The organism is Vagococcus sp. AM17-17, assembly GCF_003471765.1.
Lineage (GTDB): Bacteria > Bacillota > Bacilli > Lactobacillales > Vagococcaceae > Vagococcus > Vagococcus teuberi.
This window is the reverse complement of the sequence record NZ_QRJY01000003.1, coordinates 1-57,671: the sequence shown is the minus strand read 5'-3', so window position 1 is coordinate 57,671 and position 57,671 is coordinate 1. Positions and strand designations below refer to the sequence as shown.

Below are 57,671 nucleotides of genomic sequence, written 5' to 3'. Positions count from 1 at the left end.
TCAGTTGTCGGGCTAATGATATATATGTCAGGTGTTTTAAAAGAATTCTTTGTCTTAAACTGCGGTTGTCTATCTGGAAAATCTTGATTAATCAGACTAAGTATCAACTGCTTCCACTTTATATTGGAGTAAGTTGTTTCAATTTGCAATCGCAGATAAGTATCTGTATCATCATTAAGATAATCAAATGTTTGTTCAGATAAGGTGATTTCTCTTATATTTTTCACTATTTTATGGAGAATTTTATCTGTTTTATTTTTGTTACATAGCGGATATTTATTTATTAAAAAAATTACCTTATCATCTTTAAAAAATAAATCAGTTAAGATACTTTTTAATGTTGTATATGTAAGAAAAAACATCTCCTCATTATATGAGCTATCCTCTAAAAATTGATACATATTAGGATGCAAATCCACTGCTTCTTGATAAGAAAATAATATCTCTAGCCGATCAGTTTGTAAAAAATCTTTCATACTCTCATACCTTTTTAATCCATATTACCATGAATGAAGCAAACAAACGATACATTCTATTACTTTAACCTGAGTTGACGAGTGATTCATAGTTTGATAAAATGACAACCAATTACATACACTAAGTTTTCTAGGGTTCCGTAATATCGCTGTATTAGTCTGGTCCAAGAGAAAACTCATAGATAATTTATCTATGTCACGGAAGGACAAAAGCCTGGGAGATACTGTTTTTTTACAGTGTCTTTCAGGCTTTTTTATTTTTAGTTAGGAGGAAAGAAAATGAAAAAAGAATGGTTAAAGGTCGTAACAGCCGCAATGTTAGAAATATTTTGGATCATTGGGTTAACTCACTCAACAACTATTTTCCAGTGGGGATTGACTATCTTACTTATTATTATCAGTAATTGGTTAATGATTTCAGCAACTTCTAAACTACCTACTGGAACAGTTTATGCTGTATTTGTCGGACTTGGAACAGTAGGAATTGTTTTATCAGACGCCCTATTTTTCGGAGCAACACTAAATTGGCTAAAATTATTACTTATTTTACTGCTGATTGGTGGTGTTATTGGTCTAAAACTTTTAACGCCAGAAAAAAATGTTATGGAGGAAAAATAAAATGGATTGGATAATACTGATTGTCGCTGGCTTTTTTGAAATGTTTGGTGTCGCAATGATTAATCGCTTATCAATAAAACGGACTTTTTCAACCGTTCTACTAATTATTATAGGATTTAGTTTTAGTTTTTTCTTACTGAGTTTGGCATTAAAATATATCCCCATGGGAACAGGTTATGCTATTTGGACAGGTATTGGTGTTATTGGGAGTACCTTTATAGGGATGATTTATTTTGGCGAATCAAAAAATTGGAAACGATTATTGTGTATCTTAGTCATTCTATTATCGGCCATCGGATTAAAAATAATTGGATAAGACAAATAAAATACGATCGAAAAAATGATGGATCTACCATTTTTCAATCGTACAATTTATTGCCTTAGATAAGGTTTTAACCGCTATGAGTATCTGCCAAACACAAGTCGATAATAGAAAAGAATACGCCCTTTAGCACTTAAATAATGGATGGTTAATGTATTATGATTGTGATTCACGAACAAGATGTTGCAAAAACATACGATGCTATCTATGAACTTAAAAATAAACAATGTGAATTAGTAACATAAAACTAAAAGGACTGTTAATCAATTTAGTCCTTTTTATTTACCTATAAAAAATACATTGTGTTTCAAATATCTATCCGTTATGCTAAAGACATCATAATCAAAAAGGACGATACTTAATGAAAAAACTATCCTTGACTATTCTGACGATTTCATTATTTTTTATTAGCGCTTGTCAATCTTCTTCTAAATTAACAGAACAAAAAGATGTTACTAAACAAGCGAAAGAATTAAAAGAAAACTACGCAGACTTTTATAACTTAAGTTATTTTTCCGATGTATCAAACGGTGATACCTATCCTGTACCTGGGCTCAATGAAACGATTGTTCCATTACTTGATGAACCTGGTAAAAAAAGTGTCAGTAAGTCTATGGATCCACAAGGTGTAACGATTGCAGGAGATTATTTATTAATTTCATCTTATAGTCATGATGATACTCACCATTCTGTTGTCTATGTCCTAGATAAAAACACTCACAAATACATTAAAACCATTATTTTAAAAGGTCACCCTCATGTAGGAGGTATTACCTATGATCCTATTGCAAAAAATATTTGGGTATGTTCTTCAACAGATTCTAATAAAGCTGAACTCGTAGCTTTTTCAATGGATAAATTAAAAGCATACAACATGGAAGAACATTATGAACCCATTGTCTATGACCAAGAAATCACATTAGATGGTATTAAATGGTCATCTTACGTCACTTATCATGATAAAGCCCTTTATGTTGGTTACTTTTCTGTCAATCACAAAGCCGTTTTAGAAAAATATCAATTTAACGACGATGGCGTATTTGATACAACATTACATGGAAAAAAAGAACTGATAGATGATGATACAACTCTTTCTCCTGAAGAAAAATTACATGTTGGAACACAAATTCAGGGTATTACTTTTTATAAAAATTATATGCTTTTATCACGTTCTTACGGGGATAAAAACTCGAAAATACTTGTCTACGAATTAGATGACAATGATTTATTCCTTGAAAAAGATGCCATAAAAACGATAGAAGCTCCACCTTACTTAGAACAAATTTCCGTATCAGGTGACAAACTCTACACTATTTTTGAATCTGGTACGCAACGTTTCAGAGATAAAAAAGGGTTGACTGTTGTGAATTATGTCGTGCCATTGGATATGGAGAAAATATTAGAATGAATAGTATAGTCTCCTCAAAGAATCCAAAATCGTTTGAGGAGACTTTTTATTTATTGTCTAATATCTATCCATTCTAATCCCTTTGCGTTTAATTTTTCAATATCACCATAGTACAAAACTGGTAAAAACATCTTACTAATTTGTGTATCATCAACAAAATAACCAAATTTTATTTCTCTTTTTTCTCCAGGTTTGATATCTGACATTTTATAAAAACTTTTTCCCTCACCATGACTATCTAGATAATCTACTTCTCCTGAATAAGGTGTAAAGTCAACTTCTTCTTTAGTAACACTCAACCCTTTCTTACTACCTTCTAAAAGGTAAAGTCCATTTTGAAAATATAAGTCCTTAATTGTTTTTTTACTTTTATTTTCTATAGTAGCTGTCAAATAAACAAATTTAGTTTTTACTTTTCTTTCTCCTACAACTTCATCAAGTGTTTGTGTCCCGTCTCCTTTTTTGATTATTTTTTGATTAAATGGCAATAATTCACCATCATTTGCTATTAACTGTTTGTCTTTAAGCTGTTCATATGAATTACTATTAAAATTATTTTTATCTAATAATTTTATATTATCCATAACAGTGGCACTTTTAATGGTAAATAAAACTTCTTGCGTGTCATAAACTTTAGTATTTACTGCTTCACCTATCTTATGGATATTAGAACTATTTTTAGGTAAATAGTAATTTTTTTCTGGTTGTTTACCTTTGAATAAGTCTTTACTTAAAATACCATAATGAGTAGCATCCTTTTCATTGGTTTCTTCTAAATATACTTTTTCTAACATTTTTTTCCATTCTGATTCCTTAACATCATTTGAAATATAGGCTTGTAAAACATAACCCTCTTTTTCAAAAAACAGATACACTACAGTGTCAAATTGACTATCACTTGAAATCAATATGCCTTTCTTTACTACAATACTAGGATGATTATTAAGTGTTAATTCTTCATAGTCTTTTGTGTAAAGTTCTTTAAAGTCTTCTTTTCCAGATAATTGCCATAAAACGAAACTTATTCCTCCACTATCTAAATTATCTTTATAACTAAACTTATTTGAATCCCCATCTTCTACCATACCTATCGGAATATAACCATACTTTAATTTATAAAAATGATTATGATTATATTTCTTATCATCAGATAAAGATAAGTTTAATTCATAGTTATTTTGGTTTACTATCCATTTATAAATTTCTTTTGAGGCGTAAATAGTCGTTGGAATCAAAGCTATTGCGATAATTGCTATCATCAATACACGTTTTAATCCAAATTTAGTTTTTGATTTTTTTGTTGAAACCTTTTTTAAAAAATTTTGTTTATTTGATTGATAGGTTGAAGAAAAATGATGTATCTCTTTCTCTTTATCAAACTCTTCTTCTGCTAATCTATTTGCTACTTCTTCTAATATCTTCTGTTCACGTTTTTCATTCTTTTCCATAATGAGCCCCTCCAATCACTTTTTTCACTATATTTTTAGCTCTCTCAAATTGTTTTCGTATAGTTGCTTCTTTGGAATCCATTACTTTCGCTATTTCCTTATTTGATAATCCATAGTAAACTCTATACAAAAAGACATGAAGATATGGTTCTTTTAATTGCTTACTAATATCTAATATTTCCTGTTCAGATATCATTTTATCTACATAATCATTCACATTATTATCTTCTTCATGTTTATCCTTTATAGTTTTATAATTCTCAAGATATTTTATCTGAGTATTGTTTTTACGATACAAATCAATCGATTTATTCTTTGTTATTTTGATAATAAATTTTTTTAAATGTAGATCATCAAATTTTTTTATACTTTCAAAATCTGAATATAATTGTTCAAAAACTTCTTGAGTAATATCTTCAGCTTGCTCTTTATTATTCAATACTGATAAAGCTTGATAAAATATTTTCTGTTCATAACTCTCATATAAATACTCAAAAAATTCTTTATCTGATTTGTTATTTATCATAATAAACTCCTTTCATAGCTACCTTCATAATATATAACGTTTCAAGGAACTAAAGTGTGACACTTTTTAACATACAAAAAGAGATTTTCCCTAAACTATAGGAAAAATCTCTAACAGACTATTCTAAAGTAATATTTTGAATTCAACTTCTGGATATTTATCTGCAAATCAATCCAATTTTGATAGTTAATTTTTCTAAATAAACCCATTACTTCTTAATAAATAATTTTAGTAAGAAAATAAATTGTATAAGCATCACAAAATAAAAATTGTATGTTATATAGTGTAAATTTTTGTTCTATCAATTAAACCTAAACCAAACTATTTAATCGAAAACTCTGCATTTTCCCAAGTAATTAAATTCATAATTAACATTACTGTGGGATAGTTTATCTATATATTCCAAAACACTTAAATTCCCCTTATCCTCTGATTCTTACTGTTCTTCCTTTATTGAGACGTATATATGAATACTTATATTTCAACAATCCAGTTCAATTTAAAACTTTCCGGAAGTTCAGATTTACTTACTCCAGTCTATCTTTAAGAATACTTCTTCAAGCTTATCTAAAGATTTTACTCTTTTAGATAAGTCCGCATTCATACCAGAATTAATGAACTCATCAACTTCTTTATTTTTATTATTATTCAGATTCGTTCTTCCAGTCATTATATAAAAAATTACTTGAGTTAGTGCATATATCTCATGTTGAATAGTGTATTTATCCGCTCCCATAATTTTTAATTGTGGGTCATTCAGACTGCCTTGAAATTCAGTATTTTGGCGAGTCAATGTACTATCAGATTCTTTAAGATAACCAAAATCACAGACTTTTAAGATAACGGTTTTATCATCATATTCCTTCACCAAGATATTACTTAATGAAATATCCCTATGAAAAATCCCTTTAGAATGAATGTATTTAAACGCATTAAATAATTGAATAACTAACCTTCTTCTTTCAAATAACTGTAATTTAGTATTGTTCGAGTCTATATAATCTTTAAGTGTTTGCTTCACGTATTCCATTATAAATTCATTCTCACTATCGTTATAGCTATAGACTCCCAAAACATATAAGGAATCCATATTTTTCATATTTTCAAACTCTTTTTTAAAACGTATTAACTCAGCAGAAGTTAGTTCTTTTCTTGCCCTTTTTAAAGCAAAAACTTGATTATAAAAAGTATCTTTAAACTTATAAACTGTAGCATAAGAACCGGAATCCACCAATTTTAAAGAAGAAGATAAGCTGTTATTATCCTTAACAATTTCAATTCGTTTCTCAAAATAAATGATTGGTTCGTATTTAACAATGTGTAATAACTGATAATCTTCTGGAATAGTTGACCCACCAGAATTACTAAGATGCGGTTGAATGAATCGTATCGTATCTACATAATTATCCAGCAATTTAAAAGCATAGTCGGTTTTAGATAGTGCATGTTCCAATTCTTCATATTTATCAATCAATACGTTTAAATTTCTACTAGGATCTGCATTAAAATGATGATTATACTTTGCTTTTTCATTTAAGAAAGATAATAAAGAATTAAACTGATTCTGAAATACTGCGAAACAAAATCTTAGTCGGTCATCTTCTACATTTTCAAATAGCCTTTCTTCCATTAGTTGCCCTATTACTTTATTTGAAAACCTCATTAGAAAATCAACATTCTCATCTATAATATAACCCACATTCATAATTTCCAACTCCAATCATTATTATAAATAATCAAATTTAATGAAACATATGTCGTAATACAATAAAAAAGTCTAATCAAAGACTTTTTTATTGTAAATATTTTAAAATTTAGGCCCTTATATTCAACATGGCAAGCTTTCTACTAAATCCATTTATTGACCATAGCTTGATTAAAATTTCAACTATTTCTTTTTCTTAGTAATTCTACCCATTCCTAAAAGTGCTAGACCAACCAAAGCAGCTCCGACATTAGTTCTGTGTTCCTTTAACTTACGACTATGTTCCATACAAAATAAAGATTTATCAGACGGTACTTCTTTATTACAATTTGGGTACTTACAATTCATAATTTTCGATTTTTTCATTTTCAATCACGTCAATCCTTTCATTATTATAAGTTGCTATAAGCAGCTCAATCTTTTTAGATAAATCATTGGTTAATGAATGAATCCTTCCGTCATTCCCCACGTGAGCATTATCTAATAACCACGCAATAGTCCTTCCAGCTTCGGTTTCTTTCATTAATACTTGCTCAATAAATGAATGATAGTTCGTTAGTGTTGCAAACAAAGATTGTTTTTCCCCTAAGGCTGTATATGCTATTAGGTTTAGTTGGACTGTAGAATTTAAATATCCTAAAGACGTTTGTAATAAATTATCAATTCTACGTGCATCTTTTGATTTTGTTTTTGAATCAATTAAAAGGGCTGCATCTTCGTGAATAGATAGCATTAGTTTACTAATTGTTTCATTTGCAATTTTTATAGAACTAATCAATAACTCTCTTTTGTTTGATTCATTCTCTGAAGCTAATCCTTCAACAACTAGTTGTCTAGATGAAAAAAATCCCGCATATCTATCATTATACTGTCCCTTCTCTACCCTTTGTATAATTTGATTTAATCCTTCAATTTGCTCTGAAATTGATGCTAACTGACTTTGAATTGCTGATAGCTCTGGTAAAACACCCAATTCTTTTACAATTTTCTTGTCCAAAGTAACAAAACTTTTATTTTTTCCACTTAAATTATCCTTAATGACAGCATATGTTTCACCTGTTTTTTTTCTTATGCCAAATGACCATTCTCCTGAATCTATCTTTTCCTTTGCAAAGTCAGATATTCTAGCTACATATTCTGTTTCTTTCTGATTAGACATTTTTTCAATCAAACTCATTTGTGAAATATTAGAAAATAAATTATCTTTAATTTTTACCCCAATCGATTTTGAAGCTATTTTTTGCAATGGTAATAATGAGTACGATGTAAAATCATAATTGTATAAATTTTTATCAGTAATATTTACCAATAACGATTTTTCTTTAGGTAAATCAATTTCGAAATCTTCCAACTCCTAACCTCCATTACTAAATTACTAAATTACTAAATTATTAAATTATTAAATTATTAAATTATTAAATTCATTATATCATTAAAAAATCACAAATTAGTATTTGATAAAGAATTTACCAGTTGTGTCAATACTTGTTTTCTCCTTATTTGTAACTCTAACTATTTTCTTAATACTATAAAATATTATAAATTCTATTCTTATCAGTATATACATGATTATACAAAATTCTAAAATTGTCCCAGTTCATAGGAAAAAGTCCCTTTTTATCAATTTTTGATAAAAAAGGACTTTTATAAATCAAAATATCTCAATAATTTTTCAATTAAAATACCAGCTTAAATCTTCTAAATATTTAACTATTGATTACAAATCATTTTTACAACAATGTCTTCAACTCAACTTCTGGATACTTATCTGCAAACCAACGCATCGCAAATTGGTTTTCAAATAAGAATAACGGTTGGTCAAATCTATCTCTTGCTAAGATATTTCGACTTGAACTCATTTTTTCATCTAACTGAGATGGGGCAATCCAACGAGCAATTTTTGTTCCCATTGGTTCCATGATTAACTCAGTATTGTACTCATTCAACATACGGTGTTTGAATACCTCAAACTGCAACTGTCCAACAGCTCCAATAATATAATCCTCAGTTAAATAAGTTTTATATAATTGAATAGCTCCTTCTTGTACTAGTTGATAAAGTCCTTTGTGGAATGATTTTTGTTTCATCACGTTTTTCGCCGTAACTTTCATAAATAACTCTGGCGTAAATTGTGGTAAATCTTCAAATTCAATCTTATCTTTACCAGTAAATAAGGTATCACCTATTTGATAAGTTCCTGTATCATACAACCCAATAATATCACCAGCCACTGCTTCTTCTACGATTTCACGAGAATCAGCCATAAACTGGGTTGAGTTATTTAATTTTATTTTTTTCGATTCACGAGCTAACTTAACTTCCATACCTTTTTCAAAACTTCCTGAACAGATACGAACAAATGCAATTCTATCTCTATGAGCTGGGTTCATATTTGCTTGAATTTTAAAGACAAATCCAGAAAAGTCTTTGTCATAAGGACTCACTTCGCCACCATCTTTTGTTTCATGCTCACTTGGTTTTGGTGCAAATTGTAAAAATGTTTCTAAAAATGTTTCCACACCAAAGTTTGTCAAAGCAGAACCAAAGAATACTGGGGTTAATTCACCTTTAGCAATTTTTTCTTCTGAAAATTCATTTCCAGCTTCAAGTAACAACTCAACTTCTTCCATTACTTGTGAAAAAATAGATTGTTGTTTTAATGGGTGATCCATTTCTAATTCTCTTTCGTCATTTAGGGGTAAAAATCTTTCCCCATCAAAACGATCAGGACGATGAATTTCGATACGATTATTGTAAATATCATATAATCCTTCAAATCCTTTTCCCATACCGATTGGCCAGTTCATTGGATAAGAATCAATTTCTAACACTTCTTCTAATTCTTCTAGTAAATCAAGTGGCTCACGACCATCTCTATCTAGTTTATTAATGAATGTAAAAATAGGAATACCACGCATACGACACACTTGGAAAAGTTTTTTCGTTTGTGCTTCAATCCCTTTAGCACTATCAATGACCATGACAGCACTATCGACTGCCATCAATGTACGATAAGTATCTTCCGAGAAATCTTCATGTCCTGGTGTATCTAAAATATTCACGCGTTTTCCTTGAAAATCAAATTGCATCACAGAACTTGTTACCGAAATCCCACGTTGTTTTTCAATATCCATCCAGTCTGATTTAGCATAGTTACCAGTTTTTTTCCCTTTTACTGTCCCAGCATTTCTAATCGCGCCACCAAATAATAATAATTGTTCCGTAATTGTTGTTTTACCAGCATCCGGATGTGAAATAATGGCAAACGTTCTTCTTCTGTCGACTTCTTTTTGTTGATCAAATCCCATATATAGACTCCTCTTAGTTTTTCTATGTAGTTATCACTTAGTTAGTAGAAATTCACGCTCTAGTATAACATAAAATCTCAATTAATAGATTTTATTTCATAAAATTTTAAAAAGGCAAAAGAAAATACCCTTGTCTCAGAGTGAAGACAAACTAATTACTCATTAAGCGTATTGGGTTGTCTTTTTTATATTAAGACATGCAAAAGTTAACCAATTTTTCATGTGCATTTTTCTTTATCTATTCCAACATTAACAGTCACGCCTTTTCTCTATTTTACCAAAAAAAGACAAAGCATCGAAATTTATCAATACTTTGTCTACAGTCAGAATGCCCTTAGTAAAATATCTAAAGGTGTTCTTTCCTTATTCACTTTTTTTTGCGACAAATGATTCTAACATATCCTTAACATTTAAACCTGTTGTTTCTTTTAGTGTTTCTTGAGTAGAAGCTAAAAGGTTTGTAGCATAATTTGTGACACGATTCGCTCCACTATTATCTCCACCTTGACCAGTATCTACAACAGAAATTTTCTCGATATTTCCTAATGGCTGTGCTGCTTGTTTCACTAATTCAGGTAAGATTTCAATAATCATACTCATAACAGCAGCTTCCCCGTATTGTTTAAATGCTTCAGCGATTTGTTCTTTCGCTTTGGCTTCAGCCTCACCAATCGCTAGAATAGCATCCGCCTCAGCTTGCCCTTCCATTCTAAGTTGAGTAGCATTTGCTTTAGCCATTGCTTCCACTTTAAATTGTTGTGCTTCGGCTTCGGCTACTTCAGTTGCTTTTTCTGCTAAGGCTTCTTGTTCTTTAGCATAACGATCCGCGTCGGCTTTTTTCTTCACTTCGGAGTCGTATTGTCGTTCACGACGTTGAATTTCTTTTTCTTCTAATTCAATTTGTTTTTGACGTTCAATGACTTTAACTTCCATTTCTTGCTCGATAACGTGTTGTTGTGCTTTAGCACTTTCTAAATTATAGGCTTGATCAGCTTTCGCTTTTGCAATATCTTGCTCTTGTTTATAGGCTGCTAATTTTAATTCTTTTTCTTTCGTTGCTTCAGCAATTTCTGTTTGGCGCTGTAATTCTGCTTCTTGCGATTCTTTTTCTGCTTGAGCTTTTTTAATACGTGTTTCTTTACTTGCTTCAGCTTCAGCAATTTCAGCATCACGTTTTACTTGGGCAATACGAGGTTTTCCTAATGAATCAAGGTAACCATTTTTATCACGTACTTCTTTAATAGTAAACGATACAATCACAAGTCCCATTTTAGCTAAATCTACACTGGCTACTTCTTGAACACTTTGAGAGAATTTATCTCGGTTTTGATAAATTTCTTCCACTGTCATTGACCCTAAAATCGAACGTAAATGTCCTTCTAATACTTCGCGTGCTTCATTTTCTAATTCTTCACGTGTTTTTCCTAAAAATTGTTCCGCTGCAGTTGCGATTTCTTCAACTGATGAGCCAATCTTAATAATAGATGTTCCATCTGCCATAACTGGTACACCTTGTTCAGTATAAACATCTGGTGTTGATACGTCTAATTTACTTGATAAAAGACTCAAACGATTGCTTCTTTGGAAAACTGGTAAAACAAATGCTCCACCACCACGTACAATTTTGACACGATTTCCTTCATTGTCAGCATGGACATTTTTATTTCCTAAATAGCTCCCACTAATAATCAATGCCTCATCTGGTTTAGCTGTCTGATATTTTGAAACAAACACAATCAACAACATCACTAAAATAAACGCAACTAACCCAATGGCTACAAACATTAAATTCATTTACATTTCTCCTTTTTGTTTTAAAAATTTTCTACATACGGTACAACATAACAAACTCTTTCTCTTACTTCTATAATTAGTACTTCCTCACCCTTATTTATTTGTGTTTCTTGTTCTGTGTAAAAGGTTGCCGGACGACTCATTATCCCTGTTACATTACTTATTGTAATTTCCCCCATGCCTTTAATAGGTATTGGCGTTACCACAGTTGCGACTCTTCCTTCAAGCATTTTCTCCGATACTGAAATCGTTGATTCTGAATTCTTTAAAGGAATTAATATATAAAAATTTAATAAAAATACAATAATTGATGATAGCAAAACAGCAATAGCAAATACCCAACCACTACCCAGGGTTGTTAACGTTTCCCCGATGTAGCCAAAAAGTGACGTAAATGCAATACAAGGTACAATTAAGATTGGATCAATCGGTCCGTCAAATTGGAGGATATCCCCTATTAAAAACAAGACAACTGATAGGATGGTACAAATGATTAACATATAAAAATACACTTGCTCAATTGATTGTATTCCAAACATCCCTCTCACGCTCCTTCCCACCTTAATAATAATAGTTTACCAATCTTTTGATTAAAACAACAGAAAAATCGTACATTTTCCAACCGATATTCGAAAATCGTAGCAAAAAAGACAAAAGAGATAGACCCTTTTGTCTTTCATTATTATTCTGTTGATTTCAATGCTTCAATCATATCAACATGTTTTAACTTACGATGCATAATTAGCATCACAATAAATGAAAACAGAATCGTTAATAAGGCTGATAACACATAGCTGATTGGATGAATTGTAGTTGGGAACATCATCATATCAATCTCTGCTGTTTTTAATACATAACCATGTAGTAATACGCCAAGTACAAATCCAACTAAGATACCTAGTACTGTTAAGATGTTATTTTCTCGGTAAACATACATCGTTACTTCTCTATCATAAAAACCTAATACCTTAATAGTAGATAACTCACGAATTCGTTCTGAAATATTGATATTTGTTAAATTATACAGAACAACAAAAGCAAGTAATGCCGCAGATATAATCAATACCCACACCACAATATTTAAACTAGACATGGTATCATCCATCGTTTTTCCTATTTGACTTGTAAATGATACATTGCCAGCGTAATTACTTTTTATTAATCTATCTGCTAACTCATTTTCTTTTGTCTCATTTAATGATTTATCAAACTTAAGTAGTTCAACATTGTAATTTGGCTTTTTACCAAATATTTTTTCATAATAACTTGGTGTCATATAAGCAAAATTCATGACATAATTTTCAACAACTGCTTCAACTTTGACTGTGACATCTTTATTGTCGGTATCTCGAAAGGTAAGGTCATCACCAGTTTTAACATCAAAAAAGTTAGCTAATTTTTCATTGATAATGATGCCATCATCATTTAATGAATACTTTTTATCACTGTTGCGATCTTTAAATGTAATAAAATCAGCTAGTTGTTTTTCTTGTTTTGGTACATCAACCGTTACTTCTCGATTTGTGTATCCTTTTTTAACAACCGTCATATTATTCTGAGATAAATCGAGACTTGACGTAATATTTTTATCGTTTTCTTTGATTTTTGCATACTCTTCTTTTTGTGCAGTTGTACTATCGTCATTAAATGTAACTGTTGCATCATAATGCCAAATTTTATCAAATTGGAGTGGTACAATATCACCGATTGAGTCTTTCAATCCAAATCCAGTCAAAATCATTGCCGTACAACCTGCTATACCTAAAACGGTCATCAACATTCGTTGTTTATAACGGAATAAATTTCTGGCTGTTACTTTTTGGTTAAAGCTAAACCTATCCCACAACCAAGAAAATCGCTCCAACAAAATTCGTTTACCTGGTTTTGGTGCTTTAGGTCTCATAAGTAAAGCAGGAGTGCTTAATAAATCAACTCTAAGTACAAACAATGACGCTAATAATGTACATAATAATGCCACTATAACTGACTGAATTGTATAACCAATATAATAAGTAATTATCACTGATGGTAAATTATACATACTACCATATGCATCAAATATAACTGATGGAAACAAATTATATCCTATTAACAATCCGGCTAAACTCCCCACAATACTGGCTGTTGTAGAATACACAATATACTTTAAAGCAATTTCAAAATTAGTATATCCTAATGCTTTTAGTGTTCCTATCTCACCACGTTTTTCGTCAACCATGCGAGTCATTGTGGTTAGCGAAATAAGAGCTGCAATCATGAAAAAGAATACAGGAAACACTGTTGCAATAGAAGAAATCCGATCTGCATTATCTTGAAACTCAGAATAAGAGGGATTATCATCTCTTGAAAAATAATGATATGTCGGTTCTTTTAAATCCTCCACTTTTTTTTGACTTGTTGCGAGTTCTTCTTTAGACTCTTTGATTTTTTGCTGTTCTTCTTCTATTTTTTTCTTTTCTGCTTCTAACGTTTTGCTTGCCTTTTGTAGTGTTTGTTCTTGAGCATCATCCACTGGCATTCCTTGTTGTTTTGCTGCTTCTATCAATTGTTTATTTTTATTTAATTCTTTTTCTTTTTCAGAGAGTAGTGTTTGACCATCAGATAATTGCTTTTCACCATCTGCTATTTTAGCTTTAGCATCATCTAGTTTTTCATTTGCTTCTTTTTTCATCTCATCTAATTGTTCAGATGGACGATTTTTTAAAGTTTGCTTCAAACTTTTAATGTCTTTATCGTATGCTAAATTATATGCTTTACTATAACTTTCTAATTTAGCTGTGTCTTTATATTGAATATACGCTTCTGTATAAACAGGAAGGTTAAACACGTCTTCTTTGATATAACCAAAGTAATCAACGGTCCCTTTACCTACTGTCGTATATCCTCTCGAAACGTTATCTATATAAATCGGGCTCTTGATAAATCCAACAATTTTAAATTTATCTCTTGATACACTATCTGAATCATCTTTTTGAATCGAAATTGTGTCACCAATTTTGTAAATTTGATTGTCTAAAACCTGTGTATCTAGTGCGATTTCATCTTCTTTTTCAGGTAACTTACCTTCTACTAAAACAGGTAAATTCAACTCATTTTTATCTGAAGAGTAGGATATTAGTTTTAATACATGATTATTCTCTTCAGTTAAAACATCTAAACTATAAGACGGTTCAACTATGTTAACCTTACTATCGCCTTTGATTAGATCAATGTCTTTATCTTCTAAACCTGTTGTTGAAACAAGCTTCGTATCCATCAATTTGTTGTCTTTATAGTAAGTATCAGCTGTATGTAACATATCGGGGCCTGTTGCTTTTATCCCCGCATAAAACCCAACACCTAACATGATGATAAGTAGTATCGAAATAAATCTTGCTTTTGATTGATAAATTTCTCGAAAGGTGGACGTCCATAATGCTTTTTTCTTTTTCATTTACTTGAACCTCCTACCATTCTAAGTCACTAGCTTTTACTGGATGTTCATTTTTCTCCACACTTCTCACTTGTGCATCATTGATACGAATCACTCTGTCAGCCATTTTTGAAATTTCAGAATTATGGGTAATCACAATCACTGTTGTCCCATATTTTCGACATGTTTCTTCTAATATTGCTAAAACATGTTTCCCTGTCTCAAAGTCAAGTGCCCCTGTTGGCTCGTCACATAATAATAATTTTGGATTTTTAGCTAACGCCCTAGCAATCGCCACACGTTGCTGTTCACCTCCAGATAGTTGGGCTGGAAAATTATTTTTTCGATGCCCCAGTTGAACCATATCCAACACACTATCCACATCCAATGCCTTTGGTGATACTTGTGAAGCCAACTCAACATTTTCCTTAGCTGTCAGATTTGGTACTAAATTATAAAACTGAAAAACAAAACCAACGTCTAACCGACGATATTTTGTCAGTTCTTTTGAAGTAAATGCTGCAATATTCGTTCCATCTATTATCACATACCCTTCATCACAACTATCCATACCACCTAATATATTTAAAACGGTTGATTTACCAGCCCCACTAGGCCCTAAAATTACGACAAATTCACCTTTTTCAACTGAAATATTAATGTCATTATTTGCAACAATCACATTATCTCCCATTTTATAGCGTTTATACACATTTTTTAACTCGACATAACTCATAGAATCACTCCTTCTTATCTCATGAATCATTATAACAAAAGACAGTTTATTTAAACATCGATAACATTTGATGTTTGAGAACACTATCATTCGAAAGTGATAATGTCCTAAGTAGGTCGAAAGACAAAATGTCCCAAAATGATAGAATAACTTTATGAAAAGGATAAACCTAACAATGAATGAAACCAAAAAGTATCAAGTTATTAAAGCTGTTGCTGAAAATAAAAAACAAAAAAAGAGAACTAGTGTTGAACTTAATTTATCTATAAGACAAATTAACCGTTTAGTGAAATCATACAGGGAAAATGGTAAATCAGCATTTGTCCATAAAAATCGAGGGAGAAAAAATAAGCACTCTGTGCCTGAAAAAATAAAACAACAAATAATCACTAGTTATCAATCGTTTAGTATTAAACCGAATATTAAGCATTTTACTGAAATACTAAAAAACGACCATCATATCTGCTATACAGATACTACAATTAGAAGTATCCTGTACAAAGCAAAAATACTTTCACCAAAGGCTCAAAAAAAGACAAAAAGAAGACTCAAACAATTAATAAAGCAAGAAAGTCAACAAACCAAACAATCAGAGAACCTATTGGTTCCAAGAGCTGAAGACTACCTAGAACTCCCTGAAAAGACCCATCCTAGTCGACCTAGAAAAAAATACAAAGGAGAATTAATTCAATTAGATGCTAGTTCATATAATTGGTTTGGAAATCAAATAACTCATCTTCATTTAGCTATTGATGACGCATCAGGTAATATTGTTGGCGCTTATTTCGACCAACAGGAAACGCTCAATGGTTATTACCATGTTCTTCATCAAATTCTGACAAAACAAGGGATTCCTGTCACTTTTCTAACAGATAAACGAACCGTCTTTGAGTACAACAGAAAATCAACGAAAGCTGTAGAAGAAGATACGTTCACGCAGTTTGGGTTTGCTTGTCATCAATTAGGTATTGACATAAAAACATCCTCTATTCCTCAAGTGAAAGGTCGTGTAGAACGTTTAAATGGGACAGTGCAATCAAGATTGCCTGTTGATCTTGAGATAGCAAACATACATTCTATAGAGGAGGCTAATCAATTTCTATCTGTATGGATTCGAAAGTTTAATCGACAATTTGGTCACAAAACTGCAGAAAGTGTTTATGAAACTTCTCCTACAACAGCTGAAATTAATTTATTACTAGCTACTGTCTCTCATCGTATAGTCGATAATGGCCATCATATTAAGTATCAAAATAAATTTTATCTTCCAACGGAAGGTGGTAGCGACAAATATTTTACAAGGAAAACGAAAGCATTAATTATAAAAGCTTTTAACGGAGAGATTTATGTTAATATAGCAGAAAAAATTTATCTTACTAGACGATTAAAAACCCACGAGACCTATTCAAAAGAGTTTGATGGGGTTTCTTCAGATATAAAAAAAGAAAGACGCAAGTACATTCCACCACAGTCACATCCGTGGAAACTTGAGTCTTTCAAAAGGTATCTTCAAAGTATTGACCGTACTATCGAAGAATATGAGGCTGAAAAAACAGCCTGAAACAAAAAGTACCCTATTTTACCAATAATGGTCACATTAGTGCAAATTTTACGCAGTAAAGATTGCGCTAATGTGATCCCTCATTTTGGGACATTTTTATTTTCGATTGACATCGATAACATTTGACGTTTGAGAACACTTGTTCTTTTACTGAGAGTATCGTATAATAACAGTCGAATATAAAATAAGGGGTATTGTATGTCTACGAAAAATAAGCGAAAAAAATCATCACCAATTCAATATATTATTGGATTAGTTGTCTGTATTATATTAGTTGTTGCAGGAGTAAAATCACCTGATGTACTCCTTGATTTTTTACCATTTGATAACAAGGAATCTTCACCAAAAACAAGCGACACAATAAAGAAAGATAATCCAGGCCCAATTGAACACGGAAAATCTCGTTTCACTGCTAATGAGTTGAGAGATAGTTCAAAAGGATGGATTGAATATGGCAAATTAGATAAATTAGGTAGACCAACAACAGCCAATGCATTAATCAAACCAAACATGATTAATACTGGAACATCTGCCAACCAAAGTATTCGTCCACCTGGTTTTATTTCAGGTTTAGAACCACATAATCATTCACGTGGTCATTTAATTGGGAGACAACTAGGTGGAACTGGAGACAAATTAGAAAACTTAGTGACTCTATATCAAAATCCTGTAAATACACCTTTTATGACAAAATACGAAAATTTGGTGAGAAAAGCTGCGGATGAGGGTGAAACAATTCGCTACCGAGTTGAACCTGTATATAATGGTAATGAAGATATGCCTATTGCCGTTGATATCGAAGGAAAAGGGCTAAGTAAACAATCAACAATTGATTTTTATGTCACAATAGAAAACAAGCAGTAAAGGAGCATTCAAATGATTACCTTTCACGAAATCGCTAGTCAAATAACTAATAATTCACCTAACTATTTTTTAGAGATAGTTAATACAGACCATCTACAAGAGTTAACTGACTATTTTATTTTTTCAACAGAAAAAAAACAGCAAAATTTTTATCAAACGCTTGATTTTTTAGCAGATGATGGTATCTGGACACAAGAAGAATTACAAGAGTATACCTTTATTGCTCAAACGATTGATAGTGACTACGTTTTAGCAACAGATAGTCAGACTCTGGTCATTCCATATTCTTGTTTTAAATCTGATAGTGAACATTTTGATTTAACAATAGCAGCGTTTTTTTCATCTGTTGAACAAGGAACTTTAAATTCAAACGTAATAGCAAAAATAGACTAAAAGGAATCTTCCTTCAAGTCTATTTTTTTATAATATCTATTTCACTAGTAACTGTTTCTATTTCAAATACCTTTCCTTTATCAATATCTGTACTATTTTTGAAATCATTACGAACATTTTTATTGCCAGATTTAACTAAAAAGTCTGGAGCTTCATTATCTTCGTCCACATATTGGAACCATTTTACTAATCCTGATTCACTTTTTATACTTCCTTTTATAGGCTTATGTTGGGTTATAATAACTGACCCTTGACCATTAACTACATCCAATGTTCCTTGATTTTCTCTTAAAATAATGTTTCCATTTTTAATATTCAGTGTTGTATGGCCAATTTGATTTTCAATCACCAAAGTATTTTTATCACTTGTGATATTAACTTTATCCAGTGAAGTATCTGTCATAATTAGTTTGCCCCTATTATTTACGACATTGGCTTTATCACCATTAATGTTGAGTAAGTTAGTAAACCCTGTTTGCGTTTTGACAGCCATGTTACCTACACCATTTTTAATAATACTTTTTCCCTTTTCATTATTCACTTCAATCGGTGTATCAAAACTATTAACTAATAAATCGGCTTTTTCACTTACCACTCTGAGATGTTGACTATCAATATCTTCTAACACAATATTACCTGTTTCCACCGTTATATCAAAATGTCTAACCAAAATATCTCTAGCCTGGATATCCGCATTTTCAAAATCTAGCACTAGATTTTTTTCCGTTGATTTCGGAATACTTAACGATACATCTAATTCGCCCATTGCAGTAAATAAGGACATCGGTGTTTTTTGTCCTAAATCGATGACCATCTCTTTATTGTCTATCAATTCTTTTAAGGCTTCTTTACTGCCTTTGGTCATTTTCCCTTTTAGCTTTATACTAGGATATGTACTACTTGTTTGCTCAATCGTTAAATTAATCGGAAAATCACCTGTTAATGTCAGCGATTCAAATGAATTCTGATTTAGTTGAATACTTTCATCGACCACTTCACCCTTATAAAAGAATAATTTATAGTGGATACTATACATTATAAAAAACGATATAATTACGAAAATAAGAGTAAAAAAAGACATGCGTTTCGTTGATTTATGATTTATATCTCTTAATAAACCTAAACCAAAAAGAGAATTACCAAATATAAGAGCAATCAAGAAGCTAAAATGACCATACTTTATTAAATTCCAAATGAAATATACAAAACTAAAGACAATTAATAATACAAATACCACTTTTAATGTAACGACCCCCCCACGTTTCAATCGGGATACCTGTTTATATAACTTATCTTTTTTCCCTTGAAGCGCAACGATTTGTACTTCTTCAATTCCAATAATATCAGTTTCATACTGCATTGCTTTATTTAATCGTTTATCCTCATAAAACGCATCAACAATTGCTTTAGGCGTTCCAAGTTTTGTCAAAATAACCTCGACTGGTTCACCTTGTTCTAGCTTAATCTCTATATGTTCTAACATATCTTCTTTTATTTCTTCAAATTCATCCATGTCTTTCACAAGAAAAAGTTTTTTCATCTCATCAAAAAAATTCTCAATCTTCTCCATTATCTTCCTCCTGACACAATGATTGTACACTTTCGACAAACAGATTCCATTCAGAAAATAGTTTTTCCAAATGTTGTCTTCCTTTGTCTGTTAGCGAATAATACTTTCTAGCTGGACCACTGCTAGACTCTTTCAAATAAGTTGAACAATATTCCTCTTTTACTAAGCGTCTTAAAATAGGATATAATGCTCCCTCTGTAATAACTATATGCTCATTCATCTTTTGTGTTAATTCATACCCGTATCTATCTTTATTCTTTAGTAGATATAAAACACACAGTTCCAATACCCCTTTTTTAAATTGATTCGAAATTTTCATAATTCTTCTAAAAGCCTCCTACGGCAATCATTCATTTTTAATATTACACGAATTCCATCAAAAGATAAACACTATCTATAATAAAAAAGGTTACTATAAAATAAGTTTAACTTTACTTTATAGTAACTCCAATTGGTTAGACGACAAAAAATGTCTTATTTAATTTTAAAATCAACTTTTGATTCATCAAAGTATTTCACTTTGAAATCAAATTTCTTGAAGTTTTTATCTGCATTTAACTTGTTTAACACATGATTTTTAATATCATTTTTAGACATAGTACGAACATCTACACTATCAAAGATATCAATCACAAACGCTTCGGCTTGATCGCCTTTTACTTTTGTTCTTGTTGCTTCATTTTCAAACTCAGCTTTTACACGACCGTCTTTTTTAACATCAACATCTAAATTAATGTCTTTGTTTTTTACACGGTAGTCGATTTCGATTTCAATTTCTTTAATGTTTTTATCTAATGTACCAGTTGCTGGTACTTCAGGTGTTTCTGAATCCAGCGTTTCAGTTTCTAGTGCTTCAACTTCTGGCACATTCTCCGTTACCACTTCAGAACCAATATTTACACGTTCAAACCATCCAGTATTCATATAAACTACTTTGAATTCAACGTTTGCATTGTTTAGCATATCTTTTAAGATACCTTGGGATTGACGTGAGCTTAATGAAACACGTTGTGCTATCTTAGCTGCTTGAGAATCATTGTATCCTAATTCTTTCCAAGTATCAGTTTCAGATAATAAATTATACATTTTTTGAACGTTTGACACTGACAATTTAATCTTTGTTGCTCTTTCTAAATCAGCTTTAGTAAATGTAAGCACTGATTTTCTTGCTGTTTGAGAAACAACTGTTTTCGCATCTACACTTTGTGTACTGAAAACTAACGCTGAACCTCCAATTGATAATGTTACTAATGATAATATTGTTAGTTTAGTAAATTTCTTTTTAAACATACCTTTTCCTCCTAAATGTTTATATACTATTCTTATGATACTACTGTATTATGAATAATACTATTTGTCAAATAGTCTTTAAAAAATAGTTGAATAATACAAAAAGCCGTTGAATCAACCTTTCAAGTTAATTGAACGACTCTTTATAAAAATAATTTTAAATGTTTTAATCAATAATAATTAATTCTTTTGGGTATTCATTTAATATTTTGCATCCATCTTTGGTTACAACAACTAAATCTTCAATTCGTACACCTACCTCACCTGGAATATAAATACCTGGTTCAATAGAAAAAATCATACCCTCTGATACTTTGTTTGTATTACTTGCTGATACATCTCCTGCTTCATGAACTTCAGTCCCAATAAAATGACCTGTTCGATGTGTAAAATATTCACCGTAGCCTTTGGATTCAATATAATCTCTTGCTGCCGCATCGATATCACATAAACGTACCCCTGGTTTTACAGTTGCAATAGCACGTTTATTGGCTTCTAACACTGTCTCATAAACATCGCGACTTTTTTCAGAAACTTCTTTATAGAAAACTGTACGTGTCATATCAGAACAGTACCCATTTTTTATGCCACCAATATCTAAAATAATACTATCACCCGCTTTAACAACAGAATCATCATTCATATGATGTGGATCTGCACCATTTGCTCCGTATGCTACGATTGGTTCAAAAGAAAAGCCATCATTTCCTAAATCGTGATAAATTTTCTCTAGACGTTTTGTCATTTCTAATTCTGTTAACTCTTCTGGTATTAATCCAATTAACTGGTGGACAGCTAAATCATTATCATGAGAAGCGTCTAACATTTTTTCTATCTCATCTTCTGTTTTGATTGCTCTGACTTTATCTATGACATTAGAGCTTAATGTATACTGACTGATTGGTACATCTATTTCTTTCATAATATCTAACAGAAAATGAGCAGCCCAATTTTTTTCGACTGCAATTGGTTGTGATTTATCTAATTCTTTAGCTAACTTTAATACACCCATTCCTTCGTCTGTATCATCAACCGCAATAATCGGCATACCTAAATCAGATTCTGAAACAGGAAAAAGTCTATTTATAACTGCAACATGATGTCCATTTTCTCTTATAATTAATGCAACCAATCTCTCACCCGGATCGATTGATTGACCAGTTAAATACGAAATAGAGGCTTGATCTGATACCACTAATTGTGGTAAATATTGTTGTGCCATCTCTTTTAGCACACGATTCATTCGTTCATTATTCATTACACTTCGACTCCTTTTTCTTGAATAAAAAAACGGTAGAAAACTCTACCGTTCTACTTAGTTTATTGTACTTCATAACGGCATTCACCGTCTAGGTATGTTGCTTCTAAATTCATTGATTTATCTAATACGATAAAATCTGCAGCTCTACCAGGTTTTATCATACCGCAAACATCATCCATTTTACAGCTAACTGCTGGCACATAAGTTGCCATCATTATAGCTTCTGATGGTGTTGCAATTCCCCAATCAACAACATTTTTGATAGCTTCTTTTAATTTTAAAATGCTTCCTGCTAAGTTTCCTTCTCTCATTCTAGCTGTTCCATCTTTAACCGTCACATTAAACTCACCCAACATGTATTCCCCATCCGGCATACCACCTGCCATCATGCAGTCAGTAATTAATGCCACATGATCTCTACCAGTCGAATCCATTAGTATTTCAGCAGCAGTTGGATGAACATGATGTCCATCGCAAATTAATTCTGAAAAAACATGTTCTAAACTAAGTGCCGCTCCAACCATACCTGGTTCACGATGGTTTAAACCACGCATACCATTATATGTATGAACAAATACGCTAGCACCTGATTCTACTACGTCTTTTGCTTGAGATAAAGTTGCATTGCTATGCCCTAATGCCACAACAACACCACTGTCTGTTACTTGTTGGACAAATTCTTTCACACCTTCACGTTCAGGAGCGAGAGCTATTTTTTTGATAATGCCACCCGAAGCTTCTTGCCATTCATTAAATACCTCAATGCTTGGATCTGAAAAATAACCAGGATTTTGAGCACCTTTATGTTCTTCAGTAAAAAAAGGGCCTTCAAAATAAATACCTTGAATTTTTGCACCTTTAACGTCATCTTTTATTTCGCCGATTGTTTTGGCAACGTTTTTTAATCGTTCATGATCTGAAGTCAACGTTGTCGGTAAAAATGATGTGACTCCACATGATAATAAGGCTTCTGACATTACTTTAATTCCTTCAGCATCATTATCCATGACATCATGATTTTTATACCCATGAATATGCGTATCAACTAATCCTGGTGCCACCCATTTACCCGATAGGTCTACTAACTCTGCATCTATATCAGGATTTTCTGATGATATTTCGCCAAAAATACCGTCTTTAATCATTAAAAAACCAGGTCCTGTTTCACCACTTGCTAAAAAAAATTTATCAGCGTAAATCACTTTTTTCATTGCCAACACTTCTTTCTTTTATTAATACTTTAAAATTATCACTCTTTACATCATTAGTCAACAAATGGTCTAGACTTTTCGTAAAATTCACTTTTTTTAGTGTACTGTGTATTTATATATGATTGATAGTGATAAAATAAAAAGGTTTTTATTCCACTTTTTGCTTTTTTAATGTTATAATACAGAAATAATTATTACAGTGTTTTTTATTTTTGGATGATATGGGAGAGATTAGTATGGATACTCAAGAAAAAGTGTTCTTTAAATGGCAAGGAAGTAACTATGAAGGTGTCATTGAAAAAGAATACGACAATTCAGTTTTAATCGATGTAAATAATCCAGATGAAGAATTAAAAGAAAAATATTTAGGTAGAATTGTTATTAGTAAAAAAGATATTAAACAAAAATAAAGAGGCTGACCTAAAAGTCTCTTAACGAAAATTAAAAGGAACAAAATTATTTTTGATTTTGTTCCGTTTTTTGACGAAAAAATAGCACGTTCCTTTATAATAGCTGTATACCAAATCGTATTGATAGACTAAATACTGTCAATACGATTTTTTTTTAAGTATAAAAAAAGGGCATTCTTATTAGTAAAATTAAGTCGTCTATAACTAACATTACAAAAGAGAATCCTCCTGTGGATAATAATACAAAAAAACTACTCAATTTAACAGATGATTCTCTTATATTTTGAATGAGAATTGGTTGTCTCGTGAAGCGAGAAACAACCTCTCAGTTAACATGATTACAGGTCGATTAGTGAATAAAGATAAACAATGCAAGAAATGTGGAATTTATCAATCCGTTAAAAATCGATCACGTAAAGAAATCGCAAAATGCACAGTGTCTTTGAAAATATTGTTAAATATGTGTTATTATCATTTACCCATAATTAGCAACCTACTTTTAAATTCTTGCCTACGGCTCTTTGTGTAGATTAGTTTAGCTATATTTCTAATTGTCATACTGGAATGACATTTATTTGTGCTGATGCGACATCTAAAAAAATAATCGATATTTTACCTGATAAAAGATGACATAAGTCGGTTTCTTACTTTATGAAGTATTCCAGAAAAGAACGTTTAAAGTAAGATTTTTGGTCATGCACATGAAAGTAAGTTACGGTCAACTATTAAAAACAGTCTTTTCGAATGCCACAATCAAGAGGAAGGAAAGTTATAAAAAGTTAATATAGCAGGATTAATGAGTAATGTAACGACTCGTGGATACTACTTTTTACATTTATCTGTCATAAAAGTTACTTGTTCAATGGCTTTTTCTTTTGAAGCAGATTGATAAACAGCTTTAAAATCATCACAGATTTCCTTTCTATCTTTCACTCGATCTTTATGAGAAATATTTCTAAAGACATCAACACAACATTGTTGAAATTGAGCATTTGGATAAACACTATGAATACCAATCACAATATAAATGGCTTCTTTTGATACGGTTTGTCTCTTTAAAGGAAGATAGGTAGCATCTATAAAAATGACTGAGTATTTATCTTCTAAAGGTCTTTCTTTAAAAGCTAAAATATCTCCAGATACCATTTTACTAATGTGGGAAATGGTTTGTGGTCTGTAATAATGACCATACATTTTTTTAATTAGATTAGAGATTTCAGACATCGTTATTCCTTTTTGAAACAGTTGAATAATAGTCGTTTCCAAGGAATCATCTATTCTTTTATAAGTTGGTAGCGTTTGTTGAGAAAATTCACCATTTCTATCTCTAGGTATGATTAAATTTCATTCTCCATAATATATTTTAAAAGGTAGACGGTCTACCTGATAACGAAAAAGATTATATCCAAAAGAAAGAGGTTAAAGGTTGGACCCCCGATGTGATTGTTGGACGTCCTGAGTTTTCATTTCTTGTCCTGCTCGTACTCTTTATCGTTTATTTAAAAGAGGCGATTTTGATGTCTCTTCTTTACAAATGAGAGGTAAAAGAAAACCAGAAAAAAGAGGGAAACAAGCCTTTAAAAGAACTATTCATCATCGAAATAAGGAATAAGGTGACACTATTGTTGGAAAAAATCATAAAAGTGCTATTATGACACTAGTCGAGAGTCTATCAAAAGTTATTATTACTTTGGAACTAGCAGGTAGACAATCCACAGATATTGAAAATTGCTTAAATGAATGGTTTCAAAATATTTCTAAGCACTTGTTTAAATCTATCATATTTGATTATGGTAAGGAATTTTTCTAATTGGAAATCAATTAGTAATTCAAATGATACTAATATCTATTTTCCTAATCTTGGACCCCCTCCCAAAGAGGTTTAAACGAACATTCTAATGGGTTACTACGTCAAGATTGATTACCTAAACAAATGGATTTCAACGAAGTTGATGTTACGCTCATTCATTCTATTATTTCAAGAAAAAATAATATTCCTAGAAAATCATTAAACTATAAAACACCGTTAGAAGCCTGTTTGAGTTATATGAACAATGATATTTTGTCTAGCTTAATTTGACAAATGAAATGTTTATATTAACAAAAATAATCTCTCATAAAAGAAGCAGTTTGTGCATCCAATCCAAGCTCCATAAAATTTTCATCTACTGGTCGTAATTCTTTGTAGTCATCATTCTCATATTTATCAATTTCATGTAAAATATGGCGAATATCATGTAAGGCTTCTTTTTCAAAAAACCATTCTTTTAATCTGTTTTGTGTTGTTTTTTCCTCTTTTTCATAATCAGCCAAATGCTTATCCATTTTCTCGATAGTTTCTACAATACGATTTATTGTATCTTCTTTTTTAAGCTCTTCTGATTTCATAACATTCTTCCCTTCAACTTTAATAAAATCTATATTCTATTTTAACGTTCTATCCAATTAATTAATGACGTTTATCCATTTTTTTGATATCATTAAAATTATCTAATTTTTTAATTATTTTCTAATACGAAAGGAGATAATCAAATGGATATCAGACAACTAACTTATTTTATTGCCATAGCAGAATCAAATACTATCTCTGATGCCGCAAAAAAACTTAATATTGCTCAATCAGCTTTAAGTCAAATGTTAAAGCAACTAGAAACTGAGTTAGGTACAATTCTAATAGAAAGACATAAAAAACAACATCACCTCACTCCTAGTGGGTGTATTATGTATGATGAAGCACTGTCCATCACCGCCCAAATCAATCAAGCCAAACAACGCATACAAGATAGTAACGTTGGAATACTTGGTTCGATTAATATTGGCGTCGACGCACTACTATCAACCATTTTATATTCAACTATTAAAAACTATTCAAAAACATATCCAGATATTAAATTGAATATTTTTCAAAACGATCAAGCTACATTGCAAGAAATGTTGGAAGCAAGACAAATTGACGTTGCTCTAACTCACTATGCCCTCAATGAGGATGAATTTATTTCAATTAACAAAGAAACGGTTCCTGTTTACCTCGTTTACTCTGATAATTATGATGAGCATTGGACAATGAATGAAATATTACGTCAGTCAAAAGATATTATCTTACCTCTACACAAAGATGAAAAATTGTATAAAGAATTGACTCTTTGGTTAAACAATTCGATTGGCTGCAAAAAAAACATTACAAGCTGTGCAGATGTGAAACTGCTCTTACAATTGATTAAAACCAATCAATGTGTTAGTTTTATTCCAGAATTTTTACTACGAGAATTACCTAAAAATATTTATATACATGAAGTGACACTTCCTACTCTTACTTACTCATATCAATGGGTTTACTTAAAAAATAGGTACTTCCCAAAAATATTAACTGAGTTTCTATCGTTTAATTAAGTGATTAGGTCTCTATATCTCTTTTTTTCTTAGCCAAGAACAGTATTATTAAAACACTTATTTATGAATCTTTTTTAAGATAAATGTGAGAAAGGTATTACTATCTACTTAAAGTTTTTAGACAAAATAAAAAAGTCTAGGAAATCAAATTTCCTGGACTTTTTTAAGTCACACTTGGTGTTTCTTCCTCTTGTTCTTCTTCATACAAACCTGATACTTCTTTGTACCAATTAAACACATGAATGACAACCACTTTCATAGCAGCATATCCAGGTATACCTAATATCACTCCTAATACACCAAATAATTTACCAGCTGATAACAAGACAAAAATAATCGTTATAGGATGAATATCTAACTGACTGCCTAAAATTAAAGGTGAAATTACACGTCCTTCAACTGTTTGCTCAATAATAAATACTATAATCACAGCAATTAACATTTTAGGACCACTAACAAAGGCTAATATAATCGCCGGAATTGTTGCTAGAGCAGATCCTATATAAGGAATTAAATTTAACAAACCTGCTAATATACCTAACGTCACACTATATTCAAGTCCTATAACACTAAAACCAATCATAAACATTACCGCAACAGCAAATGCTACTGTTACTTGACCTCGTACGTAAGAAGATAATTGTTTATTAATATCTTCTAACACTTTAAGTGTTGGCTTTCGCATTTTTATTGGAATAGCTGGCGTAATGTACGGAACTAATTGCCGGCCATCTTTTAATAAATAGAACAAAATAAACGGTACAGTAATAGCAGTCACAACAACATTTGCTACCGCTCCGACGATATTACCTAAACTGTTAAATGTTGTTTTAGATAAAGTTTTTGCTAGACTACTAATAGAATTTGTTAGTTCATTAAAGTATTTCTCAAAAGGCTCACTAAATTGACTCAGAGCAGGTAAAGATACGAACTCTGTGGTTTTTCGTTCAATAACATCCCAATAATGTGGCCATTCTGAAATAAAACTTTTTGTTTGGTATTCAATTTTTGGAACAAGAATAACAATTCCCCAAATAATTAAACCTAAAATAGTAATAAAAAGTAAACTAATGGTATAAACGCGTTTTATGCCACGTTTTTCAAAAAAATTGACTACTGGATTTAGCAAGTAGTACAGTAAACCTGAAACAATGATTGGTACACCAACAATGCCTAAAAATTGTGCGACCGGTGTAAATAAGTCAGATACTTTAGTAAATACTAATAGTATGAGTAGTATTAACAATACAACCATTAAGCCTGTTACTAGCTTGTTGTTTAAAAACAAACGATAGAATAAAGACTTAGGACTTCCCTCTTTTTTTAACTTCACCTATCTTCCCCCTAACGATATGTAATAATAGTCCCTTCATTGATTTTAGGGAACGTATATGGTTCCAGATAAATCGCATTTGATAGTTCATCCATACCTTCTGGATCTTTGAACATCAATGTTACATGTCCCATAGATTCTAAGTGTCTATTTGAAACAGACCCAATTTTAACTATATAGTACTCTTGGTCATCAAATAAAATGGTGTCACCAACTTCTAGATTAAATGGCCCACTTGTTTCAACTTGTTGAATAACAGAAACTTTTTCAATTTCTTCTGTCACTTTTTCTCCAAATAAAATAATCATTTCATCTTTAGCATCCATTGCGTGTTCCCCAATTTGTTTGACAACTGATTTAATCATATCGATATCTTCCCCACTTTTTTAATATTTTATAATTTAACTATACCACAATCACAACAAAGACTCTCATTTTATGCTAGATTATTTAAAAACCTTTTAAAAAAGAAGAAGGAATTAAATTCCTCCCTCTTTCATCGGCATCTATTTAGTTTACTGCTCCTTTTTTCGTTTATTGAGCCATACAATTGATACTAACGATAACATCAGTATACCAATTATCACTACTTTTTTATTTGATGCATCACCAGTTTTGGGTAAGTGATTTTTAGAAAGTGATTTTAAGGTTTCCTGCGTTTGATTAGATGATACATTACTCGCTCGTTTCACCGTTTCATTAGAAATGAATCCAATTGACTCTTGCGATAGTTGACTAGTTTTTTCTTTTTGATTCTCTTCTTTTTCTGCTATTTTTTTATCTTCTTTTTCTTGATTTTCAAAAGGTGGCGTTTGCTCTTTTTCTGCTTTACCTTTTTCTTCTTTAGATGGTGATTCTTCTAATTCATTTGATGTCTGTGTCTCACCATCTTTTTTATCTGTTTTTTCTAATTCTGTTTGTGTTGTACTTTCTTTACTTTGGATTGGTTTAGGTTTTACGACGATATTTTCACTTAAAACGGGACTTTCATTACCCGCAGTATCAACTGATTTGACTTGTAATACACTATCTTTTGTCACGTCAAATGCTTCTTTATACTCTTTCCACATTTTCCCTTCATCTAAACTATACGTTAGATGAGTATCAGTATCCTCAGTCGTTAAACCAATCGTCACTGTCACTTTTCCTTCTTTCCCACCGTATGAGCTAAGTGAAATAGTTGGGAGTGATTTTATCTCGGTACGAATATTATCTACTTTTATTTCTGAGACTGCTGATTCATTTCCATATTTATCTGCATACTTAAAGTAGTAGTTTCCATTTTCACTGACGCTGACATCTTTTGGTACAACCGTCCATATTTCTTTATCAGTTGAGTAATACAAGTTAGGCTTTTCAAAGCTACCTGCATGATTAGCCACATCAGTCTCATTGCTAGACGATATTACGACTGGTTTACGTGTTAGTTTACCATCACTACTTACTAATCTTGGAGTTGGTATTGTATCATCTTTGTGATGATTCATATCAAAATCTAATGTTTGTTTATTTCCAACTAAGTCAGATAATGTTGCTGTCATTTTAGATGTTGCTTCTGGTAAAAGAGACACTTTATAATCAACATCCACACTTGGTCTTTTGTCAAAGAACGACTCATTAAATGTTGTATAGCTTGGATCAGTGTAAACATGATTATTATTTATACTAAAATCATAACCCGTTAAATTATCTGTTATCGTGGCTTGAACAACATATGGATTTTGATTCGTAAACCCAACTAAGCGCCCATCAGATTGTTGCTCTACGTTATGTAATGTTAATGATGGTAAGGTGTCATCCACCCAAATAGTATAGCCATAATTAACAACTGGCTTACCTTGATTTAATTTATCATCTTGGACGTAAGCTGTTAATCGATATGATCCTGTTGAAATATTTTTCATTTGATAACTAAAGGCTAAAGTCGTGGGATCATAAGGTACTTTTTCACCATTTAATGTAAAATTAGCGACTGGGTAGGCTAATTTACCAGTGATGGTTAATGTTTTATTATCTTTATCATATCCTGTGCTATCCGTATTTATCACTGATAGACTAGAATCGATATTATCAAATTTAATCATATTTTTATCAATTTTCGTTGCACTAGATGAATGAATGACGACCTGTTGAGTGGTGTGATTGTCCGATTCATCCCCTGCGATAACATAATATAAATTATCTCCATAAATTAGTGAGAGCTCTTTAGAGAACGAACCGTTATCTAATGTTAATGGCACTTTTTCTTCTGTTTTAGGATTATACAGCAAGGCTTCAGTTGCATCACTGATATGACCTGATAACGTATATTGACTATCTGTAGTATTTATTTTTCCGTCAGATGAATCATTTATCTCTATAACAGGCACATCTAAATCCACTTTTACCGGCATCACACCAAACAAGTCAGTACCTTCTTTATCTTGTGTAAATAATATACTGGTTTTATCTTTTGTAATCGGAACACTGACTTCAAATAATCCCTTATCTGATGTTTTGACTTCAACACCATCTACATAAAATACTGTATCATTCTTGTAACTACCTGATAATGTGAAGCTCCCAGTCTCTTTATTATATCCCGCTGTATTTTGGCTAATGGTTTGATTTGGTGACAGATTATAAATTAAGATATTTTCTTTATCACCTTGTTGAGCAACTATACTTGTGGTAGCAATATTTCCGGCCATATCACTCACGCCAAGAGTCACTTGATTTTTCCCTTGAGAAAAGACACTAGATATTCGTTGAGTTGATTCATATTGCTGATGATGTTTATCATTGTTACTACCTTTTTTAAGAGCCATTTTGTAATTTTTTCCATTTACATTTAAAGCCACAACATCTGGTTTCACTCCAGACAAATTATCCGTTACATCAACTAGTAGCGTTCCTGTTTTACTTACCTCGACATGTTTAATTTCTGGTTTCGTATTATCAACTGTTACTGGTATGTACGTTTCTTGGATTGAACCATCATTTTGTGAAGTAACACTTACTTTGTATTGGTAACGACCATCTGGTACTTGTTCTTCTTTGCCTGATTTTTTATTATATGATGTTCCTGTCCATTTTGCTTGAGACACGGCATGCGTTGTCCACTTTCCTGTTCCTGAATTAAAGAAATCTTTGCGACCATTTTTAGAAATGTAAAGCTCTTTTATTGTGTCACCTTTATCATCTATAATGTCATATGTTGCTTGTGAGAAATTACGATTGAAAAATAAATATGGCATACTATAATCTTGAACACCGTCATTATTTTTAGGAGAAATAGCCATCGCATCTGGATCAACAACTGACTCACCTTTTTCATTTTTCACCATTCCTAAAATATTATTGCCATTACTTACTAAAAATCCTGATGCTGTCGGTGCGCTATGACCTTCTTGAAAAATCAAAGGATCGACTGACTTATCTTTAGAATAAGTGCCAAAGAATCCCATGTATGGAATAACTAAGTTAGGTGTATCCACACCATCAAATCCGATAAAGCCTTCAACAAATTGTTGTTCTGAAAAAGAAAATGGTAATGTCAAATTAAACGAAACTGTTTTACTCTCTTTAGCTTTTAACTCAATTGTTTGGTTATCTGTTGTTAGATTCGCTTTATCTATTTTTGTATCATAGATTTCTTTATTAGCGTCAGTACTCTGTGTGTAGACCCCACCATAATCATTTACTGTATACGTTTTATCTTTATCACTATGATTAGTCAACGTCACATCGATTGTTGTTGAACGGCCAATTTCTTTTAAAGCAATCGTTGATTCATTAGTCGGTGTATAAAGGATACTGACTTCATTTTCAATTGCTGAGGATACATTGATTTGTCCTGCACCTTGTCTTCGTGGTGAAATAATTTCTTTTGTATGACTCACATCAAACATTGGAACAGATGTATTAACAGCAGAATCTTTTGCAAACTTCACTAATTCTTTCCCACTTAAGTTAAGTTTTTTCTCTTTTATGGCTTGCAAAATTAATGCTTGAGATCCAGCTACAAAGGGGGACGCCATACTTGTTCCACTCATTGTTTGATACTTATTTCCATTAGCTAGTGAATAAATATTACCACCAGGAGCAGATATTTCAGGTTTAAAATTCAATTCAGGTGTTGGTCCCCATGAACTAAAATCTGACATCTTACCATACATTTTATTGTCAACTTCAGCTTTTCCAAGATTGAACGCTACTTTTTTCTTATCCTTCGCTACTTTTAATAACACGTCTCCATCAACATCTGACAGACCAATTGTTGGATACTCCGCATCATCTAAGGACATTTGTACAATGCCATCCGTATTATTATAGATAAATGCTGCAACAGCACCATTTTCTTTTGCATATTTTGCTTTTTCACTAAATGAAATCTCGCCACGCTGTATCAAGGCAATATTACCTTTTACTGATTTTTTCACCTCATCTGTATAATCTGTTGCTTTACCAAATCCTACATCTATTAATTCGCGTTCTTGATTTAGCACATCATATTGTGTTTCAACTTTACTAAATATGGTCGTTGACCCATCTGTTAGTTCTGGCACTGAACTAAAGACTGCATTACCTAATGTATCTTTCAATGTTTCAAGTGTCACAATAGAATTTTCTGATGACGCAACAGTCAACGCTTCAGTAGTGACTCCGGGACTTCCAACTGTACTCATATCTGACGTATTTAATAGATTTTTGGGGGTGTCATGCATGTCGTTTGTCCCACTCACACTATTATTTCCTGCTGAAATAACTGACACAACACCTGCATCACTTGCACGTTTTATCGCTTGATTTTGTGGGTCGTTTGGATCAGTATTTGCGCTAACAGAACCTAAGCTCATATTAATAACGTCCGCTCCTAATTTAACCGAGTCCTCAATAGCCGCAATAATGTCATCTGTATAACAGCCTTTCAACTCTTTGTTATTAGAAAAAACTTTCATTGCAAGTAACTGAGCTTCTGGGGCAACTCCTTTCACTTCACCGTTTGATCCAGCAATACCTGCCACATGTTGGCCATGCATCCCTGCATCACCCACATCTATAATATCATCGCTGCCATCTGCGTAATTATAGCCAAATGGAACCTTTTCACTGAAGTATTTTCCTTTATCCATTTTTTTAACGCTTTCTTTAGTTAAAGGACCGCTTTCAGGATTGGATAAAAATAGATCTTTATGGCTTGGATCGATTCCACTATCAATAATTGAGATAACCATTCCTTCACCATGTAATTTCTTTTCTTCCCAAACTTTTTGTACATCGGCAATTGCATTTGCATGTGTATCAGTTGGATAAAATACTTGAGCCGGTGTCACTGATACAACACCACTTAGTGCTTCAATTTTTTCAATGTCTCCAACTTTTACATTAATAGAAAACGCATTTAACAAATAACCAAATGAACGTTTGGCCTTTGAGCCTGCGATTTTTTCAATCTTTGCTTTTACAGACGATTGTTTTTTGACCACTGTATCTGTCGCTTTTTCTATTGACTGAACAGATTGTTTAGAACCTGTTGGTAAGTCAACTTTATTTATAGCAACATCCTCATCCAACTGGACCATTACACGTATGCGTTGTTCTTTATCAACAGTTGTGTTAGATGTACCTTCTGTGATTAGTCCCTCATTTTTTAACTGTTCATTGACTCTTGTATAAAAGTCAGTTGCATCAGCTTTATTGGCCAATTCTTTTTCTTCATTCAAAAAATTTTTGACACTTTCTTCTACCTTTTTTTGATTCGTTTGTGTTTCCTTTTGACTACTCGTTTCATTTGCTAATACAAGCGTTGCATCCAAAACTGGCGTGGACAATAACAAAAGACTACTCGCTAGCAGTGCCGAACGTTTAACAACCGACTGTTTCATATACCTACCCCTTTTATTATTTAATAACAACAATATGATTAAAATATTGTTTATTATTTATTAAGTTTTTCTCATTATGATAAACTTTTTTCTCATTTTCAATAGGATAAACTAATTTATACTAGTAACTTTACTATTTGCGAACAAAAAAAAGACCAAGATAGAACATCTTAGTCTTTTACTGTCTAGTTATTATTCTGTTTTTGACGCACTTGAGACTGCATCCGCATCAGATGAAGCAGTATGTTTGGAAGATTCTGAAGCTCCACTGACTGTATCTGTTCCTGGTGTTAAAGTTTGACCTGTTTGTTTTAAATACCAATCAACAATTGGTTTAAAATCTAATATGTATTCGTTTATACCAGCATAATTTCCTTCATCATCATGAATTGCTTGATAATTATGTACAACAAATTTATCTGGTCCATGCGTTGGAACATGTACTCTTACGCAATCTTGAGCTCCAGATCGTAACTGCTGAACAACCCAATTCACACCGTTTAATGCTTTTTCTGGATGACAATAGGCTAGAGGGTTCCCTACTTGACTTGGATGACGTGAGGCTAACATATCTTTATCTTCTTTTGTGTAATTATAATATAAAAATTGATTATTATTATCTGCATAGGTTAATTCCATAGGCATTGAGGCAAAGAAATGATTTAACTGATTAACCGTTAATATACCACGATTTAATTTGACATAAGTATCACCTTCTACTGCTTGAACTTTTTCTGATGCTTGTTCAACCCAGTCATCAGCTCCTTTGTCAACTCCATCAATTGTGGTATCGATTGACCCTTCGCAATATAAATCTTCTTTTTCCAGTTCAGGCTTTTTCGTTCCTTCTAACTCAGATATTACTTCAATATATCGTAAAAATTTATCTAATACATTACTTAAAAACTCAACAGTTTTAGCGTCTTTTAGGTTATTATTGTCATCAAAAGCTTCGCGTACTTTTCCAAGTAAAAATTCATTTCCTGGCATGACTAGAGCATGAACACCTGGTGCATCAAGTATTTGTCGTAAATGTAATTGAGCTCGTGAAGAACCTTGGTCATAGTATGAAGCACCAATAATCATTACTGGTTTGTTTTCTAGTGGATGTATTTTAAATGATAACCACTCTAATACACTCTTTAAACTGGCTGGTATTGTATGGTTATGTTCAGGTGTTGCAATAATAACCCCATCTGCATTTAAAATCTTACGGTTTATTGACTGAATCACTGGCGTATTTGTTTGATCATTACTTTGATTAAACAATGGAACATCTTTAATTTCGATTAATTCTAAATCAAATTTATCAGAAAAGTGTTTTTTTATGTATTGTAACAACGTACGATTATATGATTTATCAGCATTTGATCCTACAATTCCTACTAGTTTCATTTGACTTCCTCCTTAAATATTTTCCCATGAAAAGTTTTCTGCTTCTTTTTTATTTTGTTTGTGAGCACTCATTAATTGATTGGTCATATAGACAAAATGCTTAAAGTCTAAAAATAGACTATGTAATTTTTGAATTTGATCCTCATCTACTAATTTTCCACTTTCATCGAAAGCTTGAAGTGAGTGACTTAATAGAAATTCCGAACTCGGCATTGTTCTAGCCTTTAACTCAGGTGAATCAAGCATTTGTTTTAAATGACTTTGTGCTCTTGATGAACCTAACGTACCATATGAAGCTCCTGTAATCATAACTGGTTTATCCACAAATGGGTAAATATTGTAAGATAACCAATTCAACGCATTCATTAATGCTGCTGGAACGGCATGATTATATTCCGGTGTACTGATAATGACACCGTCTGCCTCTTCTATTTTTTGCGCTACTTCTTTTACAATACTTGGTAAATTTCCATCGTCAGGTTTATTGAACATAGGGAACTCTTTGATTTCGATTATTTCAATATCTGCCTCGTTTTTAAAGTAATCTTTAATAAAGTACAATAATTTTCGATTTGTTGACTGATCAGAATTTGTCCCTACTATCGCTATATACTTATCCATAAAAATCTTCCTCTCTTTACATTAGTTTTGTTTTAATCATCTCTGAAGTAAATACTTTATTTGTTTTATCTATAACAACACACTCAATAGCATCAAGTTGATTCACAGTACTAATAATATCTTTGGTATTTTTACCAAATAGACGTGTTGTCCATATTTCTCCATCAACTGATCGTTTAGAAATAATCGTCAAACTAGCGACATCTGTTTCGATTGGATATCCTGTCTTTGGATTAATTATGTGATGATAGATTGTTTTTCCAACTGTTAGCGTTCTTTCGTAAATACCAGACGTCACAATCGATTCATTTTTAGCTTGAATAGTTACTAAACAATGAGAGCGTGGTTCTGTTGGATGTTGGATTCCTACTCTAAAATAACCATCTGGATGATGACTTTCTCCATAGACCACCACATTACCACCAAGATTTAAAATAGCCGACGTTATATCTTGTTGTTTATAATACTCAACTACTTTATCAGCAATGAATCCTTTTGCTAATGCACCTAGATCAATCTCCATTTGTTTATCCTCTAAATAAATACTATGTGTATTAGGACTTAAAATAATTTTTTCTGGATTGGTTTTTCTTAATAGACTTTCAATGACTTCTTTTGATGGAACTAACGCTCCTTCAAACCCAATTTTCCACTCTTTTATTAAAGGGCCAATCGCTATATTTAAAAAACTATCATCCTGAATACTATGATACTTGCCTAGGGAAATAAGATTGTATAGCTCAGGAGAAACCATGGTATCTGTTTTTCCAGCATTAAAGTTTATTTTCATTAATTCTGAAGTATCGTCATTAGCACTAAACATTTTTTCATAATACTCTAGCATTCTAACTGTCTTCTCAACTACTTCTTCCGCTTTATTTCCTACTACAGTAATATCTATTACTGTTCCCATCAAATGTAATTGTTTGACCACTTTATTTTGCATGGCCTACAATCCTTTCTTAACAGCAATTTCTAATTGCTTTAACTCTTTTAACTTAATCTCATTACGATTAATTTTGGCATAAGCTCTCGCATCGTAAATTAATTCTAAAATGTCATTTTTATCTTTCTTTTCTTCTATTGCATTTTGCGCAAGCTGTGCCGCAGCACGAGCTAAATAATACGTCACGTGATTATCTGAGCATATTTTTATCGCATAATTTAATAAAACATTACTAGCCTCGAGCTCATGAATGCTAGCATAAAACTCACCACATTGATAGACAATATTTAATACTCGCCAAGTATCTTCTACTTTTTTTATAGGATAACGATAGATTTTTTCCAACACTTTATTAAAATAAAACTCTGCTTTTTCCACATCATTCTCTCTGGCAAATACCATCCCAATTCCAGTATAAGCCAGTAGATGATAGATATCTTCAGTTTCTCCATTGTCTAATAAAATTTGATCAAAATTAAACAAAATATCGGTAATTTTAGCATGTTGAAAAACCATTAAAAAACCTGTCAAATAATGATACCTTAACAAAATATCATTGTCTTCGATTTTGCAAATATCAATTGTTTCCATTAAATTCTTTGCTTTTTGATATTCGCTGGTTATTAATAAAAATTCTGCTTGATTTAATATTTCAATTACATCAGTGTATCGAATTCCAACTTTAGGAAACAACTCACTCAAAGGTAAATCCAATCTTTCACACAGTTTAATTAGTATCTTTAAATTTGGAACTTGAGAGTTATTTTCAAACCGACTTAACGTTGCTTGCGTGCAAATATTTTCTGCTAAGTCATTTTGCGAAAACCCTTTTTGTCTCCTTGCTTCTATAAAACGTTCAATATTCACTATCATCACTTACTTTCGATCTATTGTTTACCTTTTCACATGCTATAGAAAAATCATACTACTTTTATACATTTATGTCAAATCATAATATATATTTTTTTATATCTAACCATATATTTTTAAGTATAAAAGAAATATTTTTGATTAACTTTTAATAAACTAATGCATTTAATTTGATTATGTTGGTTAAATTTGAGATACTTTAATCACTAAGTTATGGGAGGAATCTTTTAATGCCATTAATGAAAATTGATATGATAAAAGGACGACAACAAGAAGAAATAGAAGAAATTCTAAAAATTTCCTATAGAGTGATGTTAGAAGCCTTTGATGCACCTATTGGTGATAGATACCAAATTGTCAGTCAGCATGAACCTTTTGAAATGAACATATCAGATACAGGATTGGGGTTTGAACGATCAAAAAATATTTTAGTTTTTAACCTTTTAACAAGACCTAGAACAACCGAGCAAAAAACAACTTTTTATGAAAATTTAGTTGAGGCTTTAAACAGTAAATTAGGTATCAGACGTGAGGATATCATGATAAATCTAGTTGTAAATGATGACGAGGATTGGAGCTTTGCATTTGGTAAAGCACAGTTTTTAACTGGAGAATTATAACGATAAGCAGTAACTTATTCTTTATTAATAGTAAGTTACTGCTTATCGTGTTTTATATAAAAATGAGTAAATTGGCAAATCTATTTTCTTAAACATTTTTATTTTATAACCCGTGGTGCTAGTTAATTTTAATACCCTAAAGAATATCTCAAAGTTACTTCAAAACGTCGTTGTGCTCGACTTAATAGAACACTGTAAGCCAGTAATATGCTTTCAAATCTACTCTCTAGCCCTTTAACAGAACGTGAGTTGAAATTTTGACAACCTAATTTTTCTAAGGAAGAAAAAACAGTCTCAACTGTTTTTCTTTGTTTTCCAAGTAAGCTGTGGTCTAGTTTTTCTGATTTATTCATGTTTTTACGTGGCGGAACGGATATAGTAATGCCCTTAAGGGCAAGCTTTTCATGGATTTTATGGCTAATATATCCTTTGTCCCCTAGGATATTGGAAAGATTCGCTTCTTCCGATAAAATCTCTAACACTTTCACGTCATGGAAACCTGGATTCGTGATTGAGTAAGTAATCGGAAAGCCAGTCTTAGTAACGATCATATGAATTTTAAGACCATAAAAATAAGATTTTTTTGTTGATTTACCAACTTGTTTAGACATTTTCCTCTAGGCAAAAATTAACTAGCACCACGGGTTTATATTACAATTCATAAAAAGTCTTTATAATTTTAAGTATGCTAACTCAAAAGTATTAAAATAGAAAAAATCCCATGAAATCCGTTAATTACAACGTTGATTTCATGGGATTTTTATTGTATTAGTTGAATGATTTTTATTTAAAAAGTTACTGTTTGGTCAGCCTATTTTCAAAAACATATAAAAAGATGATGATTACGTATTACTACCAAAATCATCATCTTATTAAGTTAACTCATTCACTTAATTTTACAAACATCAAATTTTTTGGTTCTATCTGTATGTATTCTACTAGTTCATTTTTTGTTTCCAAGAAGTTGCTGTTTTATTTAACACATCATTAAGCTCGTCAATATTTTGTCTACCTTGCGTTTGTAACCATTCTTTTGTCGCTGCTTCCCCATCTTCTACAAATACATGGACTGCATCTTTCCATGTAGCACGACCACAAAGTACACCATTAAAAGTTGAACCCGCTTCTTTAGCAAATAATAATGTTTCTTGGAACAACGATGCGCTTACTCCTGCACTCAGAAAAATAAATGGAAGGTCTGTTGATTCACTTTGTTCCTTAAAGTACTTTTTAGCCTCTTCTTTACTGTAAACAACGCATTCTGTGTTTTCTTCAGCTCCTTCTACATAAATCATATTAACAGGAACTTCAACTTTCAATACATCTACATGATATTTTTCTTTAGAAAATTCCTTCATCATTTCATTTACTTTATGAGGTTTAATTTTCGCATACTCTATGCTTGATGTATCTTTAATTTTTTCATCATAAGAAACTAATTCCAAATAAAATGGAATATCTTGAGCCACACACTCAGCACCTATTCTTTCTACAAAGGCATGTTTCCTCAGATTGATTTCATCAGAACTGTCTACATCATAATACAATAAAAACTTAACTGCATCAGCACCTTTCTTTTTAATCCTATATGCTGAATAATCATCTATCAGATCAGGAAATCTTCCTTCAACGGTTGTATCATATCCTGTTTTTTCATAAGCAAGTAATAATCCAGCATTAGTATTACGTTTTTTAGACGCAGGAATTCCATATTCTGGATCCAAAAGAATAGAACTAGCATACGGGGTCAAATACTCTGAGACTAATTCTTTAAATTTAACAATCGCTTTATCAATGTCCCCGCTATATTGTTCATTTAAAAACATTTTCTTTAATGCACCACGTTGATCAATTGCCAAAGCTGCAATTATCCCCTCATTTGTTGATAAGTTTTCCATGTGTTTTTTCTTATTATTTGTTAGTTTTTTCAAAAAAATCACTCCTTTTTTATTCTACAATAGATTTAAATTCATTGGTCATCTCTTCAGTATTGTTTATTTCTCTTATCCTTTTTTTAAAATCATCTGTCATCAATGCTCGTGCAATAGTTGATAATATTTTTAAGTGCGTTGTTCCTGCTTCATCTCCAGGAATTAATAAGCCAATGACAAAATCAACAGGTTTACCGTCCATACTATCCCAATCGACTCCGCTATTTAATCTAACTAGCATGACTGCTGGTTTTGTAATACTATCACTTTTAGCATGAGGTATTGCGAACCCATCCATCATCCCTGTACTACCTTCTTTTTCTCTTTTAAAAAAGCTGTTCTCTAAATTTTTTTTGTCGTTACCAATCCCTTTTAATGTAGATTGTTGTGAAATAAAGGAGATAACTTCATTTTTAGTTTTAAAATCCTTATCAAGAAAAATATACTCTGAATTTATCATCATTTTTTCTCTCCTTACTCTATAAAATTAATTATTAATTATTAATTTCTCTTTCCATTTTTAATACTCTATTTTTTTGAATCAATCCTAATATTAATCCTCCAACAACTGATCCAATCAATATTGAAAGAACCCAAAGACCAGCATGAGTTACTACTGGTAAAACTAGGAAACCTCCATGCGGAGCTGGAACTTGAACTTTAAACATATAAGTTAATACAGCAGCGATCGAAGAACCAAGCATCATTGTTGGTAATACTCTTAATGGATCTTTGGCGGCAAATGGAATAGCGCCCTCTGTTATATGAGTTGAACCTAAAATAAAGTTAACAAAACCGGCATTTCGTTCATTTTCATCAAAGTATTTTCCATTAAATAGTACGGCAAAACCAGTGATAAGAGGTGGAGCAATACAGGCAGCTGAAACTCCAGCCATGAAACTTGTATTACCTTGTGCTAACAGTGCTGTCCCTGTAACATAGGCTGCTTTATTAAAAGGACCACCCATATCAAAAGCACACATACACCCAACAATAATACCTAATATTAAGGGACTTGAATTTTCAAATCCAGCTAAGAAATTCATCATACCTTCATTTATAGCTGACATTGGTTCAGAAATACCTACCATAATAAGTGAAGTAATTCCAACACCTAGAACAGGATATAAAAAGATTGCTTTTAACCCATCTAATGATTTTGGTAATGATTTTAATAATTTAGATAAAAGTACAATAACATAGCCCGCTAAAAAACCTGAGACAATTCCTCCAAGAAATCCGGTACCTCCATTATTTGCAACTAGTCCTCCGACAAAACCAACAACTAATCCAGGTCTTTTAGCTATACCTTCTGCAATGTAAGAAGAAAGAATTGGAACCATCATCCCCATAGCCAAACCGCCAATATCCTTTAATGTTGCCGCAAATTCATTGTATTGAGCATTACTAGGATCGGCTGAATAAATTCCCCATAAAAAAGATATCGCTATCAGCACTCCCCCACTAACAACAAAAGGCAACATATGTGATACACCATTCATTAAATTTTTATAGATACTATGGCCTATGCCTTTTAATTTTTCATCTTTTCTTTCAATTTGATCAATAGTATCGCTATTATTTTCTGTATCACTTTTTGTGATAGTTCCTTTACCTGCTAAAGCATCTTCAATTAATCTATCAGCATCTTTAATACCTTTACTAACAGATACATTAATAACTCTCTTACCATTAAAACGCTCAGATTGAACATCTTTATCTGCGGCAATTATAATAACATCTGCTGATTCAATCTCTTCTTTTGTCAACGCATTTTCAATACCAATTTGACCATGAGTTTCTACTTTTATACTGACATTTTTCCTTTTTGCTGCCTGTTCCAGTGCTTCTTGAGCCATGTATGTATGTGCAATTCCAGTTGGACAACCGGTAGCAGCTAAAATCGTATATTTAGTCATGTTTATCTCTCCTTAAATTATTAATTTTTATTTGTTTTCTTAATTGTTCTATATCTTTAAAGTCTGTTAGCCCTTTCGAAAATGCTGTTGAGCTTCCTGCTGCGATACTATATTTAAGATTTTCTTCTAAATCTTTATTCGTAAAAATTCCTTGTAAGAAAGTACCTAGTAATGTATCTCCGGAGCAAGCAGTATTTACCACTTCTCCTTTTGGTGAATTACCATATATGTAATGTTTATCATCTATATAAATGCATCCTCCTGCACCTAAAGATAATAGGATTCTTTGTGCACCCATATCTATTAATTTTTTAAGATAACTTTCTGCATTATCAATTGTTATTTCATCAACACCAAACCATGAAGCTAGCTCTTCATCATTTGGCTTTATCAAAAATGGTTTGTATTTTAATGTATCTAGTATTTCTTTATAACTTGTATCAATGACTAAATTAAAATTATTTTTATTCGCTATTTGACCTATATCTATCAAAAGTGATTTATCTACCCCTTTTGGAAAACTACCACTAACACATAAAAAATCCTGTTCTTTAATTGTTTCAATTTCACTCATTAAAAGTTTTATCTTATTATTAGGTATTTTAGGACCAGCATTTACTAACTTGTATTCTTCATTCTGTTCCGTCACTTTAGTAAACACATTTATTCTAGTCATCCCTTCTACATCTACAAATTTATTAGGAATACCTTTTTCCCATAAAAAATCTTTTATATATTGTCCAGTAAAACCAGCACTAAATCCTAATGCTGTACTATTAATTCCTAAACTATTTAAAATAAGAGAAACATTTACACCTTTACCATTTGCTTGTATGTCATCTGAGATAGTTCTATTCACAATACTTGGTTTAAGAGTTTTTGTTTCGATGAATAAATCAATAGCTAGATTTAATGTACACGTATAAACATTAGTCATTTCCACACTTCCTTTCTACAATTATATTATGTACTAATTCAAAGTGAAAATGTTTTCAACTTTTATCGAATTAAAGAAAAATTTTTCAAAATTTCTGTTCAATACTTTTTAAAGGTGTTATTATATGAATAAAATCGATTTAAGGAGAGCTTTATGACCTATAATTTAAGTGATTCAGAGAAATACTTATGGAACTATATAGAAATGCATATAGATGAAATCCCTAACTTTTCTATCGTTAAACTTAGTGAAGAAGCTAATATATCAACAGCTACCATTGTTCGGGCAATGAAAAAAAAGGGATTTGATGGCTTTACTTCTTTTAAGTATTATTTAAAAGAGCAAGACAATTCAGCAGTGAAATTTTCTAGCTTAGAACAGGTTGATTCTGAAATCAAACAAGCCATTTTAAAAAATGAGAAAGAAGTAATTAGAACAATTAATATGCTAGATAGTGGTATCATTGAAGATTCTATACAAAAAATAAAACACTCCGAAAAAATTGTTATTTTTGCGAGAGGATTTTCAGAAATGACTGCTCAAGAAATTTGTATGAAATTTCAGTTAATGGGAAAATATGCTGAAATGCATTCAGACCCAAACATTATAAAGAGTATAAGTAAAAAATTAAAACAGTCAGATATTGTTATTTTCATTTCTTTAAATGGTGAAACACCTGAATTAGTTACAGCAATCAAAAATTGTACCACCGGTGGTATTAGTACGATTACAATTACAGCAAACCCTCACAGTACCCTTGCTAACTTATCAGAAATCGTTTTTCAAGGTTATAAGTCTGATAGTTCATATTTTCCAGAATATGAAGTGCGTTCAAGATTACCCTTATCTATTATCGCGAGAGTATTACTTGATTCATATGCTATAAGAACAAAAAAAAACTAATAAAAAAGCACTCCAAATCGAGTGCTTTTTTATTAGTTTGTCTCTATGATAAAACTTTCATAAGGTTTTAAAACAGATTCTATTTTTTCTTTCTTATAGTTACTTACTTTCACTACACGATTATCAAGCATTATACCAGTGATAGTTTGATCAGCTTCAGATAAGTTTGCCCCAACTAACCAAGTTTTATTTCCTAATACTCTTTTATACACAAATAAATGTGGGTGTTCTGGTAATAACAATTCATAACTACCTTCTAAAATGATATTTTCTTCATGACGTAATTGAATCAATTTTTGATAGAAACGAAACACGGATTTATCTGAGTTAATATCCGATGCAACATTAATATCCTTATAGTTTGGATTTACTTTAAACCAAGGAGTAGCTTCAGAAAATCCGCCATTTTCACTATTATCCCAATGCATTGGTGTCCGATCATTATCACGGCTCACTTTATGAACTGCTTTTAGGAAATCTTCTTTAGAAATTGTTTTTTGTTGTTCTACAAAGTACTCATAGTTACCTCTTAGTTCAACATCAATGTATTCATCCAACTCAAATTTAGCATTCGTCATCCCGATTTCTTCACCTTGATAAATAAATGGCGTCCCTTGCATTCCATGTAAGATAGTGGCAAATGCTGTGGCTGATTCATAACGATAATTGTCGTCATTCCCCCATCTTGAGATTACTCTACCTCTATGGTGGTTTTCAAAGTATAACGCATTCCAACCTTTATTTCTTAAATTTAATTGCCATTCACTCATAATTTTTTTCAAAGAAATAATATCTGGCTCTGTTAAGGCCCATCGCCCATTAATATTCCCTTTTTCACGGTCAATATGCATATGTTCAAAAGTAAAAACCATATCTAATTCTTCACGTTTGGGATCTACTAAAAGATACGCATCAGTTGATTTAGCAGCAGGTGCTTCTCCCACACTCATCATGTCTAGAGGTGTTAAGACTTCTTGGTTCATTTCATGAATAAACTCATGCATTCTTGGAACATTATGTTGGTTACTTGTTTTATAAGGTATAGCATTATCTGGAAACTCTAAATCTTTAGAAATTGATGTGATAACGTCCATTCTAAAGCCATCTACACCCTTGCTTTTCCAAAAACGCATCATATCATAGATTTCTTTTCAAACATCAAGATTTTCCCAATTTAAATCTGGTTGTTCAGAAGCATAGTAGTGGAGATAGTATTGTTGACGTGACTCATTCCAAGTCCACGCTGCCCCACCAAAACTTGATCCCCAATTGTTAGGTTCACTTCCATCTTCTTTAGCATCTTTCCAAATATAAAAATCACTGTAATGATTGTCTTTAGACCGACAACTCTCTTTAAACCATTCAGATTGGTCAGATGTATGATTGGCTACGAAATCCATAATAATCTTTATACCATTAGCATGTGCTTTTTCAGTTAACTCATACATATCCTCATTTGTTCCAAACATTGGATCAATCGTATAATAGTCTGCTATGTCGTAACCATTATCAATTTGAGGCGATAAATAGATTGGTGCAATCCAGAGAGCATCTACCCCCAACTCTTTTAAGTAAGGTAATTTTTCCTGAATTCCTTTTAAATCGCCAATCCCATCATTGTTTGTGTCTTTAAAGCTTCTTGGATAAATTTCATAGATTACTGCATTTTTCCACCAATTTGATCTCATGTCTATCCCCTTTCAATTTGACTAGTCATAGCACCTACCATAGCCAATCCGACAATACTTGCTGCTTTTGTCAGAATATTAATCAGCCCATCATTATACAGTTTTGAAATATATGAAGAACCTAATGAATAACCCAACATACCACCTTTCCAACGTAGTAATTGGGCAGGAACGTTAAATAGTAATAAGAAAATAATTGGTGCTAAAACATTGCCTGCTTGAGCCAAACTCACTGCTATCCCCGCTGCAATTGTTCTCAAAACGCCCCAGAAAACTGAGTCTCCAATACCCGCTAATGGATGGCCCCATCAAACTTGTTTTAATCGCATTTATAGACTCTGAGTTAAAATCTGATTTTTCACTATTTTCTTTTTCCATCAAAGCTGTAACACCTAAAATAAATGGGTATACTGCTACGTTAGTATTAAAGTAAGACATTTGTCGAACCATTGCTTCTTGTAGTTTATCTTTATCATTTTTGTAGAATAAATCAATAAATGGTTGCATTGCATAAGAAACTCCTGAAGCACCTTGTTTCGAGGGAGTAACAGCAGCATGCAACGTAAATGAACGCCAATACATTTGCTTTAATAGTTTTTTCTCTTCTGCACTAATTGTTGATTTTTCTTGCATGGTTTTCTCCTCCTATTTACCTAAAAAATTCATCCACTTCAGGGTCATCTGTTACTGCGTTATCAGACTGAGTAGCTAAAGATTTTTCTGCCATTTCTTTTCGAATATTTTTTAAATCAATATCTCTATAAGCTGTTACAATCGCAATAATCAAAGCTATGACTGCTACAGCAATTAATGGTGTTTGGAAATAAGCTATCAACACAAATCCTAAGAAATAATAGACTGATACACTGCTATCCCACAATATTTTAAGTAACATCGCCATACCAACAGCTGGAAGAAGATTTCCTGCAATACTTAACCTATTAATAATGACTTCTGGAATTTTTTCTAACATTGCTTGGATTGCTTCTGATCCAAATAAAATCGCAAAAAATGGAATTAATGAATAAATAAACCATTGGAGTGCCCATAATCCAAAATGTAATCGACGTATTCCTGATTCGTTACCTTCTTCTGCATAGCTATCAAATTTTGATGCAAACGGTCCAACTACCCCAACATATAATAATATTTTTATTTGTAATCCAATAATCCCTAGTGGAATCGCAATAGGAATTACAACCTCAGCACCTGATCCCATGTTAATAGCAAACGCTGTTGCTAATGCTGTTGCAAGTCCTGGTTCAGCTGAACTTGCTCCACCAATATTGACAACTCCAATAAAAATAGTTTCTAGTGCTGCCCCAATAAGTAATCCTGTTGGTATATCTCCTAAAAGTAAACCTAATAACGGTCCAATAACAATCGGTCTACCAATCATTGTAAACCCAAGTAACTCTTGACTACCAACTGTTATAAACACTACTAACGCAACAATAAATGCTTCAAATAACATCTTTCTTTCTCCTTTAACCTACAAATTTATTTGCTAATTCTTTTTTATCAGATGGAACATTTTGTAATGCTGTTTCTGAATATATCGTCGTTAATTCTTTTAAAGCATCTAACTCATTAGGTGTAAGCATCACAAATTGAGTTAATGTTTTTTTCTCACCCTCAACCGATTTCCCTACATTACCAATATTTATACGGCTCATGTTGGGTACTTGTTTTGCTAAACGCAAAGCATCTTCTACCGTTCTTACTAACACAAGAATTCGCTTACTACTTGCTAGAGGATCTGATAAAATATGAGCAACATCATCTACAGATCTAATCAAAGCATTGATACCTGATGGAACTGCCATTTTCAAAGCCATTTGCTGTGTTTCATTGTTAACAACTTCATTATTGGCAACGATAATTCCTTGCAAACTCAACTCTTTTGACCATATCATGGCAATTTGACCATGAATCAAACTCTCATCTACTATTAAAGTTGTGGGGATAATTCCTGATGAGGTCTTAATCTCAATTATTTTTTTCTCTTCTTTAACTTCTTTTTCAACTGCTTTAGTTTCTTTTTTATCTACATGACGAGACTTGTTTTGAACAAGTTGTATAGCCTCACGTCCATTTTTTATAAAACTTTCAATTAACTCATCTGTGTAAACATCTGCCCCATAAATAATTTCTATCATGACCGGTAAATTAAATCCCGCTACGATAAAAACATTTTCTTTTCCTTCAGCAGCAAGCGTCATTTTTTGATTCACACTTCCACCAAACATATCAGTAAAAATCACTGCCTGATCCTCATCTTTTAAATTATTAAAAAAATGATTAATTTGATCATCTATGGTTTCCATTCCTTCTACATAAGCACACATGTATGTAATATCTGAATCACTTCCAGTAAATAATTCAAGAGTACCTTTAACACCTTGTGCCATTTTTTCATGGGTTGCTACAACAAATTTCTTCTTGGGTCCCTCCTGTTGGAACGTTCCATTTTTAACAAATAAACGACAAAAAGAAATTTATGAAAACGATTTCATGAATTTCTTTTTGTCGTTTTCCCTTGAATAAATTCAACAGGAAGTACTATCTTTTTATCAGTGTAGCTTGCGTGTCCTTCTAAAATACCTTCTAAGATATCAACACAAGTTGTTACCATTTTAGGTATAGGTTGCCTTATAGAAGAAAGAGGATTATTTTGATATTCATACATTTTTCCGCCATCGAATCCTATAATTTGGATATCTTCTGGACTATGATAACCACATTGTTTTAAAACATCCAAAGAAAAATCAGCATATTGATCTGCTACTGCAAAAAGACCATCAAAAGGTTTATTATGATGATATTCTTTCTTTAAAAAAGTTGATAACTCACCAAAAAATTTATCTTCATGTGTTTTCGAATTAAACTCTTTATAGGATATATTATTCTCATTACAGTAATCAACAAATCCTCTTGTCCGTTCACCATAATTTGTAATTGTTTTATCTGTCGTTCTAGTGATAATTAGCAAACAACTAGCTCCACTATCAACAAGTTTTCTAGCTGCTAATCGCCCTCCCATATAATTATCTGAGGAGACACACGGAATGGTTTCTGATATCTGTTTTTCAATTGATACAATAGGGAGATCATTTATTAGATTTTCCGAAAAATCACTATATGAAATCGTAATAATTCCAGCAGCTTTTTTTAATGATCGTTGCATCTGATAAGTTAACTCAGCAAAAAAAGGTGTCTGTGTTGTAGGAACAATAAAGATAATCAAGTTAGAACGATTCATCTTTAATTCTCTCGCTGTATTATTCGGAACATATCCTAACTCATCTATTACTTCTTGAATTTTTTTTGAGAGGCTTCTTTGACTCGCACTCCATTGACATAATTTGACACTGTTCCTCTTGATACGCCAGCTAATTTTGCCACATCATTCATTGTTGGCATGAGTTAATCCTCCTTAAAAAATACTAATCCCATTCTACCAAATCTGATTAGTAATATCATGTTATTTTACTATTTGACGAATAAAACACTAGAAAAGATTCCCTTTCTAGTGTTTAAATTTTTTATTAGCATATAAATAAAATGGAATTCCTAATGCTGTTAAACCTAATCCTATAATCACAAGTGATAGTTGGTTAACTAGCGTCATAGATAGAATAAAGATTCCACCGATTATTGACACGATTGGGACAAATGGATACAAAGGAACTTTGTATGGTCTTGGTAAATCTGGTTCTGTTTTTCTTAGTTTAATGACAGCAAAAAAAACTAACGTATAAAAAATCCAGATAACAAAAACCAACATATCTGTTAAAATATCAAATCCACCTAATAACATCATGACAACTGCTACTGCTAACTCAAAAAGTCCTGCAATAAAAGGCACTTTATTACGATTTAATTTTGCTAATTGATTTGAGTATGGTAATTGTTTATCTAATCCCATCGTATAAGGGATTCTCATACCAGTCATTGTGTAACCATTAATTGCACCGTATACAGAAATTAGGATTCCGATTGTAACAATTTTTCCACCAAAGTCACCAAATATTTGTTTTGATACATCCATCGCAGCATTTTCATTCCCTGCTAATGATTCGATGGGTAAACTTTTTAAATAAACAAAGTTAACTAATAAATAAATCAGCATAACACCAAACAATCCGCCGGCTATTGATCTTGGTAAATCTCGCTCAGGACTTTTTAACTCCCCTGAAATATTTCCCACATGAATCCAACCATCATATGCAAACATAGTAGCAAGAAGCCCTGCTCCTAAAGCTGGAAAAAAGCCGGATACTTGTGGTCCTGCAGTTACAGGAAAAAGACTAACGTCAACTTCACCTTGTCTTAATAGACCAAAAATAACAATTAAGGCAAGTGGTATTAACTTACAAACCAATGTGATTGATTGAAAAATCCCACTAGCTCTTGCTCCTAAAAAATTAATCAACATAATGGAACCACCGACTAAAATAGCTATTGGTACAATCACTGAGTTGGATAAACCAAATAAGTTTTTAAACTGGGTACCGAATATAATAGAAAGAGCTGCGACGTTGGCTGGAAAATAAATAATGATTAATGCCCATCCTAATAAAAAGCTCCATAACTTACCATACGCCCGTTCAATATATCTCACCATTCCACCCGTTTCAGGAATAGCTGCTGAGAGTTCTGCTGCGGTTAGTCCTGCACAAATACTAATAATACCACCTAAAAACCATGATATTAGCGTTAGACTAGCTGATCCAGTTGATTGCGTCACACTAGCTGCTTTGAAAAACACTCCTCCACCTATTACGGTTCCCATAACGGTTGATAAAGCTGGGAAGAATGTCATTGTTCTTTTTAATTGATTGTTTTCTTCTAATACAATCTCATCTTTATTTGGCATACTGCTCCCCTTTTTTAGGTTAATCTTTGAGTTACATCATACCCAAAATTAACGTATGATAATTTTAAAATATGCTATATTTTATCATACTAAATAGGAAAAGCAACATACATCCTTATTAATTTACTATGTTTCTTCAGAAAATAACGTTTGTCAGCTATTTTTCAATAAAAGATGTATCTCCTACACTCTCTACTGTAAATTTTCCATCTTTATGAATAACTTTTAAAATGCTTGCGTTTGATAGAGGACGATCCGTGTCTTCTTCAGTCCAATCTGATAACAATACTGTAATCGCCATACCGTGAGATACGATTAACACATTACCGACACCTTCTTCGCTTGTTTCTTCTGCAATTTTCGTCACTTCTTTTTGCATTCTCTTTCTTACCGTATCATACGTTTCAAACTGTCTTGGTTCATCATTTTCAGCCATTGCATTGGTAATCTTTTCTAGTCCCTATTCCTTGATATCTGTTTTCACTGCATCTTCATTTTCGTAACCCAATATTTTCGCAGCTTTTACCCACATATATTCATCTAAATCTCCTTAAAACTTTCTTCATTTCATTGAATAGTGTTTTCAGAGGATTTTTTAATACCACACTAGAAGCTCTTTAGAACCACCCGCATAGCAGGTGGTTTTCAATACATATAAAAAGATGATAAATAAGAGATTATTCTCAAATTCATCATCTTGTAAATTTAACTCATCAGTCCTATTTGACAAAGAGCCATTTTGGGACATTTTTATTTTCAATTGACTCAGATACTATTACTTTATTGCATTATCATTTCCAAACCATTTTTCGCTGATTTCTTTCATTTTTCCATTATCTTTTAACTTCTTAAATGCCTCATCGATTTTTGTTTTCAATTCTTTATCGCTTTTTCTAATACCTACTGCAAAATCTGCACTATCAAACGGTGTATCTAATACTGCATAATCTTTTGGATTTTTTTGTTGCGCAATATAATAATTTGCGTACACGTTATCCACAATCAAACCGTCAATTCGTTTTGCTTTTAAATCAATAAATGCTTCGTTGAATGTATCAAACAACACTGTCTCATTATCATTGATTATATCAAGAAATACTTCAGGATTTTTTTCTATCATATCCTGGCCTGTAGAAGCATTTTGAGCTCCTAATACTTTGTCTTTCATCTCTGTATAAGATTTTATTCCGCTTTCTTTCATCACAACAAGTTGCTGTTTACTACTAATATATGGTTCACTAAATGCTACTTTTTCTTTTCGTTCATCTGTAATATTATAACCGTTCCAAATCAAATCAATTGTGCCATTATTTAGTTCATTTTCTTTCATAGACCAATCAATTGATTGAAATTCAGGTTTAATGCCGTATTCTTTAAAGACTTCTTTAGCTAAATCAATATCAAATCCGACAATATTATCTGATTCATCGCGAAAACCCATTGGAACAAATGTATCATCTAGACCGATGACGATTTTTTTATTTTTTTCAATCTCGCTCCATTTATCTTTATCTGAACCATTTCCACTTTCTCCACCTTTACCACAAGCCCCCACGACTAATAGTAAAGCTCCTAACATAACCATCGTCCATGTTCTTTTTTTCATCTTCATCCCATCCTTTTTATTTTATTGGTTCAACTCGAATCGTTTTATCTGCAATCTTTTCAGCAAATATCGGATCATGCGTCACGACAATTTGAGTGACGTTTGGTGATTTTAAATTTAAAATAACTTCAGCCACGTCCCCACTCAAACCAGGATCTAACGCACTTGTCGGTTCATCATAACATAACACTCTTGGTTCCATTGCTAAAGCTCTAGCAATTGCTACTCGCTGCTTTTGTCCACCTGATAATTCAAATGGATAAGCCTCTTGCTTATCTGATAACCCTAATAGACCTAACATAGAACGTGCTTTTTCTGTTGCTTCTTCCTTACTTTTTTTCAATACCATTGTTGGCGCTAAGATAATGTTTTCTAAAACATTTAAATGAGGAAATAACTGGAAATCTTGAAATACCACTCCAATTTTCCCACTATTTGCTTGATGTGACTTATTCGTTAAATCTTCCCCATCTAACAGTAACTGACCCTTATCAAATGATTCCAATCCACTAATGCAGCGAAGTAACGTTGTTTTCCCTCCACCAGATGGGCCTAATATAACGGTGATTTTTCCCATTGGAAATGAGTGAGACACATTATCTAATATTTTTTTATCGCCAAAACTTTTTGAAACATTTTTAATTTCAAGCATAGTCATTCACTCCTTATTTATAATAACTGAATCGTTTTTCTAAGTACTTAATTAAACCTGTGAGAATTGCTGTAAAGAACAAATAAATGATCCCGACAATAACAAGAGGGACAAGTGTAACATCTCGGTTGGTGGCAATTTTTCCAGCTCTAAGTAAATCACCCAATCCAAGTACATACATTAATGAGGTATCTTTCACTAAATTAATCACTTCATTTCCGATTGAAGGTAAAATGATTTTAATTACTTGTGGCAAGATAATTTTATAAGCTGTTTGAAATGGACTTAATCCTAAAACTTGAGCACTCTCTATCTGGCCTTTTGGTATTGCTTGTAAACCACCTCTAAATATCTCGGCAAAATATGCTCCATAGTTTAAAATAAAGGCAATCATTACAGCATCATATCGCTCAAATACAATGCCTATAGCTGGTAACCCAAAGAAAATAAAAATAAGTTGTAATAATAACGGTGTACCTCGCATTAGCCAAATATAGATATTTAGTAAAAAGGTTAGTGGTTTAAATTTTGTCCGTAAACCAAATGCGACTAATAATCCTAAAGGGATTGATCCTAAAAGGGTAAAGAAAAACACTTTTAACGTCATCGTTGCACCATCTAATAAAGATGGTAAGATTTTTAAAATATATTCCATAGCTGTTCCTCCGTTTTTTGTTCAAAAATTATTCGTTAATTTTTATATTAGATATAAAAAAGCCTCTTGGTAACATACCAAGAGGACGATAAGCCGTGATTCCACCTCAATTTATTACCATCTCACAATGGTAACCTCATGTTGTTTAATTCAATCATTAAACACACATCCTTAACGCGGACAAACGTTATATCTTACTTAAGTTCAGATATACATCTATCTAGTTGTGTTCATGAATGGGTTTTTGTTTCCTTCTCAGCTTATAGGAAACTCTCTGTAAAAAAATAATCATCCATTACTTGTCTAGTCATTGATTTTTTATAATAAAAAAAGCCCTTTGGCTCTTTAAGCCAAAGGACGATATAATCGTGGTTCCACCTTTATTTGTTATTGTCTCACAACAATAACCTCATGAAGTTTATAACTTCGAGTGTCATAACGTGTCTCAAACGAACTTTTCTACTGATGATTTTCGAAAAGTTAACTCCCAGATGTGTTTCACTTAATACTTTGACCTTTTTCCACCAACCAAAGGCTCTCTATACAAATATAATTAAGCTACTTTTTCTGCTCTTTGTTTTCAATAACTTTATCATCAGTTTTTAATTTTGTCAATAAAAATTTAGTCTAAATATTTTGCTGCATCCTCATCTAAAATCACTGTAAAGTTTGGATGAAGTTGGAGTATAGAAGCTGGATAAGCTAAATCAACTGGTCCTTGTAACACTTTTTTCACCATCTCTGCTTTACTTTCCCCATTAACAATCAACACAAGTTGTTTCACTTTGAATACACTTTTTGGTCCCATTGTCACAAACTCTAATCCTTTATGCATCATTGATGGTTCAAACCATGGTTCATATTTTATATGTTGCGAAACAATTGAAACGAGCAAAACAGATTATCTGTAACATTTAGAAAGCTTTTGATGAGTGATTATCTGCACTAGCTTACTATAAAAGATATAAAAATAATCAAAAGAATCGTGACTGACATCCTATTTCTTGATCTGATGATGAAACAGAATACATTCAAAAGATGGTTGTTCAATGATGGACGCCAGATGTAATAATTGGTCGTGCTGAGTTTCCTATTTCATGTTCTATCAGTACTCTTTATAGAATTATTTAAGCAAGCTCTGTTTTAATTGACCGCATTATCTATGAAAGGTAAGAGGAATCTTTTATCCAATCTATCGTATTTAAAAGAAATAATTTTCTTAGAAAATCATTAATTAAACCATAAAACATAATTTAAAGTATTATTTAAGTTATGTAGACAATAATATTTTGTCTATCATAATTTGACAAATGAAAATTTAAAGCTTGGAGAAGTTCCCCTTCTCTAAAGTACCTTCTTTTAACGGAATCAATGATGATTGATCGACTACTCTCATTCTGTGCGAATCTAAAGATACTTTCCAACTACTAACGTATCATTTTAGAAATAAAGACGGTCACTCATTTTTTGAACTATTAAAAAACTTACTTAATAACTTAGATAAGTTATTTAAAGACAAAATAGAGAACTTACTTGCCTATGAAACTGATATTCATAATGCCCTTCATTATGATTTTTCGTATGGAAAAATTGAAGCTAAAAATACCCATATAAAAACACTTAAACGAGTGTCATATGGATTCAAATCATTTAATAATATAAGAATAAGAATTTTCTTGATAAACGGCCTTATAAAAATTAAATAACAAAAAAAGATGATAAATATGAGATTACTCTCAAATTCATCACCTTGTAAATTTAACTCATCAGTTCTATTTGACAAAGATCCTTTCTTTATCTTAGAGACTTTTAAGTTATCCTCAATTTTTTTATTATTGTCATATTTCGTTTCACCAATTCAGCATAAAAGAAATTCCCACCATTTTGGTATAATCTTCCTCCATTATGAATTAATGACATAGGTTCATAATAATGATATGTCGCTTCTTTTGTGTTTCCAAGCATTGGTGCTAGTACATCTTTAGAATACTGCTCTGCTAAGGACAAAGAACTTTTATTACCATGAGTCACCACATAATCAACATAACTAGTACCAAAATTATAAGCCTGTACACCTGTCCAAATGTCACACTCATTCTCAAGTGCGTACTTTATCGCGTCTGATAAATGCTTAACACCACTTGTAATACTTTCCTTTTCAGATGTTATTTTATTTTGTTCACCATATTTACTTTCACTACTTTGCATAACATCAACATTATTGCCTTTCGTTTCGGTAAATATAATCGCCAGGACAAGATCCTCATACTCTGCCAAGTTCTCTTCCTCAAGTACCGTTTTGACAAGTGGTTCCCATTTTAAAGTTTGAGTGACATGTTGTTTTAATTGCCACACATACCAACCACTTGCTACTAATAATCCTATTATTAAAAATAAAACAAATCGTTTTATAACTTTTTTAATCACTCATCCATTGCTCCTTATAATCAAGGTAGCATTCATTTTGTCATACTCTTATCTAATAATCAAGACCTATCAATTCAGTTTTCTTTTAATTTAATAATTACATAATGCCGCTTAATTTTTTCTTTTTAAATACTCTTAATACACTTTTCTACATTTTTAGATACTTCCTTATCAAGTTTTAATTTACATATCGTTGAAGGCTGGCTCTATATCAAATTGTGTTGATAAACAATAATATTGATAAGAAAGTCTCAAATATGAAATAGAATTAATTTGATTAAGGGGCTATCTGCACTAGATTACTATAAAAGATACAAAAAGAATTGTGGCAGACGTTATATTTCTTTATCTGATAATGAAACAGAATACATTAAAAAGAAGGTTATCAAAGGATGGACGCCAGATGTCATTATTGGTAGTGTTGAGTTTCCTATTTCATGTTCTATCAATACTATTTAAGCAAGGTCTGTTTTAGTTGATTGTATTACCTATGCAAGGTAAAAGAAAGCGAATTGTTATAAAGAAAAAAGAGGCAAACAAGCCTTTAAAAGAAACATCCATCAAGGGCTATCAACTCTTTAAATCAAGAGCTCCAGTGAGAACTGGAGGCTTGTTCTTGGGCTGAAAGCCTCTGTTACCGGCCTGAGACTGAAAGGCTCACTGAAACGGTTTCCCTTATGCACCACATTTACTCACGAATCCTAAAAGGATTACTTATT

General features: G+C 31.9%; 48 protein-coding genes, 8 pseudogenes, 1 riboswitch and 2 other annotated features (1 of these 59 running past the window's edge). Of the genes and pseudogenes, 14 read left to right on the top strand and 42 right to left on the bottom strand.

Translation table 11 applies throughout. The annotated features are described in order from the left end of the window. On the bottom strand, window positions 1-476 hold the 5' portion of the coding sequence (locus DW196_RS05975; RefSeq protein WP_118250615.1) for a hypothetical protein. 82 nt of this gene lie to the left of the window's left edge; only the first 476 of its 558 coding nucleotides appear in the window; its start codon is at window positions 474-476; its stop codon lies off the left edge, out of view. 119 nt (window positions 477-595) lie between these two features. Further along, window positions 596-699, top strand: a riboswitch (guanidine-I (ykkC/yxkD leader). 56 nt (window positions 700-755) lie between these two features. Between DW196_RS05975 and DW196_RS05970 the strand changes: the two genes are divergently transcribed. The 3 genes from DW196_RS05970 (at window position 756) to DW196_RS05960 (ending at window position 2,824) form a co-directional block, all read left to right on the top strand. Next, on the top strand, window positions 756-1,094 hold the full coding sequence (locus tag DW196_RS05970; RefSeq protein WP_118250614.1) for a multidrug efflux SMR transporter: 339 nt from the start codon (window positions 756-758) through the stop codon (window positions 1,092-1,094). Window position 1,095: 1 nt separating this feature from the next. Then, window positions 1,096-1,410, top strand: a complete 315-nt coding sequence (locus tag DW196_RS05965; protein ID WP_071456467.1) for a multidrug efflux SMR transporter — start codon at window positions 1,096-1,098, stop codon at window positions 1,408-1,410. Between the two features lie 367 nt (window positions 1,411-1,777). After that, window positions 1,778-2,824: a YncE family protein gene (locus tag DW196_RS05960; protein WP_118250613.1), complete on the top strand. Its 1,047-nt coding sequence runs from the start codon at window positions 1,778-1,780 to the stop codon at window positions 2,822-2,824. A gap of 50 nt (window positions 2,825-2,874) precedes the next feature. Here the strand turns inward: DW196_RS05960 and DW196_RS05955 are convergent, their stop codons facing one another. The 9 genes from DW196_RS05955 to DW196_RS05910 form a co-directional block, all read right to left on the bottom strand. Continuing rightward, a complete protein-coding gene (locus DW196_RS05955) occupies window positions 2,875-4,272 on the bottom strand; it encodes a hypothetical protein (protein WP_118250612.1) in 1,398 nt (465 codons plus the stop codon). Then, window positions 4,259-4,798 (bottom strand): sigma-70 family RNA polymerase sigma factor, encoded by a 540-nt coding sequence (locus DW196_RS05950; RefSeq protein ID WP_118250611.1) that lies wholly within the window; start codon window positions 4,796-4,798, stop codon window positions 4,259-4,261. Before DW196_RS05950 ends, DW196_RS05955 begins: the two co-directional genes overlap by 14 nt. A 523-nt stretch (window positions 4,799-5,321) precedes the next feature. Beyond that, window positions 5,322-6,503 (bottom strand): protein kinase family protein, encoded by a 1,182-nt coding sequence (locus DW196_RS05945; protein ID WP_118250610.1) that lies wholly within the window; start codon window positions 6,501-6,503, stop codon window positions 5,322-5,324. Between the two features lie 337 nt (window positions 6,504-6,840). Next, window positions 6,841-7,854, bottom strand: a complete 1,014-nt coding sequence (locus tag DW196_RS05935; protein WP_118250609.1) for a hypothetical protein — start codon at window positions 7,852-7,854, stop codon at window positions 6,841-6,843. A 379-nt stretch (window positions 7,855-8,233) separates the two neighbouring features. Beyond that, entirely contained in the window at window positions 8,234-9,811 is a 1,578-nt protein-coding gene (locus DW196_RS05930) for a peptide chain release factor 3 (protein WP_118250608.1), read from the bottom strand. 363 nt (window positions 9,812-10,174) lie between these two features. Then, entirely contained in the window at window positions 10,175-11,596 is a 1,422-nt protein-coding gene (locus tag DW196_RS05925; RefSeq protein WP_118250720.1) for a flotillin family protein, read from the bottom strand. A gap of 29 nt (window positions 11,597-11,625) precedes the next feature. Further along, on the bottom strand, window positions 11,626-12,144 hold the full coding sequence (locus tag DW196_RS05920; protein WP_118250719.1) for a hypothetical protein: 519 nt from the start codon (window positions 12,142-12,144) through the stop codon (window positions 11,626-11,628). A 143-nt stretch (window positions 12,145-12,287) separates the two neighbouring features. Further along, a complete protein-coding gene (locus DW196_RS05915; RefSeq protein ID WP_118250607.1) occupies window positions 12,288-15,038 on the bottom strand; it encodes an ABC transporter permease in 2,751 nt (916 codons plus the stop codon). 13 nt (window positions 15,039-15,051) lie between these two features. Continuing rightward, window positions 15,052-15,753: an ABC transporter ATP-binding protein gene (locus DW196_RS05910; RefSeq protein WP_118250606.1), complete on the bottom strand. Its 702-nt coding sequence runs from the start codon at window positions 15,751-15,753 to the stop codon at window positions 15,052-15,054. 175 nt (window positions 15,754-15,928) lie between these two features. On the opposite strand from DW196_RS05910, the gene DW196_RS05905 reads away from it, so the two are divergent. The 3 genes from DW196_RS05905 to DW196_RS05895 all read left to right on the top strand — a co-directional run bounded on the left by DW196_RS05905 (window position 15,929) and on the right by DW196_RS05895 (window position 18,571). Further along, entirely contained in the window at window positions 15,929-17,314 is a 1,386-nt protein-coding gene (locus tag DW196_RS05905; protein WP_118250605.1) for an ISNCY family transposase, read from the top strand. Window positions 17,315-17,512: 198 nt separating this feature from the next. Beyond that, window positions 17,513-18,178, top strand: coding sequence for a DNA/RNA non-specific endonuclease (locus DW196_RS05900; RefSeq protein ID WP_118250604.1), 666 nt, complete (start codon window positions 17,513-17,515; stop codon window positions 18,176-18,178). Window positions 18,179-18,190: 12 nt separating this feature from the next. Then, window positions 18,191-18,571, top strand: a complete 381-nt coding sequence (locus tag DW196_RS05895; protein WP_118250603.1) for a hypothetical protein — start codon at window positions 18,191-18,193, stop codon at window positions 18,569-18,571. 19 nt (window positions 18,572-18,590) lie between these two features. Here the strand turns inward: DW196_RS05895 and DW196_RS05890 are convergent, their stop codons facing one another. The 5 genes from DW196_RS05890 to nagA form a co-directional block, all read right to left on the bottom strand. Then, window positions 18,591-20,141 carry a DUF4097 family beta strand repeat-containing protein gene (locus tag DW196_RS05890; protein WP_118250602.1) on the bottom strand — a complete coding sequence of 517 codons (1,551 nt, stop codon included), beginning with the start codon at window positions 20,139-20,141 and terminating at the stop codon, window positions 18,591-18,593. Continuing rightward, entirely contained in the window at window positions 20,128-20,460 is a 333-nt protein-coding gene (locus DW196_RS05885) for a PadR family transcriptional regulator (protein WP_071456456.1), read from the bottom strand. The genes DW196_RS05890 and DW196_RS05885 overlap by 14 nt, the downstream gene beginning before the upstream one ends. Before the next feature lie 155 nt (window positions 20,461-20,615). Next, complete coding sequence (locus DW196_RS05880; RefSeq protein WP_118250601.1) at window positions 20,616-21,431, bottom strand: YusW family protein; 816 nt, start codon at window positions 21,429-21,431, stop codon at window positions 20,616-20,618. Between the two features lie 166 nt (window positions 21,432-21,597). After that, entirely contained in the window at window positions 21,598-22,689 is a 1,092-nt protein-coding gene (locus tag DW196_RS05875) for a Xaa-Pro peptidase family protein (RefSeq protein WP_118250600.1), read from the bottom strand. Window positions 22,690-22,751: 62 nt separating this feature from the next. Further along, entirely contained in the window at window positions 22,752-23,903 is a 1,152-nt protein-coding gene (nagA, locus tag DW196_RS05870; RefSeq protein ID WP_118250599.1) for an N-acetylglucosamine-6-phosphate deacetylase, read from the bottom strand. A gap of 236 nt (window positions 23,904-24,139) precedes the next feature. Here nagA and DW196_RS05865 point away from each other — a divergent pair, with 236 nt between their 5' ends. Further along, window positions 24,140-24,313 carry a DUF2187 domain-containing protein gene (locus DW196_RS05865; protein WP_071456452.1) on the top strand — a complete coding sequence of 58 codons (174 nt, stop codon included), beginning with the start codon at window positions 24,140-24,142 and terminating at the stop codon, window positions 24,311-24,313. Between the two features lie 756 nt (window positions 24,314-25,069). Here the strand turns inward: DW196_RS05865 and DW196_RS05860 are convergent. Continuing rightward, window positions 25,070-25,657 (bottom strand): annotated as a pseudogene (locus DW196_RS05860) (transposase); the annotation flags it as partial. Window positions 25,658-25,692: 35 nt separating this feature from the next. Here DW196_RS05860 and DW196_RS11585 point away from each other — a divergent pair. Beyond that, window positions 25,693-26,393: pseudogene (locus DW196_RS11585) on the top strand (IS30 family transposase); the annotation flags it as partial. A 17-nt stretch (window positions 26,394-26,410) separates the two neighbouring features. Here the strand turns inward: DW196_RS11585 and DW196_RS05855 are convergent. Next, window positions 26,411-26,701 (bottom strand): hypothetical protein, encoded by a 291-nt coding sequence (locus DW196_RS05855; RefSeq protein WP_071456444.1) that lies wholly within the window; start codon window positions 26,699-26,701, stop codon window positions 26,411-26,413. Window positions 26,702-26,845: 144 nt separating this feature from the next. Between DW196_RS05855 and DW196_RS05850 the strand changes: the two genes are divergently transcribed. Then, on the top strand, window positions 26,846-27,703 hold the full coding sequence (locus tag DW196_RS05850; RefSeq protein ID WP_118250598.1) for a LysR family transcriptional regulator: 858 nt from the start codon (window positions 26,846-26,848) through the stop codon (window positions 27,701-27,703). A 163-nt stretch (window positions 27,704-27,866) separates the two neighbouring features. Here DW196_RS05850 and DW196_RS05845 read toward each other — a convergent pair whose 3' ends face one another. From DW196_RS05845 to DW196_RS05815, 7 genes are all read right to left on the bottom strand, one after another. Next, the gene (locus DW196_RS05845; RefSeq protein ID WP_071456442.1) at window positions 27,867-29,036 is read right to left on the bottom strand and encodes an AI-2E family transporter; all 1,170 of its coding nucleotides are present in this window, start codon (window positions 29,034-29,036) and stop codon (window positions 27,867-27,869) included. 11 nt (window positions 29,037-29,047) lie between these two features. Further along, window positions 29,048-29,401 carry a PTS glucitol/sorbitol transporter subunit IIA gene (locus DW196_RS05840; RefSeq protein WP_118250597.1) on the bottom strand — a complete coding sequence of 118 codons (354 nt, stop codon included), beginning with the start codon at window positions 29,399-29,401 and terminating at the stop codon, window positions 29,048-29,050. Between the two features lie 150 nt (window positions 29,402-29,551). Beyond that, a complete protein-coding gene (locus tag DW196_RS05835; protein WP_118250596.1) occupies window positions 29,552-34,903 on the bottom strand; it encodes a S8 family serine peptidase in 5,352 nt (1,783 codons plus the stop codon). Between the two features lie 192 nt (window positions 34,904-35,095). Further along, the gene (locus tag DW196_RS05830; RefSeq protein ID WP_071456439.1) at window positions 35,096-36,298 is read right to left on the bottom strand and encodes an NADPH-dependent oxidoreductase; all 1,203 of its coding nucleotides are present in this window, start codon (window positions 36,296-36,298) and stop codon (window positions 35,096-35,098) included. Window positions 36,299-36,310: 12 nt separating this feature from the next. After that, the gene (locus DW196_RS05825; RefSeq protein ID WP_118250595.1) at window positions 36,311-36,919 is read right to left on the bottom strand and encodes an NADPH-dependent FMN reductase; all 609 of its coding nucleotides are present in this window, start codon (window positions 36,917-36,919) and stop codon (window positions 36,311-36,313) included. A 16-nt stretch (window positions 36,920-36,935) separates the two neighbouring features. Then, a complete protein-coding gene (locus DW196_RS05820; RefSeq protein WP_071456437.1) occupies window positions 36,936-37,865 on the bottom strand; it encodes an FAD:protein FMN transferase in 930 nt (309 codons plus the stop codon). Between the two features lie 3 nt (window positions 37,866-37,868). Next, window positions 37,869-38,732, bottom strand: a complete 864-nt coding sequence (locus DW196_RS05815; protein WP_233541930.1) for a helix-turn-helix domain-containing protein — start codon at window positions 38,730-38,732, stop codon at window positions 37,869-37,871. Between the two features lie 233 nt (window positions 38,733-38,965). Here DW196_RS05815 and DW196_RS05810 point away from each other — a divergent pair, with 233 nt between their 5' ends. After that, window positions 38,966-39,355 (top strand): tautomerase family protein, encoded by a 390-nt coding sequence (locus DW196_RS05810; RefSeq protein ID WP_118250594.1) that lies wholly within the window; start codon window positions 38,966-38,968, stop codon window positions 39,353-39,355. A gap of 128 nt (window positions 39,356-39,483) precedes the next feature. Here the strand turns inward: DW196_RS05810 and DW196_RS05805 are convergent. The 5 genes and pseudogenes from DW196_RS05805 to pfkB form a co-directional block, all read right to left on the bottom strand. Next, window positions 39,484-39,954 (bottom strand): annotated as a pseudogene (locus DW196_RS05805) (IS982 family transposase); the annotation flags it as partial. A gap of 339 nt (window positions 39,955-40,293) precedes the next feature. After that, entirely contained in the window at window positions 40,294-41,286 is a 993-nt protein-coding gene (gene lacD / locus DW196_RS05800) for a tagatose-bisphosphate aldolase (protein ID WP_118250593.1), read from the bottom strand. 16 nt (window positions 41,287-41,302) lie between these two features. Further along, complete coding sequence (locus DW196_RS05795) at window positions 41,303-41,749, bottom strand: fructose PTS transporter subunit IIA (RefSeq protein WP_118250592.1); 447 nt, start codon at window positions 41,747-41,749, stop codon at window positions 41,303-41,305. Window positions 41,750-41,780: 31 nt separating this feature from the next. Next, a complete protein-coding gene (locus DW196_RS05790; protein ID WP_118250591.1) occupies window positions 41,781-43,205 on the bottom strand; it encodes a PTS fructose transporter subunit IIC in 1,425 nt (474 codons plus the stop codon). Continuing rightward, window positions 43,198-44,142: a 1-phosphofructokinase gene (pfkB, locus tag DW196_RS05785; RefSeq protein ID WP_118250590.1), complete on the bottom strand. Its 945-nt coding sequence runs from the start codon at window positions 44,140-44,142 to the stop codon at window positions 43,198-43,200. The genes DW196_RS05790 and pfkB overlap by 8 nt, the downstream gene beginning before the upstream one ends. Window positions 44,143-44,295: 153 nt before the next feature. Here pfkB and DW196_RS05780 point away from each other — a divergent pair, with 153 nt between their 5' ends. After that, the gene (locus tag DW196_RS05780; protein ID WP_118250589.1) at window positions 44,296-45,045 is read left to right on the top strand and encodes a MurR/RpiR family transcriptional regulator; all 750 of its coding nucleotides are present in this window, start codon (window positions 44,296-44,298) and stop codon (window positions 45,043-45,045) included. Between the two features lie 32 nt (window positions 45,046-45,077). Here DW196_RS05780 and DW196_RS05775 read toward each other — a convergent pair. The 12 genes and pseudogenes from DW196_RS05775 to DW196_RS05725 all read right to left on the bottom strand — a co-directional run. Further along, a pseudogene (locus DW196_RS05775) lies at window positions 45,078-46,733 on the bottom strand (alpha-glucosidase). 23 nt (window positions 46,734-46,756) lie between these two features. Then, window positions 46,757-47,366, bottom strand: a pseudogene (locus DW196_RS11700) (PTS system mannose/fructose/sorbose family transporter subunit IID); the annotation flags it as partial. Window positions 47,367-47,382: 16 nt separating this feature from the next. Further along, complete coding sequence (locus DW196_RS05765) at window positions 47,383-48,207, bottom strand: PTS sugar transporter subunit IIC (protein ID WP_118250588.1); 825 nt, start codon at window positions 48,205-48,207, stop codon at window positions 47,383-47,385. Between the two features lie 13 nt (window positions 48,208-48,220). Beyond that, window positions 48,221-49,231: a PTS mannose/fructose/sorbose transporter subunit IIAB gene (locus DW196_RS05760; protein WP_255415108.1), complete on the bottom strand. Its 1,011-nt coding sequence runs from the start codon at window positions 49,229-49,231 to the stop codon at window positions 48,221-48,223. 14 nt (window positions 49,232-49,245) lie between these two features. Continuing rightward, window positions 49,246-49,995 (bottom strand): substrate-binding domain-containing protein, encoded by a 750-nt coding sequence (locus tag DW196_RS05755; RefSeq protein WP_233541929.1) that lies wholly within the window; start codon window positions 49,993-49,995, stop codon window positions 49,246-49,248. 47 nt (window positions 49,996-50,042) lie between these two features. Further along, complete coding sequence (locus DW196_RS11580; protein ID WP_233541928.1) at window positions 50,043-50,156, bottom strand: LacI family DNA-binding transcriptional regulator; 114 nt, start codon at window positions 50,154-50,156, stop codon at window positions 50,043-50,045. Between the two features lie 106 nt (window positions 50,157-50,262). Then, window positions 50,263-51,612 (bottom strand): APC family permease, encoded by a 1,350-nt coding sequence (locus DW196_RS05750; protein WP_118250586.1) that lies wholly within the window; start codon window positions 51,610-51,612, stop codon window positions 50,263-50,265. 157 nt (window positions 51,613-51,769) lie between these two features. Further along, window positions 51,770-52,048 (bottom strand): histidine phosphatase family protein, encoded by a 279-nt coding sequence (locus DW196_RS05745; RefSeq protein WP_071456431.1) that lies wholly within the window; start codon window positions 52,046-52,048, stop codon window positions 51,770-51,772. A 339-nt stretch (window positions 52,049-52,387) separates the two neighbouring features. Continuing rightward, window positions 52,388-53,224 (bottom strand): amino acid ABC transporter substrate-binding protein, encoded by an 837-nt coding sequence (locus DW196_RS05740; protein ID WP_071456430.1) that lies wholly within the window; start codon window positions 53,222-53,224, stop codon window positions 52,388-52,390. 10 nt (window positions 53,225-53,234) lie between these two features. Beyond that, complete coding sequence (locus DW196_RS05735) at window positions 53,235-53,870, bottom strand: amino acid ABC transporter ATP-binding protein (RefSeq protein ID WP_118250585.1); 636 nt, start codon at window positions 53,868-53,870, stop codon at window positions 53,235-53,237. Window positions 53,871-53,883: 13 nt separating this feature from the next. Continuing rightward, window positions 53,884-54,525: an amino acid ABC transporter permease gene (locus tag DW196_RS05730; protein WP_071456428.1), complete on the bottom strand. Its 642-nt coding sequence runs from the start codon at window positions 54,523-54,525 to the stop codon at window positions 53,884-53,886. Window positions 54,526-54,603: 78 nt separating this feature from the next. Further along, window positions 54,604-54,845 (bottom strand) — a binding site (T-box leader). A 30-nt stretch (window positions 54,846-54,875) separates the two neighbouring features. Next, window positions 54,876-55,109, bottom strand: a binding site (T-box leader). A gap of 38 nt (window positions 55,110-55,147) precedes the next feature. Further along, window positions 55,148-55,384, bottom strand: a pseudogene (locus DW196_RS05725) (glucosamine-6-phosphate deaminase); the annotation flags it as partial. A 149-nt stretch (window positions 55,385-55,533) separates the two neighbouring features. Here DW196_RS05725 and DW196_RS11575 point away from each other — a divergent pair. Together DW196_RS11575 and DW196_RS05720 are read left to right on the top strand one after the other, a co-directional pair. Continuing rightward, window positions 55,534-55,669 (top strand): annotated as a pseudogene (locus DW196_RS11575) (IS30 family transposase); the annotation flags it as partial. A gap of 250 nt (window positions 55,670-55,919) precedes the next feature. After that, on the top strand, window positions 55,920-56,231 hold the full coding sequence (locus DW196_RS05720; protein ID WP_118250718.1) for a transposase: 312 nt from the start codon (window positions 55,920-55,922) through the stop codon (window positions 56,229-56,231). Between the two features lie 103 nt (window positions 56,232-56,334). On the opposite strand, the gene DW196_RS05715 is transcribed toward DW196_RS05720, so the two are convergent. Continuing rightward, window positions 56,335-56,952 (bottom strand): lysozyme family protein, encoded by a 618-nt coding sequence (locus DW196_RS05715; protein WP_118250584.1) that lies wholly within the window; start codon window positions 56,950-56,952, stop codon window positions 56,335-56,337. 267 nt (window positions 56,953-57,219) lie between these two features. Between DW196_RS05715 and DW196_RS11570 the strand changes: the two are divergent. Beyond that, window positions 57,220-57,510: pseudogene (locus tag DW196_RS11570) on the top strand (IS30 family transposase); the annotation flags it as partial. Between the last annotated feature and the right edge of the window lie 161 nt (window positions 57,511-57,671).

Coding starts and splice junctions, on each gene's coding strand:
- DW196_RS05970 (WP_118250614.1), top strand. CDS start 756: ATGAAAAAAGAATGGTTAAAGGTCGTAACAGCCGCAATGTTAGAAATA.
- DW196_RS05965 (WP_071456467.1), top strand. CDS start 1,096: ATGGATTGGATAATACTGATTGTCGCTGGCTTTTTTGAAATGTTTGGT.
- DW196_RS05960 (WP_118250613.1), top strand. CDS start 1,778: ATGAAAAAACTATCCTTGACTATTCTGACGATTTCATTATTTTTTATT.
- DW196_RS05955 (WP_118250612.1), bottom strand. CDS start 4,272: ATGGAAAAGAATGAAAAACGTGAACAGAAGATATTAGAAGAAGTAGCA.
- DW196_RS05950 (WP_118250611.1), bottom strand. CDS start 4,798: ATGATAAATAACAAATCAGATAAAGAATTTTTTGAGTATTTATATGAG.
- DW196_RS05945 (WP_118250610.1), bottom strand. CDS start 6,503: ATGAATGTGGGTTATATTATAGATGAGAATGTTGATTTTCTAATGAGG.
- DW196_RS05930 (WP_118250608.1), bottom strand. CDS start 9,811: ATGGGATTTGATCAACAAAAAGAAGTCGACAGAAGAAGAACGTTTGCC.
- DW196_RS05925 (WP_118250720.1), bottom strand. CDS start 11,596: ATGTTTGTAGCCATTGGGTTAGTTGCGTTTATTTTAGTGATGTTGTTG.
- DW196_RS05920 (WP_118250719.1), bottom strand. CDS start 12,144: ATGTTTGGAATACAATCAATTGAGCAAGTGTATTTTTATATGTTAATC.
- DW196_RS05915 (WP_118250607.1), bottom strand. CDS start 15,038: ATGAAAAAGAAAAAAGCATTATGGACGTCCACCTTTCGAGAAATTTAT.
- DW196_RS05910 (WP_118250606.1), bottom strand. CDS start 15,753: ATGAGTTATGTCGAGTTAAAAAATGTGTATAAACGCTATAAAATGGGA.
- DW196_RS05905 (WP_118250605.1), top strand. CDS start 15,929: ATGAATGAAACCAAAAAGTATCAAGTTATTAAAGCTGTTGCTGAAAAT.
- DW196_RS05900 (WP_118250604.1), top strand. CDS start 17,513: ATGTCTACGAAAAATAAGCGAAAAAAATCATCACCAATTCAATATATT.
- DW196_RS05895 (WP_118250603.1), top strand. CDS start 18,191: ATGATTACCTTTCACGAAATCGCTAGTCAAATAACTAATAATTCACCT.
- DW196_RS05890 (WP_118250602.1), bottom strand. CDS start 20,141: ATGGAGAAGATTGAGAATTTTTTTGATGAGATGAAAAAACTTTTTCTT.
- DW196_RS05885 (WP_071456456.1), bottom strand. CDS start 20,460: ATGAAAATTTCGAATCAATTTAAAAAAGGGGTATTGGAACTGTGTGTT.
- DW196_RS05880 (WP_118250601.1), bottom strand. CDS start 21,431: ATGTTTAAAAAGAAATTTACTAAACTAACAATATTATCATTAGTAACA.
- DW196_RS05875 (WP_118250600.1), bottom strand. CDS start 22,689: ATGAATAATGAACGAATGAATCGTGTGCTAAAAGAGATGGCACAACAA.
- nagA (WP_118250599.1), bottom strand. CDS start 23,903: ATGAAAAAAGTGATTTACGCTGATAAATTTTTTTTAGCAAGTGGTGAA.
- DW196_RS05865 (WP_071456452.1), top strand. CDS start 24,140: ATGGATACTCAAGAAAAAGTGTTCTTTAAATGGCAAGGAAGTAACTAT.
- DW196_RS05855 (WP_071456444.1), bottom strand. CDS start 26,701: ATGAAATCAGAAGAGCTTAAAAAAGAAGATACAATAAATCGTATTGTA.
- DW196_RS05850 (WP_118250598.1), top strand. CDS start 26,846: ATGGATATCAGACAACTAACTTATTTTATTGCCATAGCAGAATCAAAT.
- DW196_RS05840 (WP_118250597.1), bottom strand. CDS start 29,401: ATGATTAAATCAGTTGTCAAACAAATTGGGGAACACGCAATGGATGCT.
- DW196_RS05835 (WP_118250596.1), bottom strand. CDS start 34,903: ATGAAACAGTCGGTTGTTAAACGTTCGGCACTGCTAGCGAGTAGTCTT.
- DW196_RS05830 (WP_071456439.1), bottom strand. CDS start 36,298: ATGAAACTAGTAGGAATTGTAGGATCAAATGCTGATAAATCATATAAT.
- DW196_RS05825 (WP_118250595.1), bottom strand. CDS start 36,919: ATGGATAAGTATATAGCGATAGTAGGGACAAATTCTGATCAGTCAACA.
- DW196_RS05820 (WP_071456437.1), bottom strand. CDS start 37,865: ATGCAAAATAAAGTGGTCAAACAATTACATTTGATGGGAACAGTAATA.
- DW196_RS05810 (WP_118250594.1), top strand. CDS start 38,966: ATGCCATTAATGAAAATTGATATGATAAAAGGACGACAACAAGAAGAA.
- DW196_RS05795 (WP_118250592.1), bottom strand. CDS start 41,749: ATGATGATAAATTCAGAGTATATTTTTCTTGATAAGGATTTTAAAACT.
- DW196_RS05790 (WP_118250591.1), bottom strand. CDS start 43,205: ATGACTAAATATACGATTTTAGCTGCTACCGGTTGTCCAACTGGAATT.
- pfkB (WP_118250590.1), bottom strand. CDS start 44,142: ATGACTAATGTTTATACGTGTACATTAAATCTAGCTATTGATTTATTC.
- DW196_RS05780 (WP_118250589.1), top strand. CDS start 44,296: ATGACCTATAATTTAAGTGATTCAGAGAAATACTTATGGAACTATATA.
- DW196_RS05765 (WP_118250588.1), bottom strand. CDS start 48,207: ATGTTATTTGAAGCATTTATTGTTGCGTTAGTAGTGTTTATAACAGTT.
- DW196_RS05755 (WP_233541929.1), bottom strand. CDS start 49,995: ATGAATCGTTCTAACTTGATTATCTTTATTGTTCCTACAACACAGACA.
- DW196_RS11580 (WP_233541928.1), bottom strand. CDS start 50,156: ATGCCAACAATGAATGATGTGGCAAAATTAGCTGGCGTATCAAGAGGA.
- DW196_RS05750 (WP_118250586.1), bottom strand. CDS start 51,612: ATGCCAAATAAAGATGAGATTGTATTAGAAGAAAACAATCAATTAAAA.
- DW196_RS05745 (WP_071456431.1), bottom strand. CDS start 52,048: ATGGCTGAAAATGATGAACCAAGACAGTTTGAAACGTATGATACGGTA.
- DW196_RS05740 (WP_071456430.1), bottom strand. CDS start 53,224: ATGAAGATGAAAAAAAGAACATGGACGATGGTTATGTTAGGAGCTTTA.
- DW196_RS05735 (WP_118250585.1), bottom strand. CDS start 53,870: ATGCTTGAAATTAAAAATGTTTCAAAAAGTTTTGGCGATAAAAAAATA.
- DW196_RS05730 (WP_071456428.1), bottom strand. CDS start 54,525: ATGGAATATATTTTAAAAATCTTACCATCTTTATTAGATGGTGCAACG.